The organism is Streptomyces sp. NPDC033216 (assembly GCF_055577115.1).
Genome location: NZ_JBVIQK010000042.1, coordinates 1 through 40,496 on the forward strand (window position 1 = coordinate 1; position 40,496 = coordinate 40,496).

The window sequence follows — 40,496 nt, forward strand, 5'->3', positions numbered from 1 at the left end:
TCCCAGGCCCGGAACCGCTCCGCTTCGGTGAACCCCAGCTTTGCCGCGAGGCGCATCGAACGGACGTTGGCGGTCTGGGTGGCGAGCACCACCGGGCCGGAGCCGAGAACGCCGACGCCTACCGTCTGGCAAGCCCGCGCCAGCTCGCCTCCGGCCAGATCATAGGCATCCGCGACGGCGGAGTCGTGGCCATCGAGCCGCGCAAGCCCGGCACGGCGGTCCTCCTCGGCCAGGCCGGCGCCTGGTTCCCCGCCGCTGACGGCAAGCGGCTCTGGGCCGTCACCGAAGAGCCGGCCGAGACCGCCTGCAACGGACCGGACCTGCCGCAATGGGTCTCGACCCCCTACACCGTGACTCTGTACGAGACGTCCGGCCGCCCCTCCCGCACCACCTCGAAAGCGGCCTGCGGCCTGCGACCGGTCGCCGACACCTCCCGGGGCCTGCTCGCCCTGCGGACCACCGGCGACACGGGAGGAGGCGGCACCGGCGTACGAGCGGTGACCGACCTCGTGCTCCTCGACGCCCAGGCGACCGCCGTCACCGAAACCGTCGCCACCAACGCCAGCATGGTCGCCGCTGCCGGCGACCGCGTGATCTGGCGTGACGACACCTGCGACAAAGGCACCTGCACCCACGTCTACAACCTCGACAAACGCAAGAACGTCGCCGCTCCCTCCTGCAAGAGCGGCGACACCGTGGGCACGGGCACCCTCGACCCCAGCGGCCACTGGTATCTCAGTGCTCTGCGCACCAGCCGCCTGGCGATCCTCGACCTGAACGACAACACCTGCCGAGAACTCGACACACCTCCCGCGACCAGCTTGAGCGACCTCGATCAAACCTTCGGCACCGCCTGGGCGGGCTCCCATGTGCTGCTGCTCGACCAACGCTCCGGGGCGCTTACCTCTGACCGCTCCCGGTCGTCAACCAGGCCCAGATCTGGAGCGCCTCCACCAAGTGAGAACGGCGGTGCTCTAAAAACCCCTCCCGCAGCCCGTCGCAGACACATCGGATTGGACGATGGGGGGCAGCCCGGGGAGGACGTTCAGTACTCGCCTTCCATGCCTTTCTCCAGCTTCGCGACCTCGGGCCCACTGTCCTTTGCGGGCACCGTCCACTGGAAGGTCGCGGCGGTGCCGTCGGTGTAGACGAGGGTGCCGGCGCGCTGCGCCTCACTGATGTCGAAGGCGATGGTCCGCCACTTCCACGCGCCGGCGGGGATGGTGCCGCCTCCGGTGAAACCTTGCGGGGTGATGCTGCTGGCTTCTCCGTCGCCTTCGCTGAGGGCCTGCCCGTCGGGGGCGATCCACTGCCAGCCGCCGCCCTCAATCGGCGCCGATTCCGCAGCTCCCGCGCCAGGCGCACGGTCTTTCACCGTGATGATCGCGTACAGGCCGTTGACCGCGGTCATCCCCATCGCCTCCTTCTGGTAGACGATGGTCGTCGGCGTCACCTCGAGTTGCTCGCCTCCCGCAGTGCCGTCCGCTGGGGTCTGCGCTCCCGTTGTCTGGGCCGGCTTCCCCCAGGCGAGCGTCTCCGTGCCGCCGGTCCCGTCGTCACCTGTACCGGTTCCGTCGCCACCTGTACCGGCGCTCTCGGAGCAGTTCGCCATCCAGTCGGCTTGGCTGAGCGTCTGGCTGGTGCAATCGACGCCCTCGTCCGCGGACGGCGCAGCTGACTTCGACGAGTCGGCGCTGCTGTCGCCGCAGCCGGTGAGTACGGCAGGAGTAAGGCGGCTGTGGCGGTAGTGGCGCGGATACGCACGGGTCCCCCAAGGGTTGCACTTGACCACACGGTACCCACCTGCGTGCAGTGTGTGAGCACGCGTCACCGAGCCGTGACAGAACAACGTCCCGCCCCGGCTCAACAGCCACCGACACCGACACCCTCACCGTCGTCGGCACCTGCCCCCCCACAGACGATCAGCTTCGATGCCAGCCTCCCCACCGTCCTGCACACCCTCAACCGGCTCTGTGCTGGCCCCGGCACCCGTCCGCGAAGGCACCACCGCATCGACGCTCTGACCACCTACGTCGCCGACACCGTCACCCGGCACTACACCCGCCACCCCGGCATCGAGATCCCTGTGCCAGAACCGCGCTTCGCCGACCGGGTCACATGGCTCCTGACCGCTACCTTGCCGTGGAAGAGGCGAACCAGACCATCCCGGCCCTCCGAGCCAGGCCTGCCTGCCCGCCGAACACCCCACTCGAGCTACGGTCAGTCGCTGACGACGACCAGGAGCTGCCCCTCGACGACCTGATGACTGGGTGCGGCCGTCGCCGTGTGCCGAGCAGGCCCATGCAACCGGTATGCGGAGCCGAGGGTGCAGGTCATTCCGTAGGGCGGCCGCGACAACAGGATCGGTAGCCGCGCAGAGGTGACCATCTCGGAGCGATTATCCGCACTATGCGGCGTTCAGCGCGTGTGGGGGAGCGGAGAATGCGGGTACGGAGAGGGGCTGGAGTCCGGTGAACGGGGGCGCGATGGAGATTGCGGCATTGGTAGTGTCGGTGTTGGCGCTCGGGGTGTCCGGTGCGGTGTCAGTGCGGCAGGTGCGGCTGACCGAGCACGCCAACACGCTTCCGGTGGTTGTCGATCTGTTCCGTGAGCACCGCAGTGTGCGTCTTGCGCGGGCGCGGACTTTCGTACACGAGCAACTGCCCGCGTGTGACCTCTCCCTCGGACTTGCCGGGTTGACCGAGGAAGGTCGGGACCTGGTGCGTGACCTGGCCTGGTACTACGACAACCTGGGCGCCCTCGTTGCCCATGGTGTGGTCGACATCGAACCCGTCTCCGGCTACCTGGGCGGTTCCGTGATCTCGGTGTGGGAACACATGGAGCCGCTGGTCGCCGTCGAGCGGGCGCGACGTGCGCAGAGTGCTTTGCCGGACCCGAATCGTTGGCAGGAGTACTTCGAAAACCTGTATCACCTCGTCCGTGAGACGCCCGCGGCACAGGTACGAGCACGGACACAGCTTTGGCGCCTGCCTACCGCCTGACACTTTTGCACCCGAGCGCGGCGCGCCTCGTGCCATAGAGATCCATAAGGCCGCTGACAGCCAGCCCGGCACAAGGCTGAGGCGATGCCGTCTTGATGTTGATCAGCGGGACGGCGGAGGCGGCCCTGCGGGCCGTGCGGCCTGGCGCTCGGCCGGGCCGCTCCTGCCTCCGTCCCGCTCCCTGACCGTCCGCCGGGCCGCGTTACGAGGCGTTGCCGAAGAGAGCCCCCAGGAGCGCCTCCGCACCGAACCGAGCAGCCCCAATTGCGGCACCCACGATGGCGGCCCCCGCGCCCTTCTTCAAAGCTCGCGGCGGGTGTCCGTCCGCGGGGCCTGCGGCTGGGCCTGCTCGTCGCGCTGGTCGTTGCTCATGTACTCCTCCAGCGGCTGACTCGAAAAAAGTCCGTCTGTCTCCGACAGGCCGGCCGACGGTCGGCACGGTGGGGGAGCAACGGCCGAGTCGCACAACGCCGGGCACGACGAAGCCCCCTACCAAGGCGGCGGGAGGCGGATGCGCAGCGGGACAGTTGGGCGAAGGGCATTCAATAGCTGCCAGCGCTGAATGCAGTGGGGGAATCGTGGGCAGTTGTTACCGGCTGTCGACCGAGACGAAGGCCGCCTTCAAGACCACGGAGTTCTTCGCTTACGTCGGCGCGGTCGTCGCGGTGCTGATCGCCTCCATGGTCGTGGGAGACGACGACGGTCACGCCGACTACTTCCGGGCCGACCAGGCATGGCTGTACATCGTGATCCTCACTGTCGGTTACATGACCAGCCGGGGCCTTGCCAAGTCCGGCAGCCCGCGACCCCTACGACGAATCCCGCTGAGCGTCCCTCTTCCGCGTAGTCCGCAAGGGCAAAACGACAGGTCGCGGCGCCCTGCGCGGTAGGCACGCCCCGCCGTCGTGTCCGTGGAGGGCCGGAGCGGATCTACATCGTGCGCCGGCGCAGAGCTGGATGCCTGATGGGCCTCACAGGCGGCCGTCCCGGCTGCTGATCCTGGCGGGGGCGTTACGTCTCTCGGTGGTGCCGGTCGACGTGGTCGTTGATGTTCTCCCTGGCGCCCCGGTAGCCGCAGCCGAACGGGCAGTCCCTCCAGACCTCTTCGTCCACGGCGGCCTTCGTCACGGACTTCTCCGGTTGCGGCCCGTAGCCGTGGGCGTGGAGCATCTGGGCGATAAAGGCGTTGTGGTGAACGGCGAGGAACGCGGCTTCGGCGGTCTTGTCGTGGCCGGTGACGAAGAAGCGGCCGTAACCGATCTCGCGGCCGCAGCCGCAGCCGCAGTAGCAGCGGCCGGCGGGCTGGGCGGTATCTGTCATGCCGTCAGTATTTCCGCCAGGAGCGCGTCGGCCGGTACGGCTCGTCCAGCCGCTTGAGCACAGCCCTTCCAGCCCGGCCGCCGTCCACTCCAGCCGGCCCCCCGCCACGGCCGGGTCGGCTGTCGACGGGCACAACGTCAGCGGCGCCTTCCAGGCCGTGCTGCTCGCTGTCTGGGCGAGAGTGCCGGTGCGGCCGGCGTGACTTTCGGTGCCGCCGCCGCGCTGCTAACAGCGGCGGCACCAGGGCTTACCCCCGAAGGCGACAGAAGGGTCGGAGAGCCCGCATCCGCAGTGCAGGCATGCGCCAGCGGGACACGGCCGAATGATAAAAGGGTCCGGATGAGCGCCGTTGGCTGCCCGTGTGACACGGACGCGCCAGGAGCTCCGACCGCATCGAAGACCGCGCCGCCCCCTCTGGCGGTACCCGGGGGTGATCTCAGTTATCACCCCCGAGGCCGGGCTGCTCCCCTGGACGGACCCATCGGCGCTGAACAAGATCGCCAGAAAGAACATGACAGAGGAAAAGTGTGTGCGGCTCAGGAAGCCAGGGCGTCGTGGAGGGTGGGGTGGCATTGGAGGATGTCGTGGACGCCGACGAGTTGCAGGAGCCGCAGGACGGGGTCGGTGGGTGCGGCCAGGCGGAGCCAGCCGCCGGTTTCGGTCACGGCCCGGTGGGCGGTGATGAGGATGTTGGTGCCGGTGGAGTCCATGAAGGTGACGTGGCGCATGTCGATCACGATGCGGGGCCGGACGGCGCTGGTGACGTCCAGGGCGCGGCGAAGCTGGTCGCCGGTGTGGTGGTCGATCTCCCCGGCCAGGGTCAGCACACGGATGCCGTCCGTGGCGGTGGCCACGACCGACAGTCCGCCGGCCTGCTCGGCGAGCCGGTCGGCAAACGCATCACCGTTCGCATCGCCTTGCTCGACGACCCCGGCGGGGCCATCGCAGGACGAAGCGCCCTGTAGCCGTCATCCTCATCCGGCGGCGCTCGGCCGAGAAGCGCGAGGCCCAGGGACTCAGTCCAAGATGCCGAGAGCCGTGTCCGGCCGGCAGTGCACGCACGCAGGAACCTGCTGGCCCAGAGCCTCGATGGCCTGCTGCCGGGTGACCGGACGGCACCGGCCGCTGCCCAGCACTCACCGGTGTGCTGTGCACGGCGTCGACGCGTTCGTGCGGTTGAGCCCGTGCTGGAGCAGCCACTCAGGCGGAGGCGGCCGCATCTCCCGGCCGCGGCGCCGTTCTGCCTCGCGTCGCTCCTCCACCGCGATCCAGCCGTCGATCTGGGCGAGGGCCGCCGTCGCCTGCTGGACCACCACGCGCCGAGCGAAGTGGAACGGCTGAAGCCGCGACGGTTCATCGTTCCTAGCGAGTCGCGCCGCGAACGCCAGCTGATCGATGGTGAGCGTCGTTCTGACACCGAACCCAGCACCACCTGAAAACCGGCCACGACCAAGCCAAACACGCGCCGCCCGCTATCACGCACCAAGTCGTTAGACCACAGGAGTCTGCTGGTACAGCGCGAGCCGCCAAGCGCCCTCCCGACGGATGTACGTGCTGGACATGACAGCAGTGAAGTCAGGATTCACCGATTCCCGGTATGCGCGACCGGTATACACAAAGATTGCCTGCTCCTCTCCTAGAGGAATTAGACGCTCGTCGGAGATGTCATAGCTCCGCCACGGAGGCGCATGGTTCAAGGAGTCGATGACGTCTTGGCGGGTGAACACCTGTCCTCGGGCCAGCAGCATTAAGCCGTCACTCGTCATGACCCGGCCGTAAAAGTCCGCTCCTGTGCTGTTGCAAAGAGACCTCCACCCCTGATGTTCGAGATCCTTGAGTTCATCGAGCAGCATGTTCAGCTCCCTTCATCAATCCGGATATGACAATTGCTGGCAACGTATCCCCAATGCAATCACAGACAGGTCACACCTGATCGTGAATCTGCGGCATGTCCGTAGCGGAAACGCACGCCTCAAGCATCACGGTCGAAGCGTCGCCAAGGCTTCAGACCCAGGGGAAGTTCTCCGTCATGGTCGAGCCATGAGGAGCGGTGGGTGAGCCTTGGGTGGACCCGGTCCCATGCCTGAGTCTCGGCCTTGCCGTAGTTGGTAGTTGCGGTGACCGTGGTGATCGCAGGCTCGGGCCAGGTCTCCGGCTTGGTGAAGCGGAATTCCGGCCATGCTTAGGCGGCCGGCCGCCCTTCGGGTCGTAGACACGAGGCGGCTTCGGCAGTCGCATGACGCGGTCGGAGCGGACCCGGCCGACCAGCTCGACCGGTAGATCGCGCAAGACCCAGGCCAGGCGGGTGACGTCGTAGCCAGCATCGCAGACGATCACGATGTCCGGGTCCCCGGCCCGCCACTGGCCCGCGGCGATGAGCCGTTCAACGACTCCCCGCAGCTGCGCGGCGGTGACCGCGGTGGCGTCGTCCACCGGTCCGAGCCGGACGGCGTCCGGGATCGCGGTCCAAGAGGTGGCGCCCGGCTCCAGGACGGCGACGAAGGAGGGCCAGCCCGGGATGAACTGCGACGCCGTCTTCGCACGGCCATAGACATGGCAGAACAGCCGCTCGGCCGAGCACGGGGCGTCCGAACGAAGCCATGGCGACACGTCGACGGCCAGGACCAGGCGCCCGCCGTCGAAACGCGGCAGCGACAGCCTGGCCAGCACCGTCCGCACATGGTCGACATCGATCCGGCCGTGGTCCAGGCCTCCGTACATCGCTCCGTGCCCACGACGATGCTCGGGCAACAGCGTCAAGTCCACCGGGGACTTCACCGCGCCGTCCGCACACAGCACCGCATCGGTCAGCTCGAACAATTCGTCGCGCCGAGCGGTCAGACACTCGTAGAACTCGCCTCGGAAGCGTTCCGCTTCCGCGAACGCTTCCCTCCGGACATCAACTGGCAGCAGACTCACCCTCACGGCCTTCGTCGTGGTCACGTGCACCTTGGTCGGAGCACAGGATCAGACGAAGGCCGCCCCCACGTCCGGCGAATCCCCAGGTGAGCGACTCAGTACGAGACACCGTTCGAGGCCGGAAGGAAAAGAACTTCCCAATGACGATGTCAAGCCGCTGTCGTGACGGTTGGTGGGGCATCGTAATACTCTCCGTCGCGGAGCATGGTCCACAAGACGTTGGCTCGTCGCCGGGCCAGAGCGAGCACGGCCTGCTTATGTCCCTTCCCCTCGTTGCGCTTGCGCCCGTAGTAGGACTGGGAGGCGGTGCAGGTTCTGAGGCTGGCCATTGCGGAGAGGTAGAAGGCTCGGAGCAGGCCGCGGTGGTAGCGGCGCGGTCTGCGCATGTCCTCACTGACGCGGCCTGAGTCGCGTGGCACGGGAGAGAGGCCGGCGAAGGAGGCCAGGCGGTCGGCCGTGCCGAACGCTTCCAGGTCGCCGCCGGTTGCGGCGATGAACTCGGCGCCAAGGAGAGTGCCCATGCCAGGCAGACTGCGGATCACGGCGGCGTGGCGGTGCTCATTGAACCTGGCCTCGATGAGCGCGTCGAGTTCGGAGATCTCGTCGTCGAGTGCCAGCACTCCCTTGGCGATGCGGGCGACCATGGCGGCCGCGAGTGTCTCTCCAGGCAGGGCTGTGTGCTGGGCCCTGGCCGCCTCGACGGCTGTCTCGGCGAGCGCGGCCGCGTTCTTCACCTTGCGGTTCTTCAACCAGGTTCCGAGCCGTCTGGTCCCGCTGCGACGGATCGCGGCCGGCGCCTGGTAGCCGGTCAGGAGGACGACCGGGCCCTTCTTGCTCAGGTTCAGCGCACGCTCCAACGCGGGGAAGAACTCGAGCAGTTGAGCCCGCAGCCAGTTGGTCTGACGGGTCCGGTCGTTGACCAGGTCGAGACGGCGGGCGGTCAGGGTCCGGAGGTCGACGGCTATCTCGTCGCCGGATCGCAGAAGGCCGAGATCCTTGCGCATGCGTGCCTGATCGGCGATGACGAACGCGTCCTTCTCGTCCGTCTTGCCCTGACCGCGGTAGGCGGCCGAAGCCTGGTGCACGGCGAGGCCGGTGATGTAGACCATCGGCTGTTCGTGGCTGAGCAGGAGGCCGATGAGCAGGGCGGCGCCGCCGTGGTTGATGTCCACCGCCCACAAAGTGTCCTGGGAGAGCGCGAGGACGTCCGCGATCAGCGTCAGCAGGGCCGCCTCGTCGTTGCAGACTCGACGTGAAAGGAGGCGTTCGCCCCGCTCGTCGACCACCACGCAGTGGTGGTGTTCCTTGCCAACACTCCGGCCCAGATCTGGGGCACGGTCACCTCCGCCAGCTCGTCGTCACATATCGATCCCGTAGACGACCTCGCCGACGTTGTCCTACACAGCGATCGAGTCGCGTATCCCAATTAGCGGTCGGGTCGTCGCGGGGCTCCGGGCGGCCAAGTTCTTTGAGCCATCCAACGGCGACAAGCTCACAGCCATACCCAGAACCCCTGGGCCCGCTGATCTTACGAATGACCAGCTCAGACCCACGCCTGGAAGATTGGACAAGCTGAGTACGGCCCCGCACTATCGCGCTGTGGGGCGTTCAGCCCTGTGAGGGGGTGTCCGCGTCACCCTCGCTGCAGCGGAGTTGCTGAGCGGACCAGGCACTGGCGTCCTGGCTGTAGCGGATGAGGAACTGGGCGAACTGGGTGCGTTCGGCGGGCTCCCACGCCGCCGTGATGTGTTCGAAGGTCTCGCGCTGTTCGGAGGCGAAGCGCCGTCGCTCAGTTTCGCCGGTGTCCGTAAGCTCGAGGACGGTGCGCCGGCCGTCCGCCTGCGATGCGGCTCGCCGCAGCAGCCCGTCGGCAATGCAGGCGGCAATGGTCCGGCTGGCGACGGGCTGGGTTACTCCCATCTCGGCTGCGACGCCGCCGACCGTCATCTCTCCGGGCGCGTCCGCGACCACGTTCAGGACGAGGTTGCGGGTCAGATCCCCCCGCCGCCCCGAGGCGCGCCGCCGCAGTCGTGACAGGGCCGGTCCGACCTGATCGAAGAGGGACTTGCCGGTTCCCGGGGGCGTTGGCGAGCTGTTCATGCCAGCCATCCTAAGGATTTCCGTCGAGACACATATTCATGCCTTGTCGCATGTCCATAGCTTTAGCTATATATTGACGGTACTCCAGGAACGAGGTAAGCCATGTCCGTAACCGCTATCACCGGTGCCCAAGTCTTCGACGGCGAGAAGACACTGGGCGTGACCACCGTGCTTGTCGACGGCGGGCGGATCGCCCGCATCGGCGGCGACGTCCCCGACGAGGCCGACACCGTCGACGGCAGTGGCGCCACGCTGCTGCCGGGCCTGATCGACGCCCACGTCCACACCAGCAAGGACGCTCTGGCTCTGGCGCTGCGGTTCGGTGTGACGACCGAGCTGGAGATGCAGGGCACCAATACGCGGGACAACCGGGCCCACATCAGCGAGGACGACACCGTCGCCGACGTGCGCTCCTCCGGTTTCGGCATCACCCCGCCGGGCGGCCACCCCAGCGAGCTCTTTCCCGAAGGCTTCCGTCCCGGCCCGCCCCCCGGAGCCAGGCCCGCGGGCGAGCCGCCGCTGATGCCGTTTTCCACCACCCCCGAAGAAGCCGTCGCGTTCATCCCACAGCTGGTCGAACGGGGCTCGGACTACATCAAGTTCATGGTCGACGACGGCAGCATCGAAGGGCACCCCGGCCTTCCCATGCTCGACCAGGCCACCTTGAACGCGGGCGTGACCGAGGCCAAGAAGCACGGCATGCTCACCGTCGCCCACACCCTGACCGTGGATGCCACCCGCATGGCCATCGAGGCGGGCATCGACGGCCTGGCTCACTTGTTCATGGACCAGCCTCACACCGACGAAATCATCGACCTGGTGAAGAACTCCGGGGTGTTCGTCGTCCCTTGTGTCGTCCTGAACGCCTCAATGATGGGCATCACCGGCAGTGACCTTGCCGACGACCCGCGCGTCGCCTTCCGCCTGGATGCGGACTGGGACAACGCCCTGCGCTCCAGCTTCGGCCACTATCCCCAGGGCAGGATCGAGGATGTCCTGGCCACCGTCAAGACGCTCAGGGATGCTGGAGTGGACCTGCTGGCCGGTACCGACGTTTCTCTTCCCCTGCCCTTCCTGGGCGGCCTCGCCCACGGCGCCAGCGTCCACCACGAACTGCAGTACCTGACCCTGGCCGGCCTCACCCCTGTCCAGGCCCTGCGCGCGGCCACCGCCACCACCGCCCGCCGCTTCGGCCTCGATGACCGCGGCCGCATCGCCGAGGGCCTGCGCGCCGACCTCCTCCTCGTCGACGGCGACCCCACCACCACCATCTCCGACACCCTCAACACCCGCGGCGTCTGGCGCCGCGGCAGCCGCCTCGCGGCCTGACCGCGCCGCCTGCCACCAAGGTCTCGCACTCCACCAGAGGCCGCTGACCCGACGGTCGGCGGCCTCCCGCGCAGCCACGCTCCCCGCCTGAGTCCAGATGGCTGGTCGCATTCCGCACCACAGCAGAGGTCTTCGCTGTCTCGGTCCTGGCCCGCGCCGCGGCCTGCGGGCGCTCACGGAACGACTGACCTGCCAGTGATCTCGCAGGGTGGCGGTGGCCCCGTGACCGTCTTCATGGCTCCGCAAGGGGGCCTCCCGGCATTCGGGTGCTCACCGCGTGATCGGGGTGGCATCGTCGCCAGCGCGGAGCGCCGGATCGGTGCGCAACGTGGGTCTGCGGGTCCACGGTCACACCGGCGCAGATGTCGAACCGCAGCGCATCGAGGCGGGGCGCGCCGCTCACGCGAATAATCCTGGTGGAAAGCGGGCGCCCTCCTCCCGGCTGGCCGGGGGAGGGCGCGGTGCTGTTCGGCGGGGTGTCAGCCGTGACCTTGCCGTGGAAGAGGCGAACCAGACCGCGGCCCTCCGAGCCAGGCCTGCCTGCCCGCCGAACACCCCACTCGAGCTACGGCCGGTCGCTGACGACGACCAGGAGCTGCCCATCGACGACCTGACGCGCGGATCGAGTGCCGCGGCCGCCGCCGCTTCGCCTGGCTGTACCGCAACTGCACCGGTGCGCACCCACCCGCACGGTGGTGCGGTCACCGGTGCAGAGCCACCACGGTCTCCCAGCGCACGGGCCCGCTCCACTTGCTCATCGCGCAGCGCCTGCAGAGCCCGGACGACGTCCGTCGGTGCGTCGGCGAGGACCTGGCCGACGAAGTGCGCGATGGTGCGGGCGATCCCCGGCGCGGCAGCCGCGGGGGCGTACGTGGCCCACTCCCTGATCGCCATCAGGGAGATGACGCCGACCTTGTCCAGGACGAAGGAGTCGGCGCAGGGGGCGGTGTCGTCGGACAACGCGGTCAAGGGGCTGGTACACGCAGGACGCCCTCACTTCGGCGGTACTGCGGGACGTCGGTCCTGCCTGGAGCAACCGCAATCCGGTGGAGGTCGCCCACCACGTTCGCTCGGTCTGTTCTTGGCTCACATCAGGGCCTCGCCCTGGGACCGCCGTGCAGCAGACCAACTGTCACCCCTTCCGGAGCGGTCGCTGGACGTGGATGCGCAACGGGGCATCAGCGCGTTCCACCGCCTCCGGCGGGATCTCGCACTGGCCGTCGATCCGGCCCTGTATCCCGACCTTGAGGATTTTACCGACTCCGAGCTCAGCTCTTCCTGGCCCTCGCGTTCGGCTTGACGGACGATTCTCCTGGTGCGGTGGCGCGCATGGCGGCGCTGGTCGAGGATGCGGGGCACGCGCACGGCATCCCCCACCCGCTGCAGATGACCCTCGCGGTGGCCGACGGCGAACGCCTCTGGCCCTTCCGTTACTCCAGCGAGGGCCGTTCACGGTCGTTGTACTTCAGTACCAGGGTGGACACCCTGCATGCGCTCCACTCGGACGCCGCGTTCCTGCGGGACATCTCCGACGAGACCCGCCTCGTCGTGTCCGAACCGCTGGGCCCTCTCCCCGGCGCGTGGAACGAGGTGCCGGAGAACGGTTACGGCATCGTCCAGCTCGGGCCATGACGCGCTCCCGCCTTTCGGCCCGACCCGCACGAAGACTCCGCCAGGAGCTGACCAGCGCGTGCACAAGGCCGGCGAACAGGCCGACGGCTCGGGTGCGGCGCGCGCCGGGGCAGGAGGGCTGGGATGCTGGGTGAGGGAGTGCCGCTGAGACGTGACTCCGACGGACAGGGGTGATGAGCGCCGTGGCCGAGACCTACGAGGACGCTCAGGGACCAACCATTCCGATCGTTCCGGCCGTTCCTTGCGCCACGCCCCAGGGAGACCCGTTCTTGCGCACCAGATTCGCCCTCCCCGTGAGGCCCGCCACATTCCTGCGGCGGCAACGGCTCGTCGATCACCTTGACCAGGCTCTGCGGACACCGTTGACGCTGCTCAACGGCGCGGCAGGGGACGGCAAGACGCTGCTGGCCGCCGACTGGGCCGCCGGCCTGGGGCAGCCGGTCGTCTGGCTCACCGTTGAGGCGGGGGACCGGCGCCCTGGGGTTTTCTGGGCGTACATCATCCAGGCCCTGCACGCATGCGGTGCGCTGGCGCCCGGCAAGGTCGGGTTCCCGGCGGACGCGTCCCGGGTGGATGACCGGCTCCTGGCGGCACTCGCGGCCGAGCTGAACGATCTTGAGCGGCCTGTTGTCGTCGTGCTCGACGAGTACGACCGCGTGACCGCTCCGGAAGTCGCGGAGCAGCTCGGGTTCGTCCTGCACCACGCCGGGCGGGGGCTGCACCTGGTCCTCGTCACCCGCACCGAACCGCTGCTTCCGCTGCACCGTTACCGGGCGGCCGACGAGCTGACGGAGATCCGTGCCGCCGAGCTGGCCTTCACCCTGGAGGAGGCCGTCGCGCTGCTGGAGCTGCACGGCCTGAGCCTTCAGGTCCCCGCCGCACATGCACTGGTGGACCGTACCCGGGGCTGGGCCGCCGGCTTGCGCCTGTCCGCCCTGGCCGCTCGGGAGAGCGGCGACCCGGAGCTCTACTTGAAGGAGTTCGAGGCGGACCGGAGTACGATCGCGGACTTCTTGCTGACCGAGGTCCTCAAGGGACAGACGGAGGAGACCCAGGACCTGCTGCTGCGTGTCAGCGTCCTGGAGCGGTTCTGTCCTGATCTGGCGAACGAGCTGACCGGCCGGACCGATGCCGAGCCCATTCTCATCAAGCTGCACCGCGCGAACGCGTTCGTCGAGCACCTCGGGCGATCCTGGTACCGGCTCCACCCGCTGTTCGGGGAGATACTCCGGGCGCATCAGCGCGTGCGCCTGCCCGGACTGGAGCCGGAACTCCACCGGCGGGCCGCGCGGTGGCTGCGCCGGCACGGATTCCTGCCGGAGACACTCGCCCACGGCGCCGCCGCGGGCGAGTGGGATTTCGCCGCCGGAGCCCTCATCGACGACCTGGCGATCGGCCAGCTTTTCACCGGCCTGCGTTCAGGCGATCTGGCCCAGTTGTTCTCCCATATGGGGCCCGAGGCGAGGAGCCCCGCCACGGACCTTGTGCGTGCGGCCCGCGACCTGGCCCAGTGCGACCTCGGCCGTGGTCTGGCGCGCCTGCGCCACGCCGAGGAGGGGCTGGCTCTCGAGGCGTCCGGACCGGCGTCCGACGTGGCCCCCGACCGAGCCGCCGCACAGCTGAGCTGTGCACTGCTGGAGGCGCTGGCCGCCCGGCTGACCGGGTGTCCCCCGCAAGCCGAGGAAGCCGCCCGGACGGCCGATGAGCTGCGTCGGGAAGTCCCGGCGCACCTTCTGGAGGAGCATCCCGAAATTCCCGCCCTGCTGCTGACCCATCTGGGATCGGCCCGCCTGTGGACGGGGCGTTTCGAGGAGGCCCGCGTTGCCCTGACCGCCGTGGCCGGCACTCCCGGCGGAATCTCCACCGTGCTGCCCCGGGAGGAGTCGATGGGACACCTCGCGCTGCTCGACTATCTGAACGGCTGGCCCGGCCGGGCGGAGCGCAGGGCCCTTGCGGCGGTGGCCGAGGCGGAGCGGGTCGGCCTTCCCCAGCCGTCCGGCTCCGGCATCGGACGGCTGGTCCTGGCCGCCGTGGCCGTCGACCGCCATGAGCCGAGCCGGGCCCAAGCCCTCCTCGACGAGGCGGCTGTCCCCTCGAGAGCGCGTGATCCGGTGATGGCGGCGGGACGAGCCCTCGTCACCGCCCGCCTCCTGCTGGTCAGGGGCGATGTACGAGCCGCCGTCGCGGCGGCGGACCCGGCCGTCGCCACCACCGTGGCCTCACCCTGGGCGACAGCCCATGAAGCGCTCGTCGTCTCCGCCGCGCACCTGGCCGAAGGACGGCCCGACGAAGCCAGCGAGATACTCCAGAGCGTGTCCGGCGACCAACCCACGTGTGCCGTGGAGGCTGCGGCGATCCAGGTCGCCGCAGGCCGCACCGGGGCGGCCATCGACCTGCTCGACAGCATCCGCGCCGAGGGCCGGGCCGGGCCGGGGGTGACCGTAAGGGCAGCGCTGGTGAGGGCTCACACCGCGCACAAGGCAGGAGACACCGCCGCCGCCCGCAGGCTCGTGGCGCATGCGCTCCTAGACGCCAGGCGGGAACGGCTGCGACGTCCGTTCCTCGACACGGGAGCGTGGATCCGGCCTCTCCTGGCCATGACTCCGCTCGACGAACTGGCAGCGGGCTGGCTCAGGCCCGGCCCACCGCGACACGGTGAACAGCCCCGGACGGGGCCGCCACCCCCGCCGCTCGTCACCGTGGAACTGAGCCAACGTGAGCGCGACGTCCTGCGACGGGTGGCCCGGATGATGTCGACGGAAGAGGTCGCCGCTGACCTCTACGTGTCCGTGAACACGGTGAAGACGCACCTCAAGAGCGTCTACCGAAAGCTGGCGGTGAACCGCCGAGGCGACGCGGTGCGCCGCGCACGCGACCTCCGGCTGCTGTGAACGCACGTCGGTGAGAGCGTCCGCCGCCTGCGCCCCCACCGGCGGGACATACAGGGGAGATGCCCTTCCCCCTCAGCAGCTCGGGCTGGTCGTACCGGCGCGGGGTCAGTGGCTGCCGGTGTTCGCCTTCGCCCACACACGACCTGATATCCCCAAGGTCGCCGTCAACTGCTGGAGGACGGTCAAAGGCGCCGGTGGCCGCGCCGGTACCAGAGCGCGCCGACGCCGGCGGACGCCGTGGCCAGGGTGATGCCGAGGACCGGCCAGCGGCTCTCGGCGATGCGCAGGCCGGTCAGGAAAGTCACGGCGGTCAGGACGAGCGGTACGAGGAGGGAGATGAGCGCACGGAGTACGGCCGCCATTACCTCCGGTTCGAGGCGGGAGGTCCGGCGGCGCGGGGCGGGTGCGGTGTCGGCGAAGTAGTAGGCGAGGACACGGTCCGCCAGTTGGGCGTCGGCACGCCGGTAGACCACCGCCATGTACGGGAGCCAGACGAGGGGCGCGACCAGTCCGACCAGGAAGACCACGCCGAGGAGCAGCCACCGCCAAGCCTGGACGGCAACCCGGCGTACACGCCGGCCCGCGTCCTGGCTCACGTCGGCCGGCGCGAGAATGCCGAGGAGGTGGGCCATGCGCAGGGTGACGTTCCACAGGGCCGCCCATCGCTTCCAGCGACCGGGCGCGCCGGCGGCGCGCCCGGTGCGGGTCAGCGCGTCCTGGGCCTGTCGGGTGTCCTCGTACACGCCCTGGAGGACGAGGAGTTCGCCGGCGCGGGCCCTCGCCGTGGGGTCGCGGCCGTCGAGAGCGGCCAGCTCCAGGACCGTACGTGCCTGGCGGAGCAGCGCCGCGCAGAACGCGAGGGGAATGAGCACGAGGAACGGGCCGCCCACGATGGATCCCTCCGATACGACGGCCCGTCGGCCCTGAGCGACCACCCGGGCCCGGAGCTCCGCCTCGGTGGCGTCGGGGTGCCTCCGCCGAAGCGAGACGATCGCTTCGGGCACGGCCGGCCCGAAGCGGCGGACGGCGAAGTCGGCGAGACGTTCGGGAAGGTGCCCGGGATCGGTGACGACCGACGCCAGCAGCGAGCGTTCAGGGGAGGGCACCCTGCGGGAGCCCGCAGTTCTCGGATACGCCCGGTGCGACACATGTCGTGTTTACCACGAAATACCTTGATCACCGCCTGGCTCACCACCGAAGTCGGCGCCCGCCTTCCCCACCGGCACACACCACCGCGGCGCGGCCCTTCCCCCGTGGCGGGTGAGGCACGGGGCCCGTCCTTGGGATGCGATGGGAGGAGCAGCGAGGCGTGTGCCGTCCTGCCCCGCCTGCTCCGGCGGCGTACCTGAGCCGGACGACTCTGCGAGGTGGACAGCGTGAAGCACTGGCGGGCTCTGATGGTCCTCGGTACGGCCCAGTTTCTGATGGTCCTGGACACCTCCGTCATGAACGTGTCCATCAGTCAGCTGGTCGAGGACTTCGATACGGAGGTCACCGCCATCCAGGCCGTCATCACGCTGCACGCGCTCGTCATGGCCGCGTTCATGATCATCGGTGGCAGGTTCGGGGACATCCTGGGGCGTCGCCGCATGTTCCTGCTGGGGCTGGTCGTCTACGGCGCGGGGTCCGCCCTGACCGCTGTGGCACCCACGTTGTGGGTCCTCACGCTGGGCTGGTCCGTCATCGAGGGGCTCGGAGCCGCCATGGTGCTGCCGGCCATGGCCGCCCTCGTCGCGGAGTCGTACCGCGGGAAGGACCGGGCCGTCGCCTACGCGGTCATCGGCGGACTCGCCGGCGCCGGGATCGCGGTCGGCCCGCTGCTGGGCGGCTGGGTGACGACTTACCTGACCTGGCGGCTGGTCTTCGCCGGCGAGGTCGTGGTCGTCGCGGCCGTCCTGCTGTGCCGTGGCGTGATCGCGACGCCCGCCCCGACCGGCCCGCGCCCTCGGCTGGACGGGGTCGGCGCGGTGCTCTCCGCGGCCGGACTGGGGCTGAACGTGCTCGGGGTGCTGCAGAGCAGCACCTGGGGATGGGTGCAGCCCCGCAACCCGCCTTTCACCGTCCTGGGCTTCGCCCCGACGCTGTTCGTCGTCGGCGCCGGGGCGGTCGTCCTGGCGCTCTTCCGGCACTGGGAACGGCGCCGGGAGCACCGGGGCACCGACCCCCTCGTGCACCTGGCCCTGCTGGGCAGGCCCGTGCTGCGGTCCGGCCTGATGACGCTGCTGAGCCAGAACCTCATCCTGCTGGGGCTGTTCTTCACGATCCCGCTGTACTTGCAGGTGGTTCAGGGGTTCGACGCCTTCGAGACGGGCCTGCGTCTGCTCCCGGTGTCCGCCACCATGCTCGTGACCTCCCTGTCCGCGTCCTCGCTGGGACGGGCATGGGGGCCGCGCCGGGTGGTCCGGCTGGCCCTGGTGACCCTGGCGGCGGCCATCGTGTGGCTGCTCGCCACCATCGACCCCGTCATCGACGACGCGCAGTTCGCCGGAGCCATGGCCCTGCTGGGCGTCGGCGTCGGCCTGCTCGCCTCGCAACTGGGCAACGTCGTCCAGTCCGGCGTCGTCGAGGAGGAACGCAGTGAGGCCGGAGGGCTCCAGTTCACGGCCCAGAATCTGGGCTCCGCGCTGGGCACCGCGCTCATCGGGTCCATCCTGATCGGTGCGCTGGCCCACGCCTTCACCACGCAGGTGGACGAGAATCCGCAGCTGTCTGAACAGACCCGTGAACAGGTCGGTGTAGCCCTCCAGGCCGGGATCACCTTCGTCCCCACCGATCAGGTGCGCTCGGCGGCGAAGCGTGCCGGGCTGCCGCCGTCCGAGGTCGACGCTGTCGCGCACTCCTACGCCTCCGCGCAGCTGGACGGCCTGAAAGCGGCGATCCTGGCCACCGGCGGCATCGCCCTCGCCAGCTTCCTGGTCACGCCGCACCTGCCGACCGCCCGGGAAGGCCGTCGCCAGCAGCCGGACGCCGACGCTCCGGCCGGGGCGACGGGATCAACGGGCTGAGTTCGGAGGAGTCACCGGTGTCCAGAACCAGAGCCACGACCGGCCCGGCTGCGGCCCGCGCGGAGCGCCGAGCCGAGCGCCGGGCCCACGCGGACTACTCGGGCGGCGTCTACGGATCCATGCTCGCGGCTTCCGTGGTGATCGGCGCGGGCTCCCTGGGCTCGTTCCCGCGCACCGAGCTGGTGCTGCTGCTGTTGCTGACCGGAGTGGTCTTCTGGGTCGCGCACGTGCACGGCCAGCTGTTCGGGGCGCGTCTGGCGCAACAGGCTCCGGACCGCCGGGTCGTGCTGCACGTGTGCCGTGACGAGTGGCCGATCGTCAAGGCCGCCGTTCCGCCGGCCGCCGCGGTGGCTGTCAGCCCGCTGCTGGGACTGGACGTGCGAGGTGCTCTCTGGCTGGCTCTCTGCGTCGCCGTGGCCGGCCAGGTGGGCTGGTCCGTGGCCGCGGCCCGCCGCGCCGGTGCTTCGCCGCGGCTCATGGCCGCCACCGCATCGGTCAACCTGCTGCTCGGGTTGCTGATCATCTCCTTCAAGATCGTTCTGAAGCATTGATCCTTGGCGTCCGCTCGCCGGGCGGCGGTCACCTGTACCGGGTGAGGTCCCACGGGGCACGGAGGTGGACGATCGCGGGTAAGGGCGCCTTCCGCCGACCGAAGCAGTCCATGGAGGGACAGCTCGTGCGCTACGAGATCCGCATCGAGGGACATCTGTCGGAAACGCTGGCCAAGGCGTTTCCGGAGCTGGGCCACGTGGTGATGTCCGGCCAGACCATCCTGTTCGGCCCTGTCGTGGACGAAGCGCACCTCTATGGGCTGTTGGCACGCTGCCAGTCACTGGGGCTTCGGGTCCTGGAGATGCGCCAGCTGCCGGACTGACGGGAGCCCGGTGAGGGTGTTTCCTGTCCGGCCCTCTTGTGCGGCAGTGCCGCTCAGAGCCGCTGCGCCCTGATCCGGCCGGAGCGGCAGGCGTCCTCCAATGCCGCGAAGTCCCGTTCGTTCTGGTCGGCGTACGACTGGGCGAACTCCGTGAGCGCGCGGTCGAAGTGGTCGCCGGCGCCCAGATAGGCGGCGAGGGCGATGGGATCGCCCGAGCGGGCGTGGGCTCGCGCCAGGGACGCCCCGCACAGCCGGCCGAAGAGGGCGAGCAGGCCCGGCCCCATGGTCTCCGGCTGTGCGATGCCCTTCCAGTCCCACAGTTGGCGCACGTAGAAGTCCCGGTCCTGGCCGTCGAGGCCCACGACGTGCGTCCAGCCCAGGAAGATGTCACTGCTCGTCTGCATCAGGCGCTGTCCGGTCACCACCCGGCGCCCCTGGTTGTCGTAGCGGTCGCCACCCGTGTGGGCGGACAGCACGGACTCCTGGGCTTCCTTGGCCTGAAGCAGAAGCGGATCGTCGTCGTCCCTGCCGAGCAGGAGCAGGATCCAGCAGCGCGTGCCGACACTGCCGACGCCCACCACCTTGCGGGCCATGTCCACCAGACGGTAGTGACGCAACAGGTGGCGGCGTTCGGACGGCAGGCTCCGCGCGTACCCGTCCACGAGGATCCGAAGCTCCCTCTCACGCCCCTCTTCGGAGGGGTCCTCGAGCAGGTGGCCGATCGGAGTGATCAGTGGCGGGTCGGGAGTGATACGACGGCCCTGGGCCGTGACCCTGGTGAGCTTGTCGAAGGCCCGCAGATGAGTCCGCGTGCGGGCCCGCTCCGCCGCCCGGACGGTACGGCGTGCCGCCTCCTCGTCCCTCGACGAGGCCATCAGCTCCCGCACCCGGTCGGCGTCGTCCTGGGCGTACCAGACGTCCAGGGTGCGCATGCCGGCGAACTCGCGCATCCGCTCCCGATACGCCTTCACACAGGCGCTCACGGTGCCGTTCTGCTCCTTGAGGGAGAAGCCGTTCGCCCGGGCCGCCGTCACGAAACCGGCCGCCAGCCGTTTGACGTCCCACTCGAACGGTCCGGGCAAAGTCTCGTCGAAGTCGTTGATGTCGAAGACCAGCCGGCGCTCCGGCGAGGCGAGCAGCCGGAAGTTCAGGGGGTGGGCGTCCCCGCAGAGCTGCACCTGGAGCCCGGTGCCGGGGAGGGGTGCCAGGTCGTCTGCCATGATCGCGGCAGCGCCGCGGTAGAAGCGGAACGGCGACTCCAGCATGCGGCCGTAGCGGATCGGCACCAACTCCGCCACCCGCTCGGCCGACTGCCGCTCCACCACCTCGACGGGATCGGGTCTCTGCTGTGCGGCCTCGTACCAGCCGTGCGACGAACGCGGCGCCCGCCGACGAGCGTTCCTGCCGTACGCCGCTCGCTCGTCCGGGGACAGGGACGCGGTGAAAGCTCTCGGCACGGTCATGGTTCCGCCTCCTCGTCCGGCGTCCCGGCGTCGGTGCCGGAACGTGCTTTTGGCGACGGCGCCCGGCGCTGCCGGCGCAGCCCGGCCTGGACCGCGCTCGCCAGCACCCGGGCGGCGACGGCTACGAGCAGCAGCCCTCCCGTCATTTGCAGCATCGTCAGCACGCGTCCGGTCCGGGAGTGGGCGCTGATGTCCCCGTAGCCGACCGTGCTGAAGGTGGTCAGGGTGAAGTACAAGGCGTCCGTCCTGGTCAGCGGCTCGCTGAAGGAGCCCGGGGCGGAGCGGTCCAGCAGGTAGTAGGCGCCGGCGAAGAGGACCAGGAACAGCACCAGCGTGGCGGCCAGTGCCTCGACGGCTCTCAGTCGCGGGTGCGGCGAGCGCGCGATGACCCGCACCTCCCATCCGAACACCAGCAGCACCGCCAGCAGGCCGCACACGAGCAGGGCCGAGGCACCGGCCGTACCGCGCTCGTCCAGGGGCAGCAGGTAGTAGGCGGTGACGAGGCCGACCGTGATGAGCACGGCGCGGGCGCCGGCGACGACCGCCGCCCACCGGCGGGGGCGGCGCCGCCGACGCGGCCGGTGCGCGTCCGGTCCTGGCCGCGCCCGGTCCGTCCCTGCGGTGTTCGGATCGCTCATCTCGTGTCTTCTCGCTCCGTCCGGCCCCGGAAGGCGGGTGGGCCGGGCGCCGGGAGACTTACTTCCACCAGCTCAACGCCACGGCTGAGCCGATGGATCACCCGTGGTGGGTGATCCGGCCACCGAGCGGCTGGCGTGACCCTGGAGCGGTCAGGTGCTCGCGCACCGCCCCTCACCCGTCCCGTCGGCTTCCGGAGGCGACGGCTGATCACGCGAGGAGGAGCTATGACCATGTCGCGTGGTCCGGCATCGCGTGCCGGGCAGGAACCCGAGCCCGGCGGGGTGGCCCCGGGTCCGATGGGAGGCTCCGCAGACGTGCTTGCGCGCCTCGGCCGTTCATGGACCTGGCTCCTGGGGTCGGCCGTCATGACGCTGGTGCCGGGCGTCCTGGTGCTGGTGTGGCCAGAGGCGACCCTGCACGTCCTGGCGGTGCTCGTCGGCCTGTACCTGCTGGTGAGCGGGGGGTTCCGGTTCGTGGCCGTCTTCGCGCGGGAAGGGCACGAGCGGCTGCCGGGGCTGTTCCTGGCCGTGCTGTACGTCCTGGCCGGGGTGCTGTGCCTGAGGAACCCGCTGCAGACGATCGCCGCGCTCTCGCTGATCACCGGGGTCGTGTGGCTCGTGTCCGGCATGCTCACCCTCTACACGGCCATCTCCGTCGAGGACCTGCCGCACCGCGGCGTCGTCACGCTCGCCGCCGTACTCGGCATCGTCGCGGGGATCGTGGTGCTCGCCCTGCCCGCCGAGTCGGCCCGTGCCCTGACCAGGCTGCTCGGCCTGTGGCTCGTCCTGCTCGGCCTGGCCGAGGCGGTGGTCGCCCTCGCGTGGCGGGCCGCGCTCCGAAAGACGCGCCCCCCGGAGCCGGACGCCCCCGCCGCGACGGCCTGATACCGCACGAGCGCTCCGTTTCGGCTGCCTCCCCGACCGTCATTCCGATCAGCGACCGTCGCCACCGCCGCGACGCACGCGAAAAGGAACCCCCATGAACCCCGCCGCACCCCCGGATCCGCCGGACTCCGGCGGAGACGTCACCGGGCACCACGTCATGACCGCTGAGGAACGAGCGGAATACGAGCGACTGCGCCGGCACGCGGCAATGCGCCACCGGCGGGTACGGCAGGTCGGTTCCTCGGTCCTCCTCCTGCTGGCCCTGCTGCTCGCGCCTGTGGCCGTGGTCGCGGCCTGGGTCCAGGACACGGTCTCCGACACCGACCGGTACGTGGAGACCGTCGCGCCGCTGGCGTCCGAGCCGGCCGTGCAGGAAGTCGTGATCAACCGGCTCACGGACCGGGTGGTGGCCAACGTGGACGTCGCGGCGGTGACGGACTCGCTCGTCAAGACACTTCAGGACGCCGGTGCTCCACCCCGCGTCGTGGCGGGGGCCGAGTCCCTCGAGGGTCCCCTGCGCAGCGCGGTCAGGTCCGTCGTGGACCGCACCGTCACGCGCGTGATCACCAGCGACGTCTTCCAGCAGGTGTGGGAGGGCGCCAACCGGCGCTCGCACGCCGCAGTGGTGAACATGCTCACCGGCGACCGCGAGGGTGCCGTACGCGCCGAGGGCGACACCGTCCAACTGGACGTCGGAGCGGTCGTCGACCAGGTACGGGAGCGGCTCGTCGACGCGGGTTTCGACAAGGCCGCCGCCATCCCGGACACCGACCGGACGATCACCCTGTTCCAGACGGAGGAACTGGGCAAGGCGCAGGACGCGATGCGGCTACTGGACATCCTCGGCACCTGGCCGCCCGTCCTGACCGTCGTACTCGCCGCGCTTGCCGTGTGGACCAGTCCGGCACACCGGGTGATGCTGATGATCACCGCGACGGGTGTCGGCCTGATGATGGTGCTGCTCGTTGCGCTGGCCGTCGTCAGACGGGTCTATCTGGACTCGGTCCCGACTGACGCGCTGCCCACCGACGCCGCCGCCGCCATCTACGACACGTTCGTCCGTTTCCTGCGCGACAGCACGCGCACCCTGCTGGTCGTGGCGGTGATCACGGCACTGGTCGCCTACCTGTACGGTCCCGGACGCCCCGCCCGCGCCGTCCGCACTGCGGCGGACCGGGGAACGACGGCCGCCGGCCGAGGGCTGCGCCGCGCCGGAGTGCGCACCGGGGCCACCGGACGCTGGCTGACGGACCACCGGGCATGGACCACCGGTGGCGTCATCGTGGCGGGAGCGCTGGCACTGGTCCTCTGGAACCACCCCACGGTCGGAGCGGTGGCCCTCGTCCTCGGCATCGCCGTGGCCGTACTGATCATCCTGGCTATCCTCGCGGCGGCAACGGGACCGGCCGGCCGGGCGGCGGAAGGGTCGGCCCCATGAGACCACATGAGACATGGTGGGAGACCCGGCGCTCGGGCACGCGCCCCTATCGCCTTCACCTCCTCATACCGGACGGACGCCGGAGGCCGTCCCCCGGGCTGCCGGCTGCCGCACGCTCACCCGCATCGGGTGAGGCCGCCCGGCCCCTGCCGTGCCCACGCTGAAGGCAGCACGCAACGGCGGCCGTGCGGGCGCCGGAGACGGAGGAGAGACATGAGTGCGCAGACGTACCTGGCGTACGACTATCCCCTACTGAGTGTCTTCTGGAGCATGCTCCTGTTCTTCCTGTGGATCATGTGGTTCGTCCTGCTCTTCCGCGTCGTCGTCGACATCTTCCGCGACGACGAGATGAGCGGGTGGGCGAAAGCCGGCTGGCTGGCCTTCACCGTCCTGCTGCCCTTCCTGGGCGTGTTCGTCTACGTGATCGCCCGCGGCAAGAACATGGGCCGCCGGGAAATAGCGCAGGCACGGGCACAGCAGGAAGCGTTCGACGCCCACATCCGGGAGGCCGCGAGCGGCGTGGGCCGGACCAGCAGCGTCGACGACCTCGCCAGGCTGTCCGAGATCCGCTCCCGTGGCGACATCACGGACGAGGAGTTCCGCAGGGCGAAGGACCTGGTCCTGACCGGCCACGGTCCGGCGGGGGACCGGGGATCCACCTTCCACACCTCTGGTCGCTGACCATCCGGAACGATGGGAGCGAGACCCAAGATGACCGCGACACACATCCGGCCGGCACACACGGCCAAGCAGGAATGGGCAACCGGCCTGACGGCCTTGGCGGCGGTGATGCTCTTCCTCGTTGGCCTGCTCGACATCTTCCGGGGCATCATGGCCATCGCCGAGGACGACATCTTCGTCACGACGCGCAACTACGTGTTCGAGTTCGACCTGACCGGCTGGGGCTGGATCCACCTCGCTCTGGGTGTGGTCGCCGTGATCGTCAGCTTCGGACTGCTCAAGGCCGCTACCTGGGCACGCGTCGCCGGCGTGGCCGTCGCCGGACTCGTCATCATCGCCAACTGCCTCTCGCTGCCGTACTACCCCGTGTGGTCGATCGTGATGATCACCATCTCGGGCTTCATCATCTGGGCCCTGTGCGTGGTCCAGCGTGGCAACCTCTTCGACCTGTCCGAGGAACGCCCCATGTCCGAGGCGCGCCCGCCGGACAGGAGCTCGTATCCACGCGGGCCCGCCTGAGTGCACAGCGGTCGGGACGTGAGGCGAAAGAGAAGGGCCGACAGGTGAAACCCGGCGGTGGCATGAGGAGATCGAGGAAGGCAGGACCCCTGACCGGAGTCGAGGGCAGCGCCGCACGGGCCCGCCTTGCTGTACTCGCCCTGCTGAGCAGCATCCTGGTGGCGCTTGTCGCAGCCGGTCTGCGGAGCGTCCTGTGGGTGCTGGTGGGCGTCGCCGGACTGGCGCTGGCCGCCGTGGGAGTGTGGTGGGTCCTGGCGCACACCGGGGCGCTTCGTGCTTTCGGGGCGGTCCTGTCAATGGTGGCGCCGGTCGCTGTCCTGGCCCTCTATGCCACGTTCGGCATGCTGGGGCCGGCCTTGCTGTCCCTGGTTCTGTGGTTCCTGGCCGTCACGGCGGCGCGTACGGCCCTGAGCCCTGGGCGCACCACCTCCGAGCAGTCCGGGCAGGCGGTCGCCAAGGCGCCCCACAGCCCCTGGATCCTCATGAATCCGCGTTCCGGCGGCGGCAAGGTAGGCCGTTTCCACCTGGTCGACAAGGCCCGGGCGGCCGGCTTCCGGGTGGTTCTGCTCGAAGGGGGCCAGGATGTCGCCGAACTGGCACGGCAGGCCGTCGCCGAGGGCGCCGATCTGTTGGCGGTGGCCGGTGGCGACGGGACCCAGGCGCTGGTGGCCGAGGTCGCGGCGGGCCACGATCTACCGTTCCTGGTGATCCCCGCCGGCACCCGCAACCACTTCGCCCTGGACCTCGGCCTCGATCGCGACGATCCGGCGGCTGCCCTGGAAGCCCTGACCGACGGCGTCGAACTCCGCATCGACCTCGGGTACGCCGCGGACCGGGTCTTCGTCAACAACGCCTCGTTCGGAACGTACGCGTCCGTCGTCACCGACCCGGCCTACCGGGACGCCAAGGCCCGCACGACCCTCCGCACCCTCCCCGGCCTCCTCACGGGCGAGGGCGCGCCCAGGCTGCGGTCGCGGGCCGACGGAACGTACGTCGACGGACTTCAGGCGCTCCTCGTCAGCAACAACCCCTACGGACGTGCCGTCGACGCGGCCCATCCGGGCCGTAGGGAACGGCTGGACTCGGGCCTGCTCGGCGTGGTGTGCGTGCGGGTCGGCAACACCGCTCAGGCGGCCCGACTGGTGCGCGGCCCGCGCTCCGGGGGACTTGTCCGGCTGAGCGCCAGGGAAGTCGTCGTCGAAGCCGACACGGACACCCTCCCGGTCGGCATCGACGGAGAACACGTCGTTCTGCCCACACCAGTCGTGTGCCGCAGCGCGCCCGGGGCGCTCCGGGTGCGTGTGCCGCGCCGTCGCCCTCACGCACCGCGCGTCAGCGGCGGGGCGGCCGACTGGCCGCGCGTGGCACGGTTGGCGCTGGGGCGCCTCTCCTCTGGCCGGGGACAGAACGAGCCATAAAGGAGCGGCCCGGGAAGCGCCCCGCTTGAGCGATGCGTGACCGGACGGCCCAGGACAAGCCACCACAGCGAGCTTCCCCTCGACGCCCCCGGTCACGTGCCGTGCGACACGAGCCTGTTCGCCATCATGATCCATGTCCTCGGCGGGTCCATCCGGCATGCCGGGCACGTCGATATCCTACGCGAGGGCCTCGACGGCCGGACCGAGTTGCGCGCCGAACTCGAGAAGCAGGTCGATGAGGAAGCCCGTGCAGCCTACTGCGCGAAGATCGAGCAGGCCGCCAGGTCGGCCGCACGTCGGCGGCCCGCTGGACGGCCTGCTGCTCGACATCACCGGCTGGACAGCGGACGAGATCCAGACCGGCGTCGCGCTGATGACCGAGCTCGGGCAGTTCGGCGCCGACGGCCGCGCCCTGTACGACCCGCGCTCCGGCGGGTGGAACCGCTGGGACTGGTCCGGCGACTCACCCTGACACCCCCCGGGCCGACTAGCCCAGCGAACCGGCCCGGGGCACGCTGGAGGCGTGACCAGCGTGCCGATCGTCGTGCACCGGCCCTCGCTCTTGGGCGGCCGGAGAGTCACTGAGCTCTTTCCATCCTCAGTCTGATCTGGCCAGCTGCAGGTAGAGGACGGCCTGAACGAGACTCGTGATGTGGCTGGTCGAGCACCGGAGCTTGCGGAGGAGTCGCCAGGACTTGAGGTGGCGACGGCCTGCTCGACGAGGGCCCGGATCTTCGCGTGGGACCTATTGACGGCCTGCTGGCCGGTAGAAAGCGTCTCCCACCTGCCGCGGTAGGGAACGCGAACCGTGCCTCCGGCGCCCCGATAGCCCTTGTCGGCCCAGCAGGGGACGCCGGCCTGGGCCAGCGCGTCGACGATGCCGTGCTCGCGGGCCGCGCGGACATCGTGGACGGCCCCGGGCAGGGCCGGAGATGCCCACAGCAGGCGGCCGAAGGGGTCGGCGATGACCTGCACGTTCATTCCGTGTTTCTTGTGCTTGCCTGAGCAGAAGGGCCGGTCGGCGGCGATCCGGTCGATGGGCAGCAGCGTGCCGTCGAGCAGGACGAACGCCTTCATCGAGGCCATCCGGACCGCCTCGGCGACTGTCGGGGCGAGGTCGGCCAGGAGGCCGACGGCCTCGGTGATGTAGCGGTAGGCGGTGGCAATCCCGATGCCGAACCCGGCAGGAGCTGGGCATAGATGTCGCCGCAGCGCAGATGGGCCAGAACCAGGAGCGCCTGGCGTCCCGGTGCCAGACGTCGCCAGCGCGAGCCGATCTCTCGTCGGTAGGAGGCCAGTTGACGGGTGAGGTAGCGCAGGTGCGTGTTGGACAGACCGATCGCCGACGAGTAGACAAGCACGCGAAGCTCCTGGTGAGCATGGGGGATCGTGGTCGTGAACCCGTCTATCAGGAGCTCCGCTGTTGAGCATGACCAAACCAACTAACTTGGTCGTCGGCAGGTTGACAGAAACTCGCTGTACCGGCCCCTTTGAGGAAGGAACTTCGATGAAGGGCTCGCGTACTGCGATGCTCACCGTCGTCGGCCTTGCCGTCGGAATGGCCGGCTCTTGAGCACTCGCCGGTGGATCATCGCCGTCTGGGTGGGGCTGTGCCTGGCCGGCATCGCCGCCACCTCCGCCCTCAACGCCGGGCCGTACACGGACAAGCCGGAATCTCCCACCGAGGAGCCGGTACCGACGGGCACATACGTCGTCGACTGCCAGGAGATCGCCGACGACATCGAACAAGCCCGCGCCGAGGCGGAGCGGCAGCGGCAGGAAGCGCTCAATCCGTCCGGGACCCCTACCTACCAGGGCGGAGCCACCATGCAGGATTTTTTGGTATCAGAGGAGTGCGCGGACGAACTCGAAGACCGTGGCCTGAAGACACACTGAGGAGGGCACTTCCCGCGACCGTGCGTCCTGGCGCATCCTGCGCAAGCCACGATGCAGCACCAACCAGATCACAGACCTGGTCAAAGCCGTCCTCATGCTGCACCTCGCCAGGTTCAGCATGAGGTTGGAAAAGGCTCACTGCCAACTGACCATGTAGGACACGGTCTTAGTCCCACCAGCACGTCCACACAGTTGGACGAATCTCGCCGTCGCCAAGTACGGGCAGGTCTGGCGCGCCGTCGCTGGAGTAGGCGAACCGTTCAATAGCGGCCTGCGCGGCGGCTGCGGGCGTCAGCGGTGGGTTGGCTACAGCCAACCGCAGATTGCTGCCATCCAGGTAGAAGGGCTCGGCGCCGAAGCGACTCTGCCAACTACGCAAGAAAGCAAGATGGTCCGCTGGCTCCAGCCCACGCTGAGCCTTGTCGACCCACCAGCTGGGCGTGTGAGGAAGACCTTGCAGCAGCGCTGGGATCTCATAGCTGTGCTGTGCTTCCACTAGGCACATCCAGAGCTCCGACTCCCAGGCCAGAGAGCCCGCCCATGGGTCACCGGGCAAGGGAACGTCAATTGGTCCCCCCAGCGAGCGAGCCAGGAGCCGAGGAGTCAACAGATCCAGCCACTCACGCCTGGCCTCCGCGTCCGCACTTCTTGTCGAGCGAGTCCACCGTAAATGCGGTCACTATCTCGGCAATGACTTCGTCCGGGTCGCGAGCGGCTCCCGCGGCCACGACGTCGCGGCCGACTGCGGGAAATTCACCAGGAAAGCTCTGGGTCAATGACCTGGGATTCGCTTCCGATGAAAAGGGGTACCAGCCCGAGCCAGAAGCGTGCCAATTATGTAGCCAGCGCCAGATATCCCAGGCTTGACTGCGCGACACAATGAACCCCCGCACCTGAATGCCCTCGGCGGAGACTGCTGTCATAATGGCGTCGGGCGGAACAGGGTATCCGGCCTGAGCGGCAAGTGCACTGACCTCTTCGGCGCCGAACGCAAAGCTCGGCGTGAAATGTTCCGACATCTTCTTCCTGCTTTCGCAAGGTTATGGTGAAATCATAACCTGCGCCTTGCATGCGGATCGCGGTCAGGCCGTTCTGTCTCTGGGTCGAGTTGGCCACTTGCCGGACGGCTGAGCGTGCCATGGCCTCGTCTGCCGTCCGCAACTTGATGAAGGCTACATCGGCTCCCTGTTCGTCGGCGCTGAAGATCTCCTTGGCGATGCGATTTCGATCGTTGCTCGATTGATCTTTGAATTCCCAGCGCTTTCCGTCTACCCATGCATCGAAGGACTTTCTGCCACCCTTCGATCCGGGTGCTCCGATGTTGTTTCCTCGGGCAACAACTTTCCTCCCCTCGTAGGCCAGGCCCAGCGCCATCTCGAACTCCTCATCTCCGAACCCGAACTGGCTCTTCTTCCCCCTGGAGGTCAGGATTCGTCGATTCGATCAAGTGCCTCTTTGACGAGCTCTTCGAGTTGGTCATTCGTCCATTCGCCGACAAACCTACAACCCTGACGGCCGCCTCCCGGCTCGGCCCGGCAGGACCGATCGTTCAGCTCATAGATGTCCTCCAGGTACTTTCCATACGAGAACTTGTGCTGATTCACGATCTGGTCGAAGCGAAGCTTGCGAAGCTTTGCCGCCGCGCTACCACTGGTGTAGATCAAACGAGCCGCCGCGTCTGCCATGCGGTACGTGCTGGTCTTCTCGTAGGGCTCTCCGCTGTGCGACTTCGTCGGTGATGGGGATGAAGGCTGAGTCGGGGTGTGGTTCTTGCCGTCGGCTGACCGGGTCGGAGTCGGCACACAGGCCGGTGGGGTCACTGGTACTGACAGGGCTGTTGTTGCTGTAGCCGTACCCGTTCATCTGGAGCGGGTTGGCGGTGTTGATGATGGGGTCGGCTGACAGGAATCGCCCAGAAGTCTGGTCGTACTCGCGTGCCCCGATGTGGGTTACTGAGCTTGAACTCGTGATGTCGTCTTCGGTGATCAGGGGTTGATGGTCAGTCCCGTCTCGGCAAGGCAGCCGTCTATGAGGTGGCTGCGGTACTGGATGTGGCGGAGGCCGCGCCGGATGCGCTGGGCGAGGTGTTCGGGGGTGCTGAAGGCGACGTTGGAGAGCCAGCCGCGCCGCAGCAGAGACCAGATGCCTTCGACGGGGTTGAGGTCGGGTGCATAGGGCGGCAGGTGATAGATGGTCAGCCAGTCCCGGGCTGCCGCCCATTTGCGCAGGCCGGCGGCCTTGTGGACGTTGAGATTGTCCCAGACCAGCACGATCGGGCCGCCGAGCTGCTGGTGTGCTGCGATCAGCAGGTCACGGTAGTCGCGCCAGGAGAAGCTCTTGCGTCCGTCGCGGTTGCCGTCGTCGTGGCGGGGCCGGTAGATCAGCCTCGAGCGGTGGCCGGGTTTATAGGTCAACGCTGCGATGGAGATGCGTCTGCGGGAACGGCCGCGGACCCGCACCACCGGGGTGCGGCCACGAGGCGACCAGGTCTTCGCCTGCGGCGGCGTCATGGAGAAGCCGGCTTCGTCCTCGAAAACGAGCCAGGCTCCACGAGCCGCCGCGAGTCTTCCGCGCAGGGCCAGGTCTCCTTCACCCAGCCGGCCACGGCATCGTCGTCCCGTTCCATCGCGTCGGGCCGGGACCTGGCAGGACCAGCCGTTACGCACCAGCAGCTTGCGCACACCCTGGACGGTGTAGGTCAGGTGGAAGCGCCGGCCGATCACAGTCTTGATGCGGCCCAGGGTCCAGCGCTGGTCCTCTCAGCCGTGCGCGGCCGGCCCCTTGGCCAGCTCCGCCTCCAGCTGGGCGAACTGCCTCTCGCTCAGTCTCGGCAACGACGCCGGCCCGCGCGACCGCAGAGCACGCGGCCCGCCCTCTTCCCGCGCCTGCCGCCGCCGCTGCGCCGACCGGACACTGACGCGCAGGTCCTTGGCGATCGCCGAACTCGCTTCGCCCCGGGCGAACCGCTCGGCCGGCCTGAAGCCGTAACTCCTCGCGAAACTGCTGACGTTCGGCGGTCAGCCCGCCCCCTTGTGGATACCGCATGCCCCGGTGATACCGCAGGGAACTGTCGCCCGTCAGCCCCTACGACACCACGAGTTCAACCTCAGTAACCCCAGTAATGCGCCGGATCGAGGCGGGGCAGCCGGTGATCTGATCAGCCTTTCGAGAGGTGCGCCGGGCTTGGCGGTGGGCTTCTTCGGTCGCTTGTTGGACCGGTAGCTGGGGCCGTTCATGATGACCTGGGGGTGGCTGGCGTTGATCAGCCGGTCCAACAGCGACTCGGCGACGACGGGGTTGGGGAAGAGGGGATACCAGCCGCTGGGGGCGGCCGGCGGCGGGAGACCACTCGCCGAGCCGCGTGGCGGCTCCACGAGTGGACATGCCCCCGACCTCCGGGAAGCACCATGCACCTCATGAGCACCTCCCGCACAGCGCCCCGCCAACTACAGTCCTCGGCTGCCCACCCCCCCACAGTGTCCGCGTGACAGCACCGACGAAGGCCCAATCCGTCGGCCTCCTCAGGAAACGCGCGTGCGTTCTGTTCACCGCCTGGGCGATAAGCGCGGACGACCGGGTCGCCGCAAAGGTTGCGATCAGCGAGCCGCTGACCAACGCCGTGCTGCACGGACACGAGGTCATGACGCTCGCAGTCACCCGCGCCGGTCCGACGCTGGACATCTCGGTCACCGATCACGGACAGCCCCATGCGGCCACCGCGACCTGCGATCCCGATGAGCACGGCCGCGCCTGTCGATCGTCGCCGCGCTCGCCCAGGACCTGCGGATCGAGCAAGCGCCACACGGATGGCGAGTCCGCGCCCGCACCCCTAAGCCGTCCAGGGCCTCAGAGCTTTCCGCCACGGTGCCGTGACGGAGTGATCCTGGACACCCTTGACCTCGGCGGGCGACCCAGGTTTGCTTCGCTAGTCAAGCATCCACGGGAAGCCCGGTGACTTGTGAGGAGCTCCGCATGACCCGCACGGACGAATCAGGACGTTCCAGCTATGACGACGGTGTCCTGGGGCACGCCCGGCCCGGAGAACTGGATCGACTGGCGCTGCTGGAGGCCACGTGCGACCCCGCGACCTGGGCCGTGATCGCCGGTCTTCCCCTTGCGCCGGACGCGTCGTGCGCGCTCGTCGGCGCCGGCAACGGGCGGCTCGCTCGCCAGCTGGCGCAGCGCTTCTCGGGTGGCCGCGTGATGGCTACCGACATCGACACGGCCCTTCTCGACGCCCAGGAGTGGCCCTCACCGGTGACAGTACGCCGTCACGACGTGACGCGGGAGGACCTCGCCCCCGCCGAGTGGGATCTCGTGCACGCCCGTGCGGTGCTCACGCACCTGCCCGGTCCCGAGCGGCTCGTGCACAGGATGGCCTCCTGGCTGACCCCCGGGCGGGGGTGGCTCGTCGTCGAGGACCCCACCTATCTCAAGCCCGTCCTGTCGGGAAGGCCGGAATGGGCGGCCCTGCTGGAGAACTGCGAGACCCTGCTCGCGACGACCCAGGGGACGGACGCCGGCTGGGCGGGCCGCATTCCGGCCGCCATGGCTGCCGCGGGACTCACGGACATCCGCGTCTCCGTGCGCGTGGCGACGGTCGGCGAGGGAGGAGTCGAGGACCGGTACTGGCGTGCCTGCTTCGAACAGGCCCGACCCGCTCTGGTGGCTCATGGCCTCATGACGGACGAAGAGGTCGAGCGGGGGATGTCATGTCTGGACAATCCCACGTTCCGGGACATGGCCTGGACGATGGTGTCGTGCGCGGCCCGGCGGCCGTGACCCGCGGAGGCGCGAGCGGACCGGGGTACTACCGTCGAGCTGGGCAGTAGCCCGTCGACCATCAGCCGGGAGATTCGCCGCAACCGGCATCCGGTGAACGGCCAGTACCGGCTGCACGCGGCACACGCCTGGGCCAGGGCCCGCCGTCCGCGCCCCAAGGGCGGGAAGATCGCGGCGTGTCTTGTACTGCGTGACACCATCCAGTCATGGCTGGGGCTGAAGTGGAGTCCTGAGCAGATCAGCCGGAGCCTGCGCCTGCACTTCCCCCACCAGCCGGAGATGCACGTGTCGCACGAGACGATCTACCAGGCCCTCTACGTCCAGGGCCGGGGCGAGCTGCGCCGCGAGCTCACCAAGGCCCTGCGCACCGTCCGAACCCTCCGCAAGCCTCAACGTCGTCCCGACCAGCGGATCCCCCGCTATCCGGCACCGATGGTGATGATCAGCGACCGGCCGGCCGAGGCCGAGAACCGGGCCGTAAATCCGCCTCCGCCCGAGGCGCCGGCCCTTTCGCGTGGCCGCGCGTCCTCGGGGGCCGCCGCTGCCCGACGCCAGGGACCGGAAGACCAAGCCGAACTCCCCTCCCCCGCCATTGCGGGACAGCCCATATTCGGCCACTGCGTTTGTGTAGATGACAGGTTTTTGCACCGGCACACCAACAATCATCGGTCCACGCGAACCCGTGGAGCCATCGCTCGGGAAGCTCAGGTTTCCCTCAGGGAATCCGTGGTAGCCAGCAGTCCGCGCCGCCATGCTGACATGATCTCGACAGCAGCAGGTGGAGGCTTGACCATCCTCCATCTCTTTCCTCGCCAAGGAGAATGTCATGCGCACAAAAAACGGGGCCTTGCTTGTTCCGATCCTTGCTTTACTCGTAACGGCGGCAAGCCCTGCTTTTGCGGAAGATCCGGCCCCTTCTCCGAGCAATCCCGTCGTCGAAACCGCTCCTCCCGCCCAACCGGAGGAGAACGACCTCGTCGAGGGTGTGCCCGAAACGGCCGCCCCCGCACCTTCCGATGAACCTTCACCGGATGACGATCTCACCGCGCCGACGTCCAAGCCGAGCGATTGGCCGAATGCTCAACCGTGCGAGCCGCATTGGTCTTACCACGCAACGAGCAAGAGCAAGGACTACCACAAGGGCGTTGGGGCTGAGCAGGCGAACTATAACGGAACGTCCCGCACCGCCAAATCGACGTTTGTCTCAGAAGTCACCTCGTCGGTCGGCATCGCCGTAACGGGAGAGTTCAAAGTTGGGGCCAACATAGCAATCGCTTCGATCGAGCAGAAGTTCAGCGTGAACGTCTCCGCATCGCTCACCGCAAAGTTGGGCAATACCATCAGTGTCGACACTCCGGCACGCAAAACGACATTCGCCCGCTATGGCGTTTACCGCCTCTAGAGCTACGGCTACAACCAATACACGTACATCAACTGCACCAAGGGCGTGAAAAAGAATGTCACGATCTACACCCCCCATCGCATCGGCTGGGCCATTTGGGAGAAGTGACATGACTCCCTGGACTCGTATGGGAATGGGTATCGCCTGCGTCTTACTGCTCTCCTCACTCGCAGCTTGCACGTCAGACGACGCGGACACCAAGCAGCCTGCACAACGCACGCACTCTTCCGAGCCACGCACAGCAACTACGGCCGCAACAGCGGCAACGGCCGAACCTTCCGTTCAGCAACCGCCCGAACTGGACGCCGATGAGACTTTGGCCTGCCGGCAAGGAGCGACCAGCGGAGCTGCCAACGTCGCATTCGCCAAGGGGAAGAAGGGCGATGCCCTGGTCGTCGCGTTGCGCTGTCAGGGCCAAGGGAAGGTGAATGTTTCGGTGCCCTCAGTTCATGTCTCCTTCCCTCTGGAATGCCTCGCCGACGAGATCAGTACTACCTACAACCAGGTCGCCGTGACAGGGGTGGAGCGCAGCGGCAGCGTCTCTGTCCATGCCCCTTCCTCCGTCCGCTGGTCAATGACCATCGGACGCGGTGCTCCTGTCGCAGAGGAATCGCCCGACACTCCGTGAGGCATGCGATTTGTACCCATCCTTACGGCCTCAGTGTTGCCAACGCCCTCCGGGCCAAGGCATAGGAGCGGGTGACAAAACCGCCATGTCCACGACAAAAACACGGCTGCTACGTGCTCGTCCCCAACTCCTTCTACCGGCACGGCCCGGCACCGTTGGCGAGCTTCCCGAGTACATCGGGGAAGAGGTCCGGCCTGCGGTCTTCGCCCAGCTGATGCCCCCTGATCGAGGCGCACACCGCCGAACGTGTCCTGAGCGACGCCGGCGCCTACCTCAGGTTCCTCACCACCCAGCCTGAGGCCTGCGCCGGACCGGTCGCGGTGACCGGCTACTGGACTCTGCGGAGGGCGCGGTAAGGATGCTTTGAGGCACGCGTACATTGCCACATTCGGGTGGGGGAACTGGTTCTGACGGGGCTGCGTTTCCTCCCCCTTACGCATGCTGCAGACAGGGGGCTGCCCGGAGAGCCCGAGGGGGTGGAGAAGCTGAACGGTGTGTTCGAGACGACAGCGTGTGGCCCCTCGAAGGGCTGGCATTTGCCCGGGACTGCGGTCTGGGGCCATCCGCGGCCTTGGGAAGCTCCACGGGGGCGGCGTGATTCGTACAGCCGCCCGTCCTGATCAGCCCGCAGACGGCCTCGCCGGAGATGTCCTACGAAGCGATGAAGCCGCGTATCCCAATCAGCAAGCCGGAGGTCCTGCGGACGTCACCCCGAAGGAGAATCTATGAACGCTGCGCCGGCCTCCACGCCCTTCCGCTCCACCCACTGCGTGAGGGCCGCCAGGCCCCGCCGGAATGCCGCCTGCGCCTTGCTCAGGCCCTTCGTCGCACCTGTGGCTGCCGGGGCGGAAACCGGGGCCTGGTCGGGTTGTACGCCGAGCTTCGACAGCCGCTGCTGCTGCTCGGTCGACAGCTGCGCCCAGGTGCCCGGGTTCTTCTGCCTATGGGGCCACTTGCCCAGGTCGTCGCCTTCGAACAGCACTCCGGGTTCGATGGCCGGCAGGCTGCCGTCGGCGTCGGCGAGGACGCGGTAGTGGCGTTGCCAGTCCAGGGGCCATGGGCAGTTCCAGTCCTCATCGACCGCGGCCAGCTGTTTCGCCCCCCCGATCCGGCCTGAAACCCGGTGCGCCTCGTCCACGGTGATCAGCGACCACCTTGGAAGGCCGGCGGCGTGTGCGCGTTCCAGTGTGCCGAGCCCGAGTGAGGCGTACGTGGCGAACACGGTGACCTTGCCCAGGTGACGGGTGCACTCCACGAACTTGTCCACGTCCGTGGTGTTCGGGAAGGACACATCCTCCCCTCGCGGGGACGACACCCCGATCATCGGGCCGCTACGACCGCCTTCGCGCCACGCGGTCTCGGTCTGGGCAAGCAGGTCTAGCGAGGGCACGAGCACACGGCCCGCGCGGACCTCCTCCGCGCTCCGGGTGGCCACGAGGGTCTTCCCGGTTCCGGTCGCCATGATCACCTGAGTACGAAGTCCGCGCTCGGGCACGGTTGATCTTGCAATCAATTCGAGTGCCCGGAGGACTGCATCGACGGCTCTCGCTGGTGAGGTCCGAGTTCCTTCGCTGTCATCCTGGTCAGCCTTCTGTCGTATGTTGGATGTGGCACAACGGGATCAACTAGCCATTAAATTGGGGCAGTTGGATGCCAGATGGCTAGGGCCTGTTGCGAAAGTGGATTTCTGCAAGAATCACCCCACCTTGCGTGAATGCGGCTCTGGGCGGCGGCGAGCGCCGCCACGCAGCGACTTTCGGACATGGAGCAATCAGATGGGGTACTGGGGTTCCCTTGTCGTCGTCCGCCATCGGCATCCGCTGAGCGAGGTGGCGGCCTTCACTGACGGGGTGCGCATGGAGCTGCTCCAGGAGCGCGCTGATGACTGGCGGCTTTGGTCGTTGGAAGGGGAGACCTCTCTCGATGAGGAGAGTCTCATCGAACTGGTTGACGTCACTGGGCACCCGGTCCTTGCCGGATTCGTCATGGACAGCGACTGCCTTGTCCTGGAAGGCCGGACCAGGGACCAGGAAACCTGGCGCGCGTGTCTCGATCGGGCAGCTATGTCCGCCTACATGGCGGAGGATGGCCAATCTGTCGACGACTGGTTCTTGGGGCCGGAGGAGGCCGTGGAGCGTGCTGTGGCCTGGGCACGGGCGGCTGACCTGACTCCCGTTCCGAAGGCGATCGCCGATGTCTTGTCGAAGCGGTCCGACCCGTTCGTGGAGGATCTGTTCCAGGAGTTCCTGGCCGGCTTGGGCATCGATGTCTGAACCGCCGCGGGCGAAGCGTGCCGATCACAGCCACTCGTTGATGGCCACTACGAGGACAGTGGCCTCGTAGCGGACCGCGAGTTTGTCGTACCGGGTGGCGACGGCGCGGTGTCTCTTGAGGCGGTTGATCCCGCACTCGACCGCATGACGCTCGCGGTAGTCGATCGGGTCGAAATGCGGTGGCCGGCCACCGTGAGAGCCTCGCTTCCTGCGGTTGCGCGCTTGGTCGGCCTTGTCGGGGATGGTGCAGCGGATCCCGCGGCGGCGGAGGTAGGCGCGGTTCTTTCGGGAGGCGTACGCCTTGTCGGCCCGGACGCGGTCGGGGCGGACGCGTGGTCGGCCCGGCCCGATGCGGGGCACGCGGATCTTTTCCAGCACGGGTTCGAACTGCGGCGCGTCTCCGCGCTGTCCTGCCGTTACCACGATCGACATGGGTTTTTGGCCCTGCTCGACGGCGAGATGCAGCTTGGTGGTGAACCCGCCGCGCGAGCGTCCCAGCCCATGATCACGGGGCTCGGTGAAGATGCCGCCCGGTGGTTCCTTCTGCAGGTCGCCCTGCTTGCGGGCCCCGGCCGCATGCTGATGGGCGCGACAGACCGTGGAGTCGACGTTCAGGTCCCACGTGATCGCACCCTTCACATCGGCCAGGGACTGGAGTCGGGTCAGGATGCGGTGCCAGGTGCCGTCTCGCTGCCATCGGCGGAACAGATCGTAGACCCGGTTCCACGGCCCATACTCGACAGGCACGTCCCGCCACGGAACACCGGTCCGGACCCGAAACCGTATGCCGTCGATCAGCCGCCGTCGCGGCCAGACCGGCGGCCGCCCCGCTTTCATTCCTTTCGGCAGCAACGGCTCCAACACCGCCCACTGCTCGTCCGTAAGATCTCCCCGACCCATGAACCATGATCATCCAGGACTTAAGATCCACTTCCGACACGGCCTAGGCACTATCCGGCGGATCATGTGACTTCCCGATCGGTCGCTCGTTGGTTCGGGCATGGGGCGGGGAGATCTAACGAATCGCGAGTGGTCGCGTGTGGAGCCGCATCTGCCGCTTTCCGGCAGGCGGGGAGGCCGGTGGAACGATCACCGCACCTTGCTCAACGGGATCCTGTTCCGGATCCGTACCGGCGTCCCGTGGCGTGACCTGCCGGAACGATACGGCTCCTGGAAATCCGTCTACGAGAGGCATCGCCGCTGGTCGGCGGACGGCACCTGGGACCGGATATTGCAGGCGGTCCAGGCCCACGCCGACCTGGCCGGCCGGATCGACGGGGGCATGGTCGGTGTGGACTCGACCTCCTGCAGGGCACACCAGCACGCAGCCGGAGCCCGCAAGGCCACTCCACGGATCCCGAAAAAAGGACGACGCCCCGGCACCACCGCCCTGACGAGGGATTCGGACGGTCCCGGGGCGGGCTGACCTGCAAGATCCACCTCGTCGGGGAAGGCGGCTGCCGCCCGATGGCTCTCCTGATCACTCCGGGCCAATGGGGCGACGCCCCACAGATGATCGAGGTCCTGGACCGGATCCGGGTTCCCCGCCCGCTGGGCGGACGACCCCGGACCCGGCCCGACCACGTCAGCGGCGACAAGGCATACAGCTCCCGCCGAAACCGCCGCTACCTGCGACGACGCAACATCAAACACACCATCCCGGAACCGAAGGACCAACGCGCCAACCGTCGACGCAAGGGCAGCACGGGCGGAAGACCCACCGGCTTCGACCCTGACCGCTACCGGCGCCGCAACGAGGTCGAGCGGACCATCAACCGCCTCAAGAACTCCCGTGCTGTCGCGACCCGTTACGACAAGCGAGCCTATGTCTTCCACGGCACCGTCACCGCAGCAGCAGTCCGCCTCTGGCTCAGGCCGTGAACTACCGGGGCCGTCCTCTCAGAATCCCGGGGCGGGCATGAAGCTCGGCCACCACGGGGGCACACCATTGGGGCACGGAGGAGCGGCGGCGCCCTCCCAGAAGATCGAGATGACGCACCAGGCAACCCCGAGGAGCGTTACCGCGAGGGCAAAGGCATGGAGGAGGGGACGGTTCCCGAGAAGGGCGCCCACCGCGATCCAGGCCAGGAGCAGGACCGTCCAAAGGCCCGGGATGAACAGCCACAACAGGAAACCGCTGTTGGCCGCGTTGTTCACTCCCACGTCGCAGGCGGTCCAGGACCTGCCCAGAAGCATGGCAGCGGACACCGCGAGAAGCAGAGCCACCGCCACCCCGAGACACCCATGCAGCCGTCGACTCCCCACAGGCCCCCCGTTCGCCGTCCGCCGCGGAAACACCGGATCCGCACCGCTCATCACTGCCGCGACCCCCGTCCCCCGGCACTGACCAACAGGGAACAGACTCCCCTGGATCCTAGTAATCACATGATCCGCCGGACAGTGCCTAGTAGGACCTACGGGGTTGTCGTACGGATCAAATTTCTACAGCTGACGAGATGCTCTAGAAAGCCTCGATGGTGGTCGCCCATCGCTCCAGAGTCTATCCATGCCAGAAGAATGAAGCATCAGGGAATAGAGGGTGGCACAGCATGATATTTTCCAGTCGCGGGGCCGGTCATGCTGCCCGCACACGGCATCGGGACAGGGGCGCACGAGGCCCCGGAAGACAGGTGGACGCCAGCGATGACGGCCGAGTGGTACGTCCTGATCGAAGAGGACACTCTGACAACCGAGAGCCCTGACGGCGTGGAGGTGCAGCTGCATCGATGGATGCTCGTGGGCATGCATCACATCGGCCAGGATCAGGCGGAAGCAGTCGCAGCGGCTGAGGACGCGGCTCTGCACTACATACCGGGTGTACTGGCCAGGCGTGCGCGGCCGGGGGACGAGCCGGCCCGGCATGTCTATCTCGCTCAAGACGGTTCGTGGGTGGCAGTTGTGAGGCAGCGTCACCGTGAGTGCCACATTCGGGTGACCACGGCCCGGCTCACGCATTCGCAGGAAGAGAAGGAAGCTCCGCCGAAAAGTTTGAAGGAAAAGTTCCGCAGCCTGTTGGAAGACCCGCCTCCCCCTGTGAAGCCCTGGACGTGGACGCCGCCAGGTAAGCCCCAACAGGATTGACCCCGCCCTTCTCGTCGCTGCCGCCAGCTCCGGGCCGCGCGAAGCGTGGCCTGGAAGCCTCGCACGTAGTGCGAGGCCGCGGTACGTAGCGCAGCGGAGGACCGCGCTGCCCTGGAGGTAGTCCAGGGCACGGTCGCACAGCGACCGCGCTCCTGGAGCGCAGCGGAAGGAGCTTCAAGCCTTGTGCTGCGCACAAGGCTTGAAGCGGGGAGCGCAGCGAGCCGCCAGCGCTCCCGCGGAGCGGGAGCGCAATACCCGCGCGCAGCGCGGGTATTCGCTTGCATATCGCGCAGCGATATGGTACCCGCTCCGCGGGAGAT

36 protein-coding genes and 12 pseudogenes are annotated in these 40,496 nt (G+C 68.5%); 25 read left to right on the forward strand and 23 right to left on the reverse strand.

Features of this window, described 5'->3' with window-relative positions:
• Nucleotides 1–113: pseudogene (locus ACZ5Y0_RS35485) on the reverse strand (GNAT family N-acetyltransferase); the annotation flags it as partial.
• 237 nt (nt 114–350) lie between these two features.
• Here ACZ5Y0_RS35485 and ACZ5Y0_RS35490 point away from each other — a divergent pair.
• The gene (locus ACZ5Y0_RS35490; protein ID WP_469132764.1) at nt 351–1,148 is read left to right on the forward strand and encodes a hypothetical protein; all 798 of its coding nucleotides are present in this window, start codon (nt 351–353) and stop codon (nt 1,146–1,148) included.
• Here ACZ5Y0_RS35490 and ACZ5Y0_RS35495 read toward each other — a convergent pair.
• Nucleotides 1,046–1,792, reverse strand: a complete 747-nt coding sequence (locus ACZ5Y0_RS35495; protein WP_469132765.1) for a hypothetical protein — start codon at nt 1,790–1,792, stop codon at nt 1,046–1,048. The genes ACZ5Y0_RS35490 and ACZ5Y0_RS35495 overlap by 103 nt on opposite strands.
• Before the next feature lie 694 nt (nt 1,793–2,486).
• Here ACZ5Y0_RS35495 and ACZ5Y0_RS35500 point away from each other — a divergent pair.
• The gene (locus tag ACZ5Y0_RS35500; protein ID WP_469132766.1) at nt 2,487–3,002 is read left to right on the forward strand and encodes a DUF4760 domain-containing protein; all 516 of its coding nucleotides are present in this window, start codon (nt 2,487–2,489) and stop codon (nt 3,000–3,002) included.
• Nucleotides 3,003–3,580: 578 nt separating this feature from the next.
• Nucleotides 3,581–3,892 carry a hypothetical protein gene (locus ACZ5Y0_RS35505; RefSeq protein ID WP_469132767.1) on the forward strand — a complete coding sequence of 104 codons (312 nt, stop codon included), beginning with the start codon at nt 3,581–3,583 and terminating at the stop codon, nt 3,890–3,892.
• A 121-nt stretch (nt 3,893–4,013) separates the two neighbouring features.
• Here the strand turns inward: ACZ5Y0_RS35505 and ACZ5Y0_RS35510 are convergent, their stop codons facing one another.
• The 3 genes from ACZ5Y0_RS35510 to ACZ5Y0_RS35520 form a co-directional block, all read right to left on the reverse strand.
• A complete protein-coding gene (locus tag ACZ5Y0_RS35510) occupies nt 4,014–4,322 on the reverse strand; it encodes a hypothetical protein (protein ID WP_469132768.1) in 309 nt (102 codons plus the stop codon).
• Nucleotides 4,323–4,858: 536 nt separating this feature from the next.
• Entirely contained in the window at nt 4,859–5,176 is a 318-nt protein-coding gene (locus ACZ5Y0_RS35515) for an STAS domain-containing protein (protein WP_469132769.1), read from the reverse strand.
• Nucleotides 5,177–5,338: 162 nt separating this feature from the next.
• Complete coding sequence (locus ACZ5Y0_RS35520) at nt 5,339–5,458, reverse strand: DUF6233 domain-containing protein (RefSeq protein ID WP_469132770.1); 120 nt, start codon at nt 5,456–5,458, stop codon at nt 5,339–5,341.
• Nucleotides 5,459–5,506: 48 nt separating this feature from the next.
• Here ACZ5Y0_RS35520 and ACZ5Y0_RS35525 point away from each other — a divergent pair, with 48 nt between their 5' ends.
• Nucleotides 5,507–5,758 (forward strand): hypothetical protein, encoded by a 252-nt coding sequence (locus tag ACZ5Y0_RS35525; RefSeq protein ID WP_469132771.1) that lies wholly within the window; start codon nt 5,507–5,509, stop codon nt 5,756–5,758.
• Between the two features lie 54 nt (nt 5,759–5,812).
• On the opposite strand, the gene ACZ5Y0_RS35530 is transcribed toward ACZ5Y0_RS35525, so the two are convergent.
• From ACZ5Y0_RS35530 to ACZ5Y0_RS35545, 4 genes and pseudogenes are all read right to left on the reverse strand, one after another.
• On the reverse strand, nt 5,813–6,175 hold the full coding sequence (locus ACZ5Y0_RS35530) for a DUF4440 domain-containing protein (protein ID WP_469132772.1): 363 nt from the start codon (nt 6,173–6,175) through the stop codon (nt 5,813–5,815).
• Nucleotides 6,176–6,333: 158 nt separating this feature from the next.
• A pseudogene (locus tag ACZ5Y0_RS35535) lies at nt 6,334–7,241 on the reverse strand (transposase); the annotation flags it as partial.
• A gap of 149 nt (nt 7,242–7,390) precedes the next feature.
• The gene (locus ACZ5Y0_RS35540; RefSeq protein WP_469132798.1) at nt 7,391–8,566 is read right to left on the reverse strand and encodes an IS110 family RNA-guided transposase; all 1,176 of its coding nucleotides are present in this window, start codon (nt 8,564–8,566) and stop codon (nt 7,391–7,393) included.
• 283 nt (nt 8,567–8,849) lie between these two features.
• Nucleotides 8,850–9,341 (reverse strand): MarR family winged helix-turn-helix transcriptional regulator, encoded by a 492-nt coding sequence (locus ACZ5Y0_RS35545; protein ID WP_469132773.1) that lies wholly within the window; start codon nt 9,339–9,341, stop codon nt 8,850–8,852.
• Nucleotides 9,342–9,443: 102 nt separating this feature from the next.
• Here ACZ5Y0_RS35545 and ACZ5Y0_RS35550 point away from each other — a divergent pair, with 102 nt between their 5' ends.
• From ACZ5Y0_RS35550 to ACZ5Y0_RS35560, 3 genes and pseudogenes are all read left to right on the forward strand, one after another.
• Entirely contained in the window at nt 9,444–10,670 is a 1,227-nt protein-coding gene (locus ACZ5Y0_RS35550) for an amidohydrolase family protein (RefSeq protein WP_469132774.1), read from the forward strand.
• Nucleotides 10,671–11,641: 971 nt separating this feature from the next.
• Nucleotides 11,642–12,324: pseudogene (locus tag ACZ5Y0_RS35555) on the forward strand (class II glutamine amidotransferase); the annotation flags it as partial.
• Between the two features lie 151 nt (nt 12,325–12,475).
• Nucleotides 12,476–15,193, forward strand: coding sequence for a winged helix-turn-helix domain-containing protein (locus ACZ5Y0_RS35560; RefSeq protein ID WP_469132775.1), 2,718 nt, complete (start codon nt 12,476–12,478; stop codon nt 15,191–15,193).
• Between the two features lie 182 nt (nt 15,194–15,375).
• Here the strand turns inward: ACZ5Y0_RS35560 and ACZ5Y0_RS35565 are convergent, their stop codons facing one another.
• Nucleotides 15,376–16,299 (reverse strand): hypothetical protein, encoded by a 924-nt coding sequence (locus ACZ5Y0_RS35565; protein WP_469132776.1) that lies wholly within the window; start codon nt 16,297–16,299, stop codon nt 15,376–15,378.
• 270 nt (nt 16,300–16,569) lie between these two features.
• On the opposite strand from ACZ5Y0_RS35565, the gene ACZ5Y0_RS35570 reads away from it, so the two are divergent.
• The 3 genes from ACZ5Y0_RS35570 (at nt 16,570) to ACZ5Y0_RS35580 (ending at nt 19,072) form a co-directional block, all read left to right on the forward strand.
• Entirely contained in the window at nt 16,570–18,198 is a 1,629-nt protein-coding gene (locus tag ACZ5Y0_RS35570) for an MFS transporter (RefSeq protein WP_469132777.1), read from the forward strand.
• Between the two features lie 17 nt (nt 18,199–18,215).
• Nucleotides 18,216–18,749, forward strand: a complete 534-nt coding sequence (locus ACZ5Y0_RS35575) for a hypothetical protein (RefSeq protein WP_469132778.1) — start codon at nt 18,216–18,218, stop codon at nt 18,747–18,749.
• A 125-nt stretch (nt 18,750–18,874) separates the two neighbouring features.
• Nucleotides 18,875–19,072, forward strand: a complete 198-nt coding sequence (locus ACZ5Y0_RS35580; RefSeq protein WP_392040467.1) for a hypothetical protein — start codon at nt 18,875–18,877, stop codon at nt 19,070–19,072.
• Nucleotides 19,073–19,125: 53 nt separating this feature from the next.
• On the opposite strand, the gene ACZ5Y0_RS35585 is transcribed toward ACZ5Y0_RS35580, so the two are convergent.
• Together ACZ5Y0_RS35585 and ACZ5Y0_RS35590 are read right to left on the reverse strand one after the other, a co-directional pair.
• Nucleotides 19,126–20,535: a DUF2252 domain-containing protein gene (locus ACZ5Y0_RS35585; protein ID WP_469132779.1), complete on the reverse strand. Its 1,410-nt coding sequence runs from the start codon at nt 20,533–20,535 to the stop codon at nt 19,126–19,128.
• On the reverse strand, nt 20,532–21,173 hold the full coding sequence (locus tag ACZ5Y0_RS35590; protein ID WP_469132780.1) for a potassium channel family protein: 642 nt from the start codon (nt 21,171–21,173) through the stop codon (nt 20,532–20,534). Before ACZ5Y0_RS35590 ends, ACZ5Y0_RS35585 begins: the two co-directional genes overlap by 4 nt.
• Before the next feature lie 225 nt (nt 21,174–21,398).
• Between ACZ5Y0_RS35590 and ACZ5Y0_RS35595 the strand changes: the two genes are divergently transcribed.
• From ACZ5Y0_RS35595 to ACZ5Y0_RS35625, 7 genes and pseudogenes are all read left to right on the forward strand, one after another.
• On the forward strand, nt 21,399–22,058 hold the full coding sequence (locus tag ACZ5Y0_RS35595) for an HdeD family acid-resistance protein (RefSeq protein WP_469132781.1): 660 nt from the start codon (nt 21,399–21,401) through the stop codon (nt 22,056–22,058).
• A gap of 94 nt (nt 22,059–22,152) precedes the next feature.
• Nucleotides 22,153–23,496: a hypothetical protein gene (locus ACZ5Y0_RS35600; RefSeq protein ID WP_469132782.1), complete on the forward strand. Its 1,344-nt coding sequence runs from the start codon at nt 22,153–22,155 to the stop codon at nt 23,494–23,496.
• Between the two features lie 213 nt (nt 23,497–23,709).
• On the forward strand, nt 23,710–24,177 hold the full coding sequence (locus tag ACZ5Y0_RS35605) for an SHOCT domain-containing protein (RefSeq protein ID WP_469132783.1): 468 nt from the start codon (nt 23,710–23,712) through the stop codon (nt 24,175–24,177).
• A 30-nt stretch (nt 24,178–24,207) separates the two neighbouring features.
• On the forward strand, nt 24,208–24,696 hold the full coding sequence (locus ACZ5Y0_RS35610; RefSeq protein ID WP_469132784.1) for a DUF7144 family membrane protein: 489 nt from the start codon (nt 24,208–24,210) through the stop codon (nt 24,694–24,696).
• Nucleotides 24,697–24,758: 62 nt separating this feature from the next.
• Nucleotides 24,759–26,114 (forward strand): diacylglycerol/lipid kinase family protein, encoded by a 1,356-nt coding sequence (locus ACZ5Y0_RS35615; protein ID WP_469132785.1) that lies wholly within the window; start codon nt 24,759–24,761, stop codon nt 26,112–26,114.
• A gap of 51 nt (nt 26,115–26,165) precedes the next feature.
• Nucleotides 26,166–26,408 (forward strand): annotated as a pseudogene (locus tag ACZ5Y0_RS35620) (mycothiol transferase); the annotation flags it as partial.
• Nucleotides 26,350–26,586, forward strand: a complete 237-nt coding sequence (locus tag ACZ5Y0_RS35625) for a hypothetical protein (RefSeq protein WP_469132786.1) — start codon at nt 26,350–26,352, stop codon at nt 26,584–26,586. The pseudogene ACZ5Y0_RS35620 and the gene ACZ5Y0_RS35625, both read left to right, overlap by 59 nt.
• Before the next feature lie 126 nt (nt 26,587–26,712).
• Here the strand turns inward: ACZ5Y0_RS35625 and ACZ5Y0_RS35630 are convergent.
• Nucleotides 26,713–27,475 (reverse strand): annotated as a pseudogene (locus ACZ5Y0_RS35630) (transposase family protein).
• A 208-nt stretch (nt 27,476–27,683) separates the two neighbouring features.
• On the opposite strand from ACZ5Y0_RS35630, the gene ACZ5Y0_RS35635 reads away from it, so the two are divergent.
• On the forward strand, nt 27,684–28,010 hold the full coding sequence (locus ACZ5Y0_RS35635; RefSeq protein ID WP_469132787.1) for a hypothetical protein: 327 nt from the start codon (nt 27,684–27,686) through the stop codon (nt 28,008–28,010).
• Nucleotides 28,011–28,176: 166 nt separating this feature from the next.
• Here the strand turns inward: ACZ5Y0_RS35635 and ACZ5Y0_RS35640 are convergent, their stop codons facing one another.
• From ACZ5Y0_RS35640 to ACZ5Y0_RS35665, 6 genes and pseudogenes are all read right to left on the reverse strand, one after another.
• Nucleotides 28,177–28,506, reverse strand: a complete 330-nt coding sequence (locus ACZ5Y0_RS35640) for a DUF4253 domain-containing protein (RefSeq protein ID WP_469132788.1) — start codon at nt 28,504–28,506, stop codon at nt 28,177–28,179.
• Between the two features lie 124 nt (nt 28,507–28,630).
• Nucleotides 28,631–29,029, reverse strand: coding sequence for a hypothetical protein (locus tag ACZ5Y0_RS35645; protein ID WP_469132789.1), 399 nt, complete (start codon nt 29,027–29,029; stop codon nt 28,631–28,633).
• 405 nt (nt 29,030–29,434) lie between these two features.
• Nucleotides 29,435–29,695, reverse strand: coding sequence for a hypothetical protein (locus tag ACZ5Y0_RS35650; RefSeq protein WP_469132790.1), 261 nt, complete (start codon nt 29,693–29,695; stop codon nt 29,435–29,437).
• A 115-nt stretch (nt 29,696–29,810) separates the two neighbouring features.
• Nucleotides 29,811–29,963: pseudogene (locus ACZ5Y0_RS35655) on the reverse strand (RHS repeat-associated core domain-containing protein); the annotation flags it as partial.
• Between the two features lie 32 nt (nt 29,964–29,995).
• A pseudogene (locus tag ACZ5Y0_RS35660) lies at nt 29,996–31,055 on the reverse strand (IS630 family transposase).
• A 128-nt stretch (nt 31,056–31,183) separates the two neighbouring features.
• Nucleotides 31,184–31,342: pseudogene (locus ACZ5Y0_RS35665) on the reverse strand (ATP-binding protein); the annotation flags it as partial.
• A 640-nt stretch (nt 31,343–31,982) separates the two neighbouring features.
• Between ACZ5Y0_RS35665 and ACZ5Y0_RS35670 the strand changes: the two are divergent.
• From ACZ5Y0_RS35670 to ACZ5Y0_RS35685, 4 genes and pseudogenes are all read left to right on the forward strand, one after another.
• The gene (locus ACZ5Y0_RS35670; RefSeq protein WP_469132791.1) at nt 31,983–32,792 is read left to right on the forward strand and encodes a class I SAM-dependent methyltransferase; all 810 of its coding nucleotides are present in this window, start codon (nt 31,983–31,985) and stop codon (nt 32,790–32,792) included.
• Nucleotides 32,793–32,828: 36 nt separating this feature from the next.
• Nucleotides 32,829–33,272, forward strand: a pseudogene (locus ACZ5Y0_RS35675) (IS30 family transposase); the annotation flags it as partial.
• A gap of 346 nt (nt 33,273–33,618) precedes the next feature.
• Nucleotides 33,619–34,194 carry a hypothetical protein gene (locus ACZ5Y0_RS35680; RefSeq protein WP_469132792.1) on the forward strand — a complete coding sequence of 192 codons (576 nt, stop codon included), beginning with the start codon at nt 33,619–33,621 and terminating at the stop codon, nt 34,192–34,194.
• 729 nt (nt 34,195–34,923) lie between these two features.
• Nucleotides 34,924–35,154: pseudogene (locus ACZ5Y0_RS35685) on the forward strand (dienelactone hydrolase family protein); the annotation flags it as partial.
• A 416-nt stretch (nt 35,155–35,570) separates the two neighbouring features.
• On the opposite strand, the pseudogene ACZ5Y0_RS35690 reads toward ACZ5Y0_RS35685, so the two are convergent.
• Together ACZ5Y0_RS35690 and ACZ5Y0_RS35695 are read right to left on the reverse strand one after the other, a co-directional pair.
• Nucleotides 35,571–35,921, reverse strand: a pseudogene (locus ACZ5Y0_RS35690) (helicase associated domain-containing protein); the annotation flags it as partial.
• Nucleotides 35,922–35,990: 69 nt separating this feature from the next.
• Nucleotides 35,991–36,317: pseudogene (locus ACZ5Y0_RS35695) on the reverse strand (DEAD/DEAH box helicase family protein); the annotation flags it as partial.
• A 280-nt stretch (nt 36,318–36,597) separates the two neighbouring features.
• Here ACZ5Y0_RS35695 and ACZ5Y0_RS35700 point away from each other — a divergent pair.
• Nucleotides 36,598–37,095 (forward strand): hypothetical protein, encoded by a 498-nt coding sequence (locus ACZ5Y0_RS35700; RefSeq protein WP_469132793.1) that lies wholly within the window; start codon nt 36,598–36,600, stop codon nt 37,093–37,095.
• A 24-nt stretch (nt 37,096–37,119) separates the two neighbouring features.
• Here the strand turns inward: ACZ5Y0_RS35700 and ACZ5Y0_RS35705 are convergent, their stop codons facing one another.
• The gene (locus ACZ5Y0_RS35705) at nt 37,120–37,995 is read right to left on the reverse strand and encodes an IS5 family transposase (RefSeq protein WP_469132794.1); all 876 of its coding nucleotides are present in this window, start codon (nt 37,993–37,995) and stop codon (nt 37,120–37,122) included.
• A gap of 100 nt (nt 37,996–38,095) precedes the next feature.
• Here ACZ5Y0_RS35705 and ACZ5Y0_RS35710 point away from each other — a divergent pair.
• Nucleotides 38,096–38,976, forward strand: a protein-coding gene (locus ACZ5Y0_RS35710) for an IS5 family transposase (RefSeq protein WP_469132795.1) whose coding sequence is annotated in 2 segments (ribosomal slippage) — nt 38,096–38,456 and nt 38,456–38,976 — 882 coding nt in all. Because the reading frame shifts where the segments join, the coding sequence is not laid out codon by codon here.
• A gap of 18 nt (nt 38,977–38,994) precedes the next feature.
• Here the strand turns inward: ACZ5Y0_RS35710 and ACZ5Y0_RS35715 are convergent.
• Nucleotides 38,995–39,303 carry a hypothetical protein gene (locus tag ACZ5Y0_RS35715; protein WP_469132796.1) on the reverse strand — a complete coding sequence of 103 codons (309 nt, stop codon included), beginning with the start codon at nt 39,301–39,303 and terminating at the stop codon, nt 38,995–38,997.
• A gap of 435 nt (nt 39,304–39,738) precedes the next feature.
• Between ACZ5Y0_RS35715 and ACZ5Y0_RS35720 the strand changes: the two genes are divergently transcribed.
• The gene (locus ACZ5Y0_RS35720) at nt 39,739–40,176 is read left to right on the forward strand and encodes a hypothetical protein (protein WP_469132797.1); all 438 of its coding nucleotides are present in this window, start codon (nt 39,739–39,741) and stop codon (nt 40,174–40,176) included.
• Nucleotides 40,177–40,496: the final 320 nt, after the last annotated feature.

What these genes read in the sequence shown, in the direction of transcription:
- ACZ5Y0_RS35705 (WP_469132794.1), bottom strand. Translation starts at nt 37,995, where the DNA reads ATGGGTCGGGGAGATCTTACGGACGAGCAGTGGGCGGTGTTGGAGCCG.
- ACZ5Y0_RS35560 (WP_469132775.1), top strand. Translation starts at nt 12,476, where the DNA reads ATGAGCGCCGTGGCCGAGACCTACGAGGACGCTCAGGGACCAACCATT.
- ACZ5Y0_RS35645 (WP_469132789.1), bottom strand. Translation starts at nt 29,029, where the DNA reads ATGTCGGAACATTTCACGCCGAGCTTTGCGTTCGGCGCCGAAGAGGTC.
- ACZ5Y0_RS35700 (WP_469132793.1), top strand. Translation starts at nt 36,598, where the DNA reads ATGGGGTACTGGGGTTCCCTTGTCGTCGTCCGCCATCGGCATCCGCTG.
- ACZ5Y0_RS35595 (WP_469132781.1), top strand. Translation starts at nt 21,399, where the DNA reads ATGACCATGTCGCGTGGTCCGGCATCGCGTGCCGGGCAGGAACCCGAG.
- ACZ5Y0_RS35500 (WP_469132766.1), top strand. Translation starts at nt 2,487, where the DNA reads ATGGAGATTGCGGCATTGGTAGTGTCGGTGTTGGCGCTCGGGGTGTCC.
- ACZ5Y0_RS35680 (WP_469132792.1), top strand. Translation starts at nt 33,619, where the DNA reads ATGCGCACAAAAAACGGGGCCTTGCTTGTTCCGATCCTTGCTTTACTC.
- ACZ5Y0_RS35650 (WP_469132790.1), bottom strand. Translation starts at nt 29,695, where the DNA reads ATGGCAGACGCGGCGGCTCGTTTGATCTACACCAGTGGTAGCGCGGCG.
- ACZ5Y0_RS35590 (WP_469132780.1), bottom strand. Translation starts at nt 21,173, where the DNA reads ATGAGCGATCCGAACACCGCAGGGACGGACCGGGCGCGGCCAGGACCG.
- ACZ5Y0_RS35600 (WP_469132782.1), top strand. Translation starts at nt 22,153, where the DNA reads ATGAACCCCGCCGCACCCCCGGATCCGCCGGACTCCGGCGGAGACGTC.
- ACZ5Y0_RS35615 (WP_469132785.1), top strand. Translation starts at nt 24,759, where the DNA reads ATGAGGAGATCGAGGAAGGCAGGACCCCTGACCGGAGTCGAGGGCAGC.
- ACZ5Y0_RS35510 (WP_469132768.1), bottom strand. Translation starts at nt 4,322, where the DNA reads ATGACAGATACCGCCCAGCCCGCCGGCCGCTGCTACTGCGGCTGCGGC.
- ACZ5Y0_RS35585 (WP_469132779.1), bottom strand. Translation starts at nt 20,535, where the DNA reads ATGACCGTGCCGAGAGCTTTCACCGCGTCCCTGTCCCCGGACGAGCGA.
- ACZ5Y0_RS35720 (WP_469132797.1), top strand. Translation starts at nt 39,739, where the DNA reads ATGACGGCCGAGTGGTACGTCCTGATCGAAGAGGACACTCTGACAACC.
- ACZ5Y0_RS35670 (WP_469132791.1), top strand. Translation starts at nt 31,983, where the DNA reads ATGACCCGCACGGACGAATCAGGACGTTCCAGCTATGACGACGGTGTC.
- ACZ5Y0_RS35530 (WP_469132772.1), bottom strand. Translation starts at nt 6,175, where the DNA reads ATGCTGCTCGATGAACTCAAGGATCTCGAACATCAGGGGTGGAGGTCT.
- ACZ5Y0_RS35605 (WP_469132783.1), top strand. Translation starts at nt 23,710, where the DNA reads ATGAGTGCGCAGACGTACCTGGCGTACGACTATCCCCTACTGAGTGTC.
- ACZ5Y0_RS35610 (WP_469132784.1), top strand. Translation starts at nt 24,208, where the DNA reads ATGACCGCGACACACATCCGGCCGGCACACACGGCCAAGCAGGAATGG.
- ACZ5Y0_RS35545 (WP_469132773.1), bottom strand. Translation starts at nt 9,341, where the DNA reads ATGAACAGCTCGCCAACGCCCCCGGGAACCGGCAAGTCCCTCTTCGAT.
- ACZ5Y0_RS35550 (WP_469132774.1), top strand. Translation starts at nt 9,444, where the DNA reads ATGTCCGTAACCGCTATCACCGGTGCCCAAGTCTTCGACGGCGAGAAG.
- ACZ5Y0_RS35625 (WP_469132786.1), top strand. Translation starts at nt 26,350, where the DNA reads ATGAGGAAGCCCGTGCAGCCTACTGCGCGAAGATCGAGCAGGCCGCCA.